This is a genomic window from Alteromonas infernus (assembly GCF_902705815.1).
Map to the genome: position 1 here is coordinate 1 of NZ_CACSIG010000027.1, position 57671 is coordinate 57671.

The 57671-nt window shown below is 44.9% G+C and carries 51 protein-coding genes, 1 rRNA gene, 1 pseudogene and 1 other annotated feature (1 of these 54 running past the window's edge); of the genes and pseudogenes, 35 read left to right on the top strand and 18 right to left on the bottom strand.

The features are described 5' to 3' along the window. Both rrf and ACX5J7_RS06895 read left to right on the top strand, forming a co-directional pair. Nucleotides 1-83, top strand: a 5S ribosomal RNA gene (gene rrf / locus ACX5J7_RS06890); the annotation flags it as partial. Between the two features lie 453 nt (nt 84-536). Continuing rightward, on the top strand, nt 537-1505 hold the full coding sequence (locus ACX5J7_RS06895; protein WP_462836064.1) for a GGDEF domain-containing protein: 969 nt from the start codon (nt 537-539) through the stop codon (nt 1503-1505). 46 nt (nt 1506-1551) lie between these two features. Here ACX5J7_RS06895 and ACX5J7_RS06900 read toward each other — a convergent pair whose 3' ends face one another. The 3 genes from ACX5J7_RS06900 to ACX5J7_RS06910 all read right to left on the bottom strand — a co-directional run bounded on the left by ACX5J7_RS06900 (nt 1552) and on the right by ACX5J7_RS06910 (nt 5196). Beyond that, entirely contained in the window at nt 1552-1917 is a 366-nt protein-coding gene (locus tag ACX5J7_RS06900) for a DP-EP family protein (protein WP_020743908.1), read from the bottom strand. 2 nt (nt 1918-1919) lie between these two features. Next, entirely contained in the window at nt 1920-2375 is a 456-nt protein-coding gene (locus ACX5J7_RS06905) for a hypothetical protein (protein ID WP_498706587.1), read from the bottom strand. A 133-nt stretch (nt 2376-2508) separates the two neighbouring features. After that, nucleotides 2509-5196, bottom strand: a complete 2688-nt coding sequence (locus ACX5J7_RS06910) for an nSTAND1 domain-containing NTPase (RefSeq protein ID WP_498706589.1) — start codon at nt 5194-5196, stop codon at nt 2509-2511. Nucleotides 5197-5427: 231 nt separating this feature from the next. Between ACX5J7_RS06910 and ACX5J7_RS06915 the strand changes: the two genes are divergently transcribed. The 12 genes from ACX5J7_RS06915 (at nt 5428) to ACX5J7_RS06970 (ending at nt 18499) form a co-directional block, all read left to right on the top strand. After that, a complete protein-coding gene (locus ACX5J7_RS06915; protein WP_498706590.1) occupies nt 5428-5880 on the top strand; it encodes an HvfA family oxazolone/thioamide-modified RiPP metallophore in 453 nt (150 codons plus the stop codon). A gap of 151 nt (nt 5881-6031) precedes the next feature. Continuing rightward, on the top strand, nt 6032-6883 hold the full coding sequence (locus tag ACX5J7_RS06920; protein ID WP_012519086.1) for an HvfB family MNIO-type RiPP peptide maturase: 852 nt from the start codon (nt 6032-6034) through the stop codon (nt 6881-6883). Further along, nucleotides 6880-7644, top strand: a complete 765-nt coding sequence (locus tag ACX5J7_RS06925) for an HvfC family RiPP maturation protein (protein WP_020746214.1) — start codon at nt 6880-6882, stop codon at nt 7642-7644. Before ACX5J7_RS06920 ends, ACX5J7_RS06925 begins: the two co-directional genes overlap by 4 nt. Before the next feature lie 299 nt (nt 7645-7943). After that, nucleotides 7944-8480 (top strand): adenine phosphoribosyltransferase, encoded by a 537-nt coding sequence (gene apt, locus ACX5J7_RS06930; RefSeq protein WP_015067599.1) that lies wholly within the window; start codon nt 7944-7946, stop codon nt 8478-8480. A gap of 43 nt (nt 8481-8523) precedes the next feature. Further along, on the top strand, nt 8524-11298 hold the full coding sequence (gene dnaX, locus ACX5J7_RS06935) for a DNA polymerase III subunit gamma/tau (protein ID WP_498706592.1): 2775 nt from the start codon (nt 8524-8526) through the stop codon (nt 11296-11298). A 38-nt stretch (nt 11299-11336) separates the two neighbouring features. Continuing rightward, nucleotides 11337-11663: a YbaB/EbfC family nucleoid-associated protein gene (locus ACX5J7_RS06940; RefSeq protein WP_020743903.1), complete on the top strand. Its 327-nt coding sequence runs from the start codon at nt 11337-11339 to the stop codon at nt 11661-11663. 439 nt (nt 11664-12102) lie between these two features. Further along, the gene (locus tag ACX5J7_RS06945; RefSeq protein WP_474372572.1) at nt 12103-12984 is read left to right on the top strand and encodes a response regulator; all 882 of its coding nucleotides are present in this window, start codon (nt 12103-12105) and stop codon (nt 12982-12984) included. Between the two features lie 288 nt (nt 12985-13272). After that, nucleotides 13273-14220, top strand: a complete 948-nt coding sequence (locus ACX5J7_RS06950; protein WP_020746211.1) for a hypothetical protein — start codon at nt 13273-13275, stop codon at nt 14218-14220. Between the two features lie 5 nt (nt 14221-14225). After that, a complete protein-coding gene (recR, locus tag ACX5J7_RS06955; RefSeq protein ID WP_020746210.1) occupies nt 14226-14825 on the top strand; it encodes a recombination mediator RecR in 600 nt (199 codons plus the stop codon). Between the two features lie 212 nt (nt 14826-15037). After that, nucleotides 15038-16960 carry a molecular chaperone HtpG gene (gene htpG / locus ACX5J7_RS06960; RefSeq protein ID WP_012519077.1) on the top strand — a complete coding sequence of 641 codons (1923 nt, stop codon included), beginning with the start codon at nt 15038-15040 and terminating at the stop codon, nt 16958-16960. A 349-nt stretch (nt 16961-17309) separates the two neighbouring features. Further along, the gene (adk, locus tag ACX5J7_RS06965) at nt 17310-17954 is read left to right on the top strand and encodes an adenylate kinase (RefSeq protein WP_012519076.1); all 645 of its coding nucleotides are present in this window, start codon (nt 17310-17312) and stop codon (nt 17952-17954) included. 149 nt (nt 17955-18103) lie between these two features. Beyond that, a complete protein-coding gene (locus ACX5J7_RS06970) occupies nt 18104-18499 on the top strand; it encodes an MAPEG family protein (RefSeq protein ID WP_012519075.1) in 396 nt (131 codons plus the stop codon). Nucleotides 18500-18800: 301 nt separating this feature from the next. Here the strand turns inward: ACX5J7_RS06970 and ACX5J7_RS06975 are convergent, their stop codons facing one another. Further along, entirely contained in the window at nt 18801-21395 is a 2595-nt protein-coding gene (locus tag ACX5J7_RS06975; RefSeq protein WP_012519074.1) for a TonB-dependent receptor, read from the bottom strand. Nucleotides 21396-22120: 725 nt separating this feature from the next. Here ACX5J7_RS06975 and ACX5J7_RS06980 point away from each other — a divergent pair. Then, nucleotides 22121-25012 (top strand): M16 family metallopeptidase, encoded by a 2892-nt coding sequence (locus ACX5J7_RS06980; RefSeq protein ID WP_498706599.1) that lies wholly within the window; start codon nt 22121-22123, stop codon nt 25010-25012. A 90-nt stretch (nt 25013-25102) separates the two neighbouring features. On the opposite strand, the gene ACX5J7_RS06985 is transcribed toward ACX5J7_RS06980, so the two are convergent. Further along, a complete protein-coding gene (locus ACX5J7_RS06985; protein WP_498706600.1) occupies nt 25103-27241 on the bottom strand; it encodes a methyl-accepting chemotaxis protein in 2139 nt (712 codons plus the stop codon). A 325-nt stretch (nt 27242-27566) separates the two neighbouring features. On the opposite strand from ACX5J7_RS06985, the gene ACX5J7_RS06990 reads away from it, so the two are divergent. Beyond that, the gene (locus ACX5J7_RS06990) at nt 27567-28412 is read left to right on the top strand and encodes a formate/nitrite transporter family protein (RefSeq protein ID WP_490370004.1); all 846 of its coding nucleotides are present in this window, start codon (nt 27567-27569) and stop codon (nt 28410-28412) included. A 92-nt stretch (nt 28413-28504) separates the two neighbouring features. On the opposite strand, the gene hisIE is transcribed toward ACX5J7_RS06990, so the two are convergent. The 8 genes from hisIE to hisG are packed head-to-tail and all read right to left on the bottom strand — an operon-like array spanning nt 28505 to nt 35645. Next, complete coding sequence (gene hisIE, locus ACX5J7_RS06995) at nt 28505-29122, bottom strand: bifunctional phosphoribosyl-AMP cyclohydrolase/phosphoribosyl-ATP diphosphatase HisIE (protein ID WP_390608577.1); 618 nt, start codon at nt 29120-29122, stop codon at nt 28505-28507. Beyond that, a complete protein-coding gene (hisF, locus tag ACX5J7_RS07000) occupies nt 29119-29931 on the bottom strand; it encodes an imidazole glycerol phosphate synthase subunit HisF (RefSeq protein WP_015067586.1) in 813 nt (270 codons plus the stop codon). Before hisF ends, hisIE begins: the two co-directional genes overlap by 4 nt. Then, the gene (hisA, locus tag ACX5J7_RS07005; protein ID WP_012518918.1) at nt 29913-30650 is read right to left on the bottom strand and encodes a 1-(5-phosphoribosyl)-5-[(5-phosphoribosylamino)methylideneamino]imidazole-4-carboxamide isomerase; all 738 of its coding nucleotides are present in this window, start codon (nt 30648-30650) and stop codon (nt 29913-29915) included. The genes hisF and hisA overlap by 19 nt, the downstream gene beginning before the upstream one ends. Next, a complete protein-coding gene (gene hisH, locus ACX5J7_RS07010; RefSeq protein ID WP_278344708.1) occupies nt 30650-31279 on the bottom strand; it encodes an imidazole glycerol phosphate synthase subunit HisH in 630 nt (209 codons plus the stop codon). The genes hisA and hisH overlap by 1 nt, the downstream gene beginning before the upstream one ends. Next, a complete protein-coding gene (gene hisB / locus ACX5J7_RS07015) occupies nt 31279-32349 on the bottom strand; it encodes a bifunctional histidinol-phosphatase/imidazoleglycerol-phosphate dehydratase HisB (RefSeq protein ID WP_498706602.1) in 1071 nt (356 codons plus the stop codon). Before hisB ends, hisH begins: the two co-directional genes overlap by 1 nt. Then, on the bottom strand, nt 32346-33425 hold the full coding sequence (gene hisC, locus ACX5J7_RS07020) for a histidinol-phosphate transaminase (protein WP_498706604.1): 1080 nt from the start codon (nt 33423-33425) through the stop codon (nt 32346-32348). Before hisC ends, hisB begins: the two co-directional genes overlap by 4 nt. After that, complete coding sequence (hisD, locus tag ACX5J7_RS07025; protein ID WP_498706605.1) at nt 33425-34729, bottom strand: histidinol dehydrogenase; 1305 nt, start codon at nt 34727-34729, stop codon at nt 33425-33427. Before hisD ends, hisC begins: the two co-directional genes overlap by 1 nt. A gap of 13 nt (nt 34730-34742) precedes the next feature. Next, nucleotides 34743-35645 carry an ATP phosphoribosyltransferase gene (gene hisG / locus ACX5J7_RS07030; RefSeq protein ID WP_342287530.1) on the bottom strand — a complete coding sequence of 301 codons (903 nt, stop codon included), beginning with the start codon at nt 35643-35645 and terminating at the stop codon, nt 34743-34745. A gap of 50 nt (nt 35646-35695) precedes the next feature. Then, nucleotides 35696-35814, bottom strand: a sequence feature (His leader region). Nucleotides 35815-36046: 232 nt separating this feature from the next. Between hisG and ACX5J7_RS07035 the strand changes: the two genes are divergently transcribed. The 3 genes from ACX5J7_RS07035 to ACX5J7_RS07045 all read left to right on the top strand — a co-directional run bounded on the left by ACX5J7_RS07035 (nt 36047) and on the right by ACX5J7_RS07045 (nt 39257). Beyond that, nucleotides 36047-36292, top strand: coding sequence for a hypothetical protein (locus ACX5J7_RS07035; RefSeq protein ID WP_012518912.1), 246 nt, complete (start codon nt 36047-36049; stop codon nt 36290-36292). Between the two features lie 170 nt (nt 36293-36462). Continuing rightward, a complete protein-coding gene (locus ACX5J7_RS07040) occupies nt 36463-38244 on the top strand; it encodes a TonB-dependent receptor domain-containing protein (RefSeq protein ID WP_278383562.1) in 1782 nt (593 codons plus the stop codon). Next, complete coding sequence (locus tag ACX5J7_RS07045) at nt 38217-39257, top strand: MBL fold metallo-hydrolase (RefSeq protein WP_498706606.1); 1041 nt, start codon at nt 38217-38219, stop codon at nt 39255-39257. Before ACX5J7_RS07040 ends, ACX5J7_RS07045 begins: the two co-directional genes overlap by 28 nt. A gap of 156 nt (nt 39258-39413) precedes the next feature. Here the strand turns inward: ACX5J7_RS07045 and ACX5J7_RS07050 are convergent, their stop codons facing one another. The 3 genes from ACX5J7_RS07050 to ACX5J7_RS07060 form a co-directional block, all read right to left on the bottom strand. Continuing rightward, nucleotides 39414-39986: a lipid-binding SYLF domain-containing protein gene (locus ACX5J7_RS07050; RefSeq protein WP_012518910.1), complete on the bottom strand. Its 573-nt coding sequence runs from the start codon at nt 39984-39986 to the stop codon at nt 39414-39416. A 164-nt stretch (nt 39987-40150) separates the two neighbouring features. Beyond that, nucleotides 40151-40396, bottom strand: coding sequence for a DUF6482 family protein (locus ACX5J7_RS07055; RefSeq protein ID WP_071959526.1), 246 nt, complete (start codon nt 40394-40396; stop codon nt 40151-40153). A gap of 148 nt (nt 40397-40544) precedes the next feature. Beyond that, the gene (locus ACX5J7_RS07060; RefSeq protein ID WP_498706608.1) at nt 40545-41111 is read right to left on the bottom strand and encodes a DUF2244 domain-containing protein; all 567 of its coding nucleotides are present in this window, start codon (nt 41109-41111) and stop codon (nt 40545-40547) included. Nucleotides 41112-41178: 67 nt separating this feature from the next. Here ACX5J7_RS07060 and ACX5J7_RS07065 point away from each other — a divergent pair, with 67 nt between their 5' ends. The 4 genes from ACX5J7_RS07065 (at nt 41179) to ACX5J7_RS07080 (ending at nt 44346) form a co-directional block, all read left to right on the top strand. After that, nucleotides 41179-42087: a sulfite exporter TauE/SafE family protein gene (locus ACX5J7_RS07065; protein WP_498706610.1), complete on the top strand. Its 909-nt coding sequence runs from the start codon at nt 41179-41181 to the stop codon at nt 42085-42087. Between the two features lie 84 nt (nt 42088-42171). Continuing rightward, nucleotides 42172-43476: an alpha-amylase family glycosyl hydrolase gene (locus tag ACX5J7_RS07070; protein ID WP_278383559.1), complete on the top strand. Its 1305-nt coding sequence runs from the start codon at nt 42172-42174 to the stop codon at nt 43474-43476. A 118-nt stretch (nt 43477-43594) separates the two neighbouring features. Next, nucleotides 43595-43813, top strand: coding sequence for a hypothetical protein (locus ACX5J7_RS07075; protein WP_012518905.1), 219 nt, complete (start codon nt 43595-43597; stop codon nt 43811-43813). A gap of 200 nt (nt 43814-44013) precedes the next feature. Next, on the top strand, nt 44014-44346 hold the full coding sequence (locus ACX5J7_RS07080; protein WP_012518904.1) for a hypothetical protein: 333 nt from the start codon (nt 44014-44016) through the stop codon (nt 44344-44346). A 114-nt stretch (nt 44347-44460) separates the two neighbouring features. On the opposite strand, the gene ACX5J7_RS07085 is transcribed toward ACX5J7_RS07080, so the two are convergent. Together ACX5J7_RS07085 and ACX5J7_RS07090 are read right to left on the bottom strand one after the other, a co-directional pair. Continuing rightward, the gene (locus ACX5J7_RS07085; protein WP_012518903.1) at nt 44461-45063 is read right to left on the bottom strand and encodes a phosphatase PAP2 family protein; all 603 of its coding nucleotides are present in this window, start codon (nt 45061-45063) and stop codon (nt 44461-44463) included. 144 nt (nt 45064-45207) lie between these two features. Continuing rightward, nucleotides 45208-45873, bottom strand: coding sequence for an EF-hand domain-containing protein (locus ACX5J7_RS07090; protein ID WP_012518902.1), 666 nt, complete (start codon nt 45871-45873; stop codon nt 45208-45210). Nucleotides 45874-46283: 410 nt separating this feature from the next. On the opposite strand from ACX5J7_RS07090, the pseudogene yoaA reads away from it, so the two are divergent. The 12 genes and pseudogenes from yoaA to ACX5J7_RS07150 all read left to right on the top strand — a co-directional run. Then, a pseudogene (gene yoaA / locus ACX5J7_RS07095) lies at nt 46284-48205 on the top strand (DNA repair helicase YoaA). A gap of 78 nt (nt 48206-48283) precedes the next feature. Then, the gene (gene tsaB / locus ACX5J7_RS07100) at nt 48284-48994 is read left to right on the top strand and encodes a tRNA (adenosine(37)-N6)-threonylcarbamoyltransferase complex dimerization subunit type 1 TsaB (RefSeq protein ID WP_278383558.1); all 711 of its coding nucleotides are present in this window, start codon (nt 48284-48286) and stop codon (nt 48992-48994) included. Nucleotides 48995-49104: 110 nt separating this feature from the next. Further along, nucleotides 49105-49398, top strand: coding sequence for a hypothetical protein (locus tag ACX5J7_RS07105; RefSeq protein ID WP_012518899.1), 294 nt, complete (start codon nt 49105-49107; stop codon nt 49396-49398). 385 nt (nt 49399-49783) lie between these two features. Beyond that, nucleotides 49784-50440: a Slp family lipoprotein gene (locus tag ACX5J7_RS07110; RefSeq protein WP_498706616.1), complete on the top strand. Its 657-nt coding sequence runs from the start codon at nt 49784-49786 to the stop codon at nt 50438-50440. A 96-nt stretch (nt 50441-50536) separates the two neighbouring features. Continuing rightward, entirely contained in the window at nt 50537-51376 is an 840-nt protein-coding gene (locus tag ACX5J7_RS07115; RefSeq protein ID WP_498706618.1) for an alpha/beta fold hydrolase, read from the top strand. A 122-nt stretch (nt 51377-51498) separates the two neighbouring features. Next, nucleotides 51499-53151, top strand: a complete 1653-nt coding sequence (gene fadD, locus ACX5J7_RS07120; protein WP_498706619.1) for a long-chain-fatty-acid--CoA ligase FadD — start codon at nt 51499-51501, stop codon at nt 53149-53151. Nucleotides 53152-53212: 61 nt separating this feature from the next. Next, entirely contained in the window at nt 53213-54370 is a 1158-nt protein-coding gene (gene rnd, locus ACX5J7_RS07125) for a ribonuclease D (RefSeq protein WP_012518895.1), read from the top strand. Nucleotides 54371-54428: 58 nt separating this feature from the next. After that, the gene (locus tag ACX5J7_RS07130; RefSeq protein WP_498706621.1) at nt 54429-54725 is read left to right on the top strand and encodes a YcgL domain-containing protein; all 297 of its coding nucleotides are present in this window, start codon (nt 54429-54431) and stop codon (nt 54723-54725) included. 8 nt (nt 54726-54733) lie between these two features. Beyond that, nucleotides 54734-55798, top strand: coding sequence for a lytic murein transglycosylase (locus ACX5J7_RS07135; protein ID WP_071951955.1), 1065 nt, complete (start codon nt 54734-54736; stop codon nt 55796-55798). Further along, complete coding sequence (locus tag ACX5J7_RS07140; RefSeq protein WP_278383554.1) at nt 55798-56466, top strand: fumarylacetoacetate hydrolase family protein; 669 nt, start codon at nt 55798-55800, stop codon at nt 56464-56466. The genes ACX5J7_RS07135 and ACX5J7_RS07140 overlap by 1 nt, the downstream gene beginning before the upstream one ends. Next, nucleotides 56463-56957, top strand: a complete 495-nt coding sequence (locus ACX5J7_RS07145; protein WP_012518891.1) for a YcgN family cysteine cluster protein — start codon at nt 56463-56465, stop codon at nt 56955-56957. The genes ACX5J7_RS07140 and ACX5J7_RS07145 overlap by 4 nt, the downstream gene beginning before the upstream one ends. A gap of 141 nt (nt 56958-57098) precedes the next feature. Next, a protein-coding gene (locus ACX5J7_RS07150; protein WP_498706624.1) for an alginate export family protein crosses the window boundary here: on the top strand, nt 57099-57671 show its beginning. The gene runs 714 nt beyond the window's last position; 573 of the gene's 1287 nt are visible here — the first part of the coding sequence; it begins with the start codon at nt 57099-57101; the stop codon falls past the right edge of the window.

The window sequence follows — 57671 nt, forward strand, 5'->3', positions numbered from 1 at the left end:
TCCATTCCGAACTCAGAAGTGAAACGTATTAGCGCCGATGGTAGTGTGGGGTTTCCCCATGTGAGAGTAGGACACTGCCAGGTCCCATTAAGAAGAACCCGCCTAACGGCGGGTTTTTTGCGTTTGGCAGAAAGAATAAATTGGGGCCAGAGTACTTTATTACTTTAAATATCAGAACATAGTTATACCCTTATCCCCAGTGCTGTTAAATCAGAGAAATGTACTCTGACCCCGCTACTTACTGTGTGTCCTCCTTGCGGGCTACTATAGTAAAAGCAGCGCGACAAAGAGCGTCACGATTTTGCACTACTAAACTCGCCTAACGGCGGGATTTTTTGCTTAATGTACTCTGATCCCATAATCGTGAGGATACTGTAGTGTTAAAAAATTACCGTGGGCAGAGCTTTCGATAGACTTCCTAAAGTAAAAAAACACATTATAAACATAAGCTTACAATAGAAGGTGTTCGGAAGGTATAAATGTGTAGATGCCGTTAGTCTTATATGCAAATCAACGCCTATTGGAGGCAGCTTGGAATGCAGTCATCTATGTTAAGCAAAAATAAAACCGTAAATTCTCCTCTTAAATTATTCAATTTCTACAAAGACAGCTCATTGGGCAGGATGATTAATTTTATAAACGAAGCGGTTATAGTAGTAAACGCCAATGGCACAATTGAGATGGTGAACACAAATGCGTCCGCGCTAATAGGTCAGACACGTGAAGTATTACTAAGTGAAAACTTGCTGAGCTTTTTTTCTGATGACACAGGCAAAGTGCAAAGCCACGTGATTCAGTGTTTAGATAGTTCTGAGAGCGGAACTATAGAGTCACCGCCATTTGAAGTTGTTATCAAACAACAAAATAAACCGTACCATAATGTCAGTGTTGAGATTTCAATTTCCTCTCTTCCGGAAGAGCTTTCAGCCAACAACTCTTTATTCATTTGTATCTTACGAGACTTGACGCTACATAAAGCCGAGTATGCAACGTTAAAGAAAAAAGCGGAAACTGATTTTTTGACTGGCCTAGCAAATCGCCATAAGTTTTCAGAATACCTAACTGGTCAGTGGATTCTATGCAATAGTAATAATTTACCGATAAGTCTTATTCTTATTGATATAGATCACTTTAAGTTGTTCAACGATGAGTATGGGCATATTGCTGGAGACCGTTGTCTAAAACGAATAGGTGATCTACTTGACTTAAGCATGCCAAATCGAGATACGCTTGCGGCTCGTTATGGTGGTGAAGAGTTTGCAATAGTACTGCCGAATTGTTCTGCCCAAACGGCGCAACTTTTAGCAATAAGGATTAAAAGGCATTTGGCGCAATTAAGTTCAAGACACTTTGTTTTCTCATCGAATAATAGGCTTACTGTTAGTATGGGCGTAGCGACTAATGAAAATCACCGCTATGAAAGTAAAGAGTCACTGTTAAACGCAGCGGATACGCTTCTTTATCAAGCAAAAGCGCAGGGGAGAGATCAAATTTGTTACCTCTAGGTCCTAACACGTATGCTTACTGAAGGCCTAGAGAAACAAGGGGTGTTCAAGTTTTATTTTTGTTAATGACTTCAGGGTCTGCACTCGTGTAGACCATTCCGCGAGGCGCTGTAACAAGCTTAATGCAAATATTACCAATCGTTGCGTCTGAATCCACGAGGATCAAGCTACTACCATTGTTAGCGATACTAAAACTGATGTTATTGCCAACATCACCACTAATATCCGGCCCTACAAACTGTAAGTGAGCAGAGTCCTCATTTAGTGTGTAGATAATGGTTGTATTGGGTTCGTTGACGCTTACGCTACCTGATGATGGCTTACCATCTTTGGTTGTAATTACATAAGTTGGAGAGCTTTTTTCATTCTCGACAGATACGTTAAATTCGTAAACCGGAACTTGTCCCGCCATTTTTAATTTCCTTTTTGTAATTGAGAGTATTTTATTGGTGTTAGCTGTGAGATATATTTATCTACAGACATCTTTGGGTTCTCATCTATCTGACGACAGCGTTTTGTATAATTAAACGCTAATATGATATCTGGATGTTTTGACATCCGAATAAGTTCGTTTGCTCGCTGAGCGGCTTTTTGGCAGTAGGTTAAAGCGAGTTGCTTATCGTTAGATTCGTTTTTTTGCCTATGAATAAGAAGTAAGCTTTTTAGCGTTACTATCGCATTTTCTAAATTAGTTATGTCGTTGCTTATTCCGTCGTCAGAAAATGAAGTAATAAAATAGTCGATTGACGGTTTGGCCTTTTGCCAGTGACCATCCATTTGTAAGGTTTCCGCTACTCTATTGGTTACCCATGGGATGTCCAGTGATATCGATTGGCTAAGTAGCGCATCAATGTCAACTGACGCTTTCAAAGGTAATTCACTCTGTATCAAATAAGACTCAACGGTCGCTTTGTCTTTCTGCCAAGCGCTATTTTCAGGGTCTTGTGCAAGGGCGCGTAAAATCGAGGCGTATGCTTGAGATATGCTTTGCTCATAGGCTTGTTTAAGGCCTAAGAACTTCTCTAAGTTGGCCTTTTATTAAAATCGCAACGTGATTTTCGATAATTGAGCCATTGGCAGAATCAGATTGTCCTATCTCATTTAACACTGTCTCTGCTTGACTAAAGATGGTGTAGGCGTCTTTGTATCTCCCTAAATGTATGTTAGCAGACGCTATCCATGAAAGAGAATTGGTCGCGTACAGCTTAGCGTCTTCACTATTTTCAGTGCCTTCAGATACCTCTTTTTTAAGTGCCAGAGATGCTTTAAAAAGCGATGATGCCTGCTCAAATTGATACTTATCGTAGGCTAAACTCCCCAATGAGCTTTTAGCATAAGCAACTTCAAGTTTTGCTGTACTGTCACCTGGTTTAACAAAAAGCATGGTTTCGCTATGTTTGAGGTATCGCTCAAAATAAGACTGCGCTGAGTCAACATCGTTATTATGCGTATTGTGTATATGGCCAATCCAAAATGCGTTTGCGCCCGCCGCTTTTAACAATTCAAAGTGCTGTTCCGCTTCTTCAAGAAGTTCTAATAAACGTGTATCGGCCTCTTCGTATAGCATTAAAGCTTGCTCAGTATCGTCACGGTAAAAACGTACTTCTGCCATAGCCTGCAGCGAAAGCGCGTGTTGAAATCGAAGCTCAAAACTCGGTTTTGGGGACGTGCTATTAAGCCAGCCAGCGCTATTTTCCTGTGCTTCAGCTACATATTTTAAAGCATGCTGACTGACGCCCTCGAGTAAATCCATTCTCTTGACCCGTCGTAAGGTATCCGCGAAGTCGCCGATCATGAACCCCATTAGATTTTCAGCTTCTAACCGCTTTCGTTCAGCTAACGCTTGAGACTGTTGACTGTGCAGCATTGCGGCAAACGATAACACCGCTAATGTAGCTAATAGCGCGGCGGTTAACCCTTTAAATAGGTTTCGCGTTCTTACCTTTCGCTGGCTGTGTTTTATAAGCTTTTTTTCTTCGTTGGTTAAGCGAATATAGTTTGCAGTTAAAAGTGCACTAGCGTCTAGAAGCGGTTTTCCTGCTGGAATGAGGTAAGCCTCTGCAAAACTATTTTCTATCCATAGTTGGGTCTGTTGATTAAGTGCCGCTTTAGCTGATAGCGCGCTTTGATGCTCCATTATCCATTGCTGTACCCGCTCCCACTTACTCAATACTGCTTCGTGAGCCACTTTGAAGCAGGCGCGCCCTTGATTTAAGAAAGAAACGAACAATCTCTGTTCCACCATAAGCTCAACAAAGCAGCGTTCATTTTCGTTGTCTAAACTTTCCCACGGGGCTGTTTTACTGGTAATGGTGTTGCTACCAGACAAATTGATGATAAGCGGGAGTATTGAGCTCAATGCGTTTTGAACGGCGTGGGGCATTTTTATAAATGTTGATTCTGCCTTGAATCCGATGGCGCCATCAATTTTACCCAATGCTTGGTATGTCTTGTTCTTTAGTACTTTATCTTCGCGCTGCCAATAGAGTTCTTGTAGTGTGTACTGTAGCAATGGCAGGCAGTTTGGCGCTAATGCAGCATCGCCTAAAATGATATCGTCTAATGTAGCGTTTGTTGCTTCATCTTTCTCCCACGATAGGTCGGCGGCGATAGCGGGCAGTTTTATGACTTGACCAAGTTCGCTTACAGAAGGAGGGGAAACATCTATGTGAGCGCCGCGCCCTTTGTTTTTCATTAAAATATCAAACGTTGATATCTGGGGGTAGAAATCGTTTCTACTTATCAGTACAACCAAAAATAGGTTGCTCTCGCTAAGCGCTTCGAGAAGAGTAAAAATAGTGCGTTTATCTTTTTCATCTATCGTTGTATCAGCTAGAAATACTTCTAACCTGTCAATTACGATAACGAAACAAGAGTAAGAGTTGGTGGTATTAGGTTCATACACGTCAAGCCAGCTTTTGACTCTGTCGATTATTTGCTGGGGGGAGGAAAGCAGCTTTTCCGCAAGTATTGAAGCACTGAACCCATCAAATAGCCCCGTTTCGTTGTTGCCCCAATCAAGCATACGAATGGCTATTTCTTCAACGATAGTAAATGCACTGGTATCGATATTAATATCAGCTAAATCAAAACTAAGATGATCAGAGGCATAAATACCGTTTATGCCTTTTTTACTCAACAGTTTGGGCAAGAAACCTGCGTGAATAAGCGAACTTTTCCCAGAGCCGCTTGGCCCCAGCACTAGCATAAATGGCCGCTGGCGATTGAAAAGCTCAGCGGCTTTAGAAATTAAATCGCGGACCAGGGCGTCTCTTCCAAAGAATACCTGACTTTCATTAGAAGAAAACGCGCTCAACCCAACAAAGGGGGAGGTATCTACCCATTTGCCTTCGACGGCTTTTGATTGCTCATCATCAATAAACTGTACTTCTGCAACAACGCGGTAACCACGTTTTCTGATTGTTTCAATGTAGGAGGGGGCTGCCGCTTTATCGCCTAACGCACGGCGAAGGTTAGTAATTGCTTTATGTACCGGGTTGTCGCCGATAGGCGCGTTCGGCCAACATTGGGCGACTATTTCATCGGCGGAGACAACAAGTCCCTTTTGTTGGCACAGTAACAATAAGACATCCATTGCTTTAGGCTCAATGCTCTTTTTCGTTTTGCCTTGAGATAACGTGTTGCTTGAAACATCAACACGCCATTGGCCTAAATAAAATTGCTGCTTCACTATTACGACCCTGTACTTTTCGCTACCACTGTACTTTACTTTTTTAATAAAATGTAAATTAACATACGGAAATGCATTATTGCTAATGTAAAACCCATTTATATCAATGTGATAAAATATAGCTGTAAAAAAATTAATATTTTATGAAATATCCTTTAATCCAGCAGGGTCTCTTTAAGTACACGTGCTTACCGTACGTCAAACATGACTAAAATTATTGAGGGTACATCAATGAAACAAATCAAAAAATCATCAGTAGCAACAGCATTAGGTGCAGTTGTAATTGGATCTTTGGCGTCAACAGTTGCAGTAGCAGACGCTAATCCATTTGGTATGCAAGCACTAGAGTCGGGCTATAGTCAGTTCGCAGCAGAAGGTAAATGTGGCGGCGATAAAGCTGAAAAAGAAGGCAAGTGCGGCGAAGGAAAGTGCGGCGGTGACAAAAAAGCCGAAAAAGAAGGCAAGTGCGGCGGTGACAAAAAAGCCGAAAAAGAAGGTAAGTGCGGCGAAGGCAAATGTGGCGGCGACAAGAAAGCCGATAAAGAAGGTAAGTGCGGCGAAGGTAAATGTGGCGGCGACAAAAAAGCCGATAAAGAAGGTAAGTGTGGCGAAGGCAAATGTGGCGGCGATAAGAAAGCTGGCAAAGAAGGTAAGTGTGGCGAAGGTAAATGCGGTAGCATGTAATTGCCACTCAAATAACATCGTGCAGCGCGAAATAGAATGATGTAACGCTGTACGAGTTACGCTTAGCAAAAAATGGCTGTCGAATGATGGCCATTTTTGTCTAATAACGTATGTTGCTATTTTGCAATCCCACGCGGTTTAAGGGGAAGATATGAAAAACATCTATGGCGCAGGTCTTGGGTTTCGTCGAGAAATGCTAAAAGAGTTGTTACCTACGTTGCCATCTGAGGTTGATTTCTGGGAAGTTGCACCAGAGAACTGGATCCCGCTTGGCGGCAGGTATCAAGAACAATTTAAACAAGCTTCGTCACAGGCACCTTTCACTACCCATGGCTTGTCTTTATCTATAGGAAGTAGCGACAAACTAGATGTGGAGTTTGTAAAAACCGTTAAGCGCTTCTTAGATGCGAATAATATTGACCTTTACAGTGAGCACTTAAGTTTTTGCTCTGGTAACGGTCACATGTACGATTTAATGCCAATTCCCTTTACTGAGGACGCTATTAATCACGTTGTATCTCGTATTATCCAAGTTCAAGATATTATTGAACGACCGTTAGTGTTAGAAAATGTCTCTTATTACATTGCGCCTGGCCAAGAAATGGACGAGCTAGAATTTACTTCGAGTATCTTAAAAGAGTCTGGGTGTCAGATGCTTCTCGATGTAAACAATGTTTACGTGAACAGCATTAACCACAAATACGATGCAAAGACATTTATAAAGGGTTTGCCGTCAGACAAGATTGTATATGGTCATATTGCTGGTCATTATGATGAAGCTGAAGATTTAAAGGTTGATACACACGGGGCAGATGTCATTGAGCCAGTTTGGGAACTATTGGAGTATGCTTACCTTACCCATGGTGTATTTCCGACGTTGCTAGAGCGTGATTTTAACATTCCGCCCCTAAGCGCGTTGCTGACAGAAGTGAAAAAGATTAAGCAAATTCAATCAAGGTGTGAAGCCGCACGTATAGCAGATGCGAAAGGGAGTGTAGCGTGACGCGATCATTTCTGACAACGCAAAATACATTCGTAAATGCGATCAAAGACCCTCGCACATTTAACAGCAGCGATGCAGACCATACCCGGCGGATGAAGATCTATCAGTCATTATTTTTTAATAATATCGACAATTTCGTTAGTACCGGGTTTCCGGTTTTAAAATCTATCGTATTAAAGCTGTATGGCGAGAAAGGATGGGAGGGCATTGTGCGTCAATTTTTTATTGAGCACGAGTGTCGTTCGCCGTATTTCGCGGAAATCAGTAAAGAGTTTGTTGAGTATCTTTCAACCGAGCCTAGCTTTGATATTGCTTTACCTACTTTTGCTGCAGAACTTGCTCATTACGAATGGTTAGAGCTTGATGTCAGCATAAGGAAAAATCAAAAAAACGCCGATTTTTATAATCAAGACGACGTTGTTACAGCTGTCAGGGTTTCGCCTTATGCCTCGCTAGCAGCGTACCATTTTGAGGTTCATCTTATAGGTGAAGATTACATTCCCGAGCAACCGGCTCAAGAACAACAATTTTATGTCGTTTATAGAGACCGTAACTGTAACGTGCAATTTGCCCATGTTAATCCGGTCACCGCTATTTTAGTCAATACGCTGGAACAAAATGAACAGGGAATGAAAACAGACCAATTAGCTAACGCGTTATCCCAGCAACTTCCGCAAATACCTTCAAACGTGCTTGAAAATGGTATGAATGAGACACTCACAGACATGCTAAATAAAGGCATACTACTTCCCGTTTTCTAGCTGATAAGCAAAATTTTCCTGCTTTACATTAAACTTTCGCTAGGATCTGGTGTGAAAGTGAGCGATCGATCATATTAGCGCTGTCAATCACGCTTGCTTTCGATTAACATTTAGCACCATTTTTTTGTTCACAAAAATTGTTTAGGTAGTGCAAATGGCTAACAATTCAGATTTCAAAGAAGTCTATAACAAGTGGTACTTTCTAGCATCGCTAGTAACTCTAATCGCGTTCCCGTTGATGCATATCATCGCCGGCTGGTTCACCTTCTGGTTATAACGCAGACATTCAAGGCATAATTGTGACTGCAGAATATATTAAATCAGTAGTGAAAACCGTACCTGACTATCCAAAGCCAGGTATTTTATTTAGAGATGTGACCAGCGTTTTAGAAGATCACAAAGCATTCAGTAGCTGTATCTCCTTACTTGTAGAAAAGTATCAGGGCATGGGTTTTACCAAGATCGCAGGTACCGAAGCACGCGGGTTCCTTTTTGGTGCGCCATTGGCCATCGAAATGGGCATTGGTTTTGTACCAGTAAGGAAACCCAATAAACTTCCACGTGAAGTAGTAAGCGAAAGCTACGAACTGGAATATGGTATGGATACATTGGAAATCCATAAAGACGCCATAGAACCGGGTGATAAAGTACTTCTTATCGACGACTTGCTTGCAACGGGCGGAACTATCGCTGCCTCTGCCAAGTTAATTCGCTCGTTAGGTGGCGAGATCAATCATGCAGGTTTTGTTATTAACCTTCCTGATTTAGGCGGTAAACAAAAGCTTTCAGCGCTTGATATAGAAAGTTATTCTATTTGCGAGTTTGAAGGCGAATAAACGTCAATAAGCAAAAACAGCAACAAGGGCGAAATACGTAATAATGAGTTATCAGGTACTGGCAAGGAAGTGGCGACCAGGCAAGTTCAGTGAACTTGTAGGTCAAGAGCACGTAGTGTCTGCTATTTCAAATGCGCTCGATAACGACCGTTTACACCATGCTTATCTTTTTACAGGTACGCGTGGTGTTGGTAAAACGACCATTGCTCGTATTTTTTCAAAAAGCCTTAACTGTGAGGAAGGGCAAGGGGCAAACCCTTGCGGTCAATGCAATACCTGTAAAGAAATAGAGCAGGGTAATTACGTTGACTTGCTTGAAATTGACGCGGCATCAAGAACCAAAGTGGAAGACACTCGAGAGCTTCTTGATAACGTACAATACAAGCCAACCCGCGGGCGCTACAAAGTGTACCTTATCGATGAGGTACACATGCTTTCTAAACATAGCTTTAATGCGCTGTTAAAAACGCTAGAAGAGCCGCCTCCGCATGTAAAGTTCTTGTTGGCGACAACAGATCCACAAAAACTCCCCATCACCATTTTATCGCGATGCTTGCAGTTTAACCTGAAAGCGATGTCGCGAGAGCAAATAGTCGGTCAGCTTACTCATATACTTCAGCAAGAGCAGCTTGCTTTTGAGGCGCCTGCTTTGGCTTTGCTGGCTAGGGCGGCACAGGGCAGTATGCGTGATGCGCTGAGTTTAACCGACCAAGCAATTGCTCAGGGTGGGAATCAAGTAATGGCGTCGGTTGTTACCGACATGCTTGGCCTGATGGACAAAAACCAGCTTTTGAAAGTAATTCATGCGGTGGTGAATAAAAGCCCTGCCGAGGTTTTGCAGTTGGTTAACGACATTGCTGAACAAGCACCTGATTATGACAATGTGCATAGTGAGTTGGCGAGCTTGCTTCACCAAATTGCGTTGACGCAATGGGTGCCAGAAGCCTGCAAGCTTGAAACCACGTCGGCAAAAGCGATATTTCAATTAGCCAAAACTATTTCTGCAGAACAAGTACAGCTACTTTATCAAATTGCATTGCAAGGCAGAAAAGATTTACCTTTTGCTGCCGATGGTAAAAGCGCGTTTGAAATGACGCTAATGCGTATGATGGCCTTTGCACCAAACGCGCCAATAGCTGAAACCGTAGACGAGATAGAAAACGGGAGGAGTGAGCATAATTTACCTGTAAACCATGCTTCTCCCAGTGGTGGCCCGGGAAACGTTAGTAAGCAGGAGGAACCGCCTTTAAGCGAAACTTCTGCAACGATAGACCAAGGCGAAGCGCCAATTGAAGCGCAGCCAGAGCATGAACCTACTTCACCTAAGACACCGCCACAGAGTCCTATAGCTGATGCGTCGACGGATCTCCCGTCATCAGCTCCCGCTGAAACCGTAGCGAACGAAGAAGAGCCCACCGCGGTTTCTAATACGCAAACAAATACGGCCGCTGAAACTGATATAGCGTTTGAAGCGAATCTTTCCAGCGCCAGTGCATCTGAGGCACAAGAGCCTCAGAGCAATGCATCAGTTGAAGACGAAGAAGCAAGCCCTGTTGCTCAATATTTTGATGAACCACCGCTAGACGCTTATATGGATGACATGCCACCTCTACAGGATGAGAGTGGCCATTACGAATTGGACACGCCCGAAAGCGAGCGTATAGTTGAGCCATCGCCGTCAGCAGAAGAACAGTTAACCTCTACCGCCGATATGCTGGCATTGCGCCAAAAACTCAAACAAAAAAAAGCGCAAGATGCTGACGCAAAAAGTAGTAGTGCGGCTAATGCTAAAACGCAAAGCGCTAGTGAAATACAAGCGCGGTTTACTAGAAGTAAAACGGACGCTGTTAGCACAGTGGCTGATGAAAAGAACAGCCCTGAGCCGATTAACAGCCCTGAGCCGATTAACAGCCCTGAGCTAAGTAACAGCCCTGAACCCATTAACAGTCCTACGCTTCAAGCCGCTCCAGAGTCCGAACAAAGCCAAGACAGTATAACTGCCCATCAGAGTGCCAATGCGCTTAACGACGGTAGCGATACACAATTACTTGGTGGTAGTGAACAGGCAAGCACAAATGCTGACTTTGCAGATAACAATGATTCCGGTCATGATGCCTTTGCCCTAGATGATTTTGAAGAGGATATGCCTTTTTCAAATGATGAGAGTGACGCAAATTATAACCCTAACCCGCAGGTAGAAGATGCTCCGCCTTGGGATACAGGGAAGTCAGTTCAAGACGGACATTCAGTTGAGCCGTCACTTACGCCTGTTCCTCGCGCCAATGAACTCGAGAGCAAGGAACACGGCTTTTATGAGCGTGGTGAAAATGCCGGTGAACGTTCATTTACTAGGGACGCATTAGATTTTGATACGCCCTTAAGTACAACTTATGAGGGTAGTTTACACGCTTATCTTTCCGATGGAAGTAAGCTGACTCACGCCAGTCAAATTGATGACTGGAGCAACTTGGTTGAGCAAATGCCGGTAGCAGGCTTGCTTAAGCAGTTGGTATTACATGCGGCATTTTCGCGAAATGGCAATCACGTGTCCCTTGAAATTCACCATAGTCAGACGCATTTATTAAAAGACAGTGCTAAAAAGCAGTTAATTGATGCAATTCATCACGGCCTGGGTGAAAACGTAGAAGTTAGTATTACGTTGGGTGAACCGTTATCCACGCCGTTTGCATTACAGCAAGAAATTCATGCCATGCGACACGCGCATGCGCACTCGGTTATTAAAACCGATGAGACGATTCAAGCATTGCTATCGACTTTCGATGGGTCAGTGCTAACCGATACGGTTAAAGCGCGATAGCATAATTATTAACACCAAAACGAAGCGAGACAAACATTATGTTTAAAGGTGGAATGGGCAATATCATGAAGCAGGCGCAGCAAATGCAAGAGCGCATGCAGAAAGTACAAGACGACTTAGCTAATCTAGAAGTTACTGGTGAAGCTGGCGCGGGCATGGTTAAAGTAACGATGACGTGTAACCACAATGTTCGTCGCGTTGATATCGATGAGTCGTTGATGGACGACGACAAAGATATGGTTGAAGACTTGGTTGCGGCAGCGTTCAACGATGCTGTTCGTCGTGTTCAAGAGACCAGCAAAGAGAAGATGGGTGATGTCACTGGCGGAATGCCACTTCCTCCTGGCTTCAAAATGCCGTTTTAGGCTAAAAGCCGCCGTTTTGTTGGCTTTTAGTCACATACAAAGTGATGGGGCCAAATAGGGCCTAACTCCCGCTAAAAAGCTCTGGTTTTTACCAGGGCTTTTTTAGTTTTTAGGCATGCGCCGCTTCATTTTAATGAGCCTTTTTAGCTTAAATTATTTTAATTCAATACCACTTCACCTCATTGCAGAAGCCTAAATTTCAAGCCATACCTGAGGTGTGTCTACGTAAGTAAACAAGCTTTACAAAAGCATATAGATAAAATCGCATAAGCCGTATTATTACGCTTAAAAATAGTCTATGTTTTAAATAGTAGGTATTTTTGCGAGGTTTACACGCACTTTACTTCAAGGTTTATTTTCGCCATAGGATTTAGGTATGCTGAGGTATTGTTAAACCTAGACAAATAATTTCACAAGTATTCAAAACAGTTGAGTAATTATGAGTAGCGATCCCGACGAACTATCTTCATTGGTCACCGAGTGTGATAAAGAGCCAATCCACCTATTGGGGAAAATCCAAAATCATGGCTTTATGGTTATACTAGATAGCGCTGGCGTGGTTACCTATCTGTCTAAAAATGCTTCTCATTATCTAAATGATTCAGCCACTCATGAAATGATTACTAACGCCGCGAAATACGGTGCACTGAGTGCGACAAATAACGATGGATGTGTATCAATAACGTGGGAACTCGATGATAAGGGATGTACCATCTCATGGAAAGAACGTGGCGGGCCGCCATTGCAATGGCTCGGGGACGACAGTTTCGGCATGACGGTAATTAGATCTGTTATTCCTCATGAACTCAACGGCCAAGCGGAGTTAAAACCTGAAATTACGGGGCTGACAGCAGAGTTTGTGATCCCTCGACAGTATATCGAAATAGGGGCTGCTAGTGATCCTAAGCAAACGCTTAGCAACAAGAGAATCTTGCAGGAGGGGAGTACTGTTAAAGAAAATGTGCCGCTCACTACGGCCTACATTGTTGAAGATAACTTGCTTATCTCTTTAGATATTAAAAAGCATTTACAGCAACTGGGCATTGAGGGAATTGAAATATTTGGCGACGTCAGTTCGGCTAGGGCGGCACTGGCAAAAAATAAGCCTTCCATGATGTTTTTGGACGTGCATCTTGGTCATGAAAATACCTTTCAGCTCGGCGTTGAAATCGAAAAACAGTCGATTCCTTTTGTTTTTATCACCGGCTACGGCGCGGCAATTGAGCTACCTGAAGAGCTCCTTCATGTTGATATTCTAACCAAGCCCGTCGATACGAAACTACTTAAGCAGTCTATTCGGTCTTTTGGCTTTAAGGTTTAAGGTAATGTATGGGGCCGGTGAGCCCAAATAGTATGCGTAGATTTAGCTTTCGGGGAGGGCGCCTAGCACTAGTGTAGGTGTTTAAATATTACACGCTTTCATTATGTTCAATAATTGTATCGACGCAACGATACCTATCGCACTAAAATGCGCTTCGTGTGAAAATGGTCTTTATTATCACATGGTTCGTTATATTATTTACTCCCTATCCCTAGCTTACTTTTCAACTAACATTATTTTTGAGCGAAGGGAAAACGTTAACTCAATTATTATCTAGAGGCTTTTGTAGTGCTAAGGAAAGGCTTAGTTATCACCACGGTTATACTACTTCCCGTTGCCGCCGTGCTATTTTTCATGAGTATTCACGAACTGTTCAGAATGAAAACAGTGACGGTCGACCCAAAACTTAAAGAGATTTCCGGTATTGAATTCGACAAATACAAAAGACTTTGGGCAATAAACGACAGTGGCGACGGCCCCGTCTTATACATGCTTAACAAAGACGGCACGATTGAAAGAGAAGTGACTGTGACAAATGCTAAAAATGTGGATTGGGAGGACATGACGCAAAATAGTTTTGGCCACTTTTTTCTCGGTGATTTTGGTAATAACGACAACAAGCGCCGCTGGCTTACTATTTACAAAATAGAAAACCCAATCGATATTAAAACCGACACCACGGAAGCGGAGATTATTAAGTTTACTTACCCCAAAATGGGTGATGGGAAAGTTAAACCTGAAGATAAAAATTACGATTTAGAGGCGTTTGTTGAATATAAACGCAACCTTTATTTGTTCACGAAAAACAGAACACAGCCCTTTGACGGCATTACCAAGCTTTATAAAGTTGGTGATCACGCCGCTAATTTCGATGCCCAGCTCATCGGGGAATTCAAAACCTGTACCACACTAGAAAAGTTATGTTGGATAACCTCAGCGGCAATAAGCCCAGATAGAACTAAGCTGGTACTTCTTGACTCAACCAGTTTATGGTTATTTGAGAACTTTGAGGGTGATAATTTCTTCAGTGGCGATGTATCACGCATAGACCTTGGTGTGGTGACGCAAAAAGAAGCAGTAACATTCTATGATGACAATACTCTGGTGTTCACCGATGAAGAGTACAAAGGGTTATTTGGTGGTAATATTTACGAAGTTAAACTCGACCAAGCAAAGCGGAACGTGATTAAATACCGCGAAAGCCCACAAAGCGTCAAAGAAGCACCTAAGCAGTAGAAAATATGAAGTTTAGCCCGTTACTATCAGAATTAATCCAGGCACTAACCTGCCTCCCTGGCGTTGGGAATAAAAGCGCCCAGAGAATGGCGTTCCACCTTTTGGAACGAAACCGTACAGGTGCTATCGATCTCAGTAACGTTTTGCACAATGCCATGGAGCACATACATCACTGTAAGCGCTGTAGAACGTTTACCGAAGATGAGCTTTGCGAAATATGCCGTCACCCAGAGAGAGAGGCTAGTGGCTTACTGTGTATCGTGGAAAGCCCTCAAGATGTGTTAGCTATCGAGCAAACGTTGAGCTACAAAGGCCAGTATTTCGTGCTGATGGGGCATCTATCGCCTATCGATGGCGTGGGGCCTGAAGAAATAGGATTAACTGAACTTGAAGCGCGCCTTAGCGCGGGTGGCATTAACGAGGTCATTCTTGCTACAAACCCAACGGTTGAGGGAGAAGCCACGGCGCATTATATTGCCCAGTTGTGCGCCAGTCACAACGTGGATGCCTCTCGTATAGCCCACGGTGTGCCTGTTGGGGGGGAGTTAGAGTATATCGATGGCAACACCCTTACTCATGCATTTTCAGGCCGTCGCAAATTATAATTTGTTGCGCATGGTTTTCGCGTAATTAGCACCTCAGTAACAGTAACGTATCAAGCCCTTAATTGCGGTGTATTATTTCTGCGCCGCCTCGTTACCTTCAAAAAAACGCTCTCATATAAAATAAATTTTCGTTCTAAACGTTGAAAAATGCGCTGAGCGTCCTTACCTGTTTATCAGTTAACGTGATCCATTCAACGAGGAGATATTGGATTATGGCTGAAGCAGCCCACAAAGAAACTCACGGTTTTCAAACAGAAGTAAAACAGCTTCTTCATCTGATGATTCACTCTTTGTATTCAAACAAAGAAATTTTTCTACGTGAACTCGTGTCAAATGCGGCAGATGCAGCAGATAAGCTTCGCTTTCGCGCGCTAGAAAACGATAGCCTGTACGAAAATGATGGCGACCTATGCGTTAAGTTAAGCGTAGATAAAGAAGCTAACACAGTGACCATTACAGACAACGGTATTGGTATGACTCGCGATGAAGTCATTGCCAACCTTGGTACCATTGCAAAATCAGGCACTAAAGACTTCTTTAGCAAACTGTCTGGCGATAGTGCGAAAGACTCGCAGCTTATCGGTCAGTTCGGTGTAGGTTTCTACTCAGCGTTTATCGTTGCAGATAAAGTGACCGTGCGCACCCGTGCGGCGGGCGCTGACGCAGCGGCAGGCGTAGAATGGATTTCAGACGGTGAAGGTGAATTCACTATTGCTGAAATCAACAAGCCTACTCGCGGTACCGAGATTACGCTTCATCTACGCGAGGATGAAAAAGAATTTGCCGATACATGGCGTTTGCGCTCTATTGTAAGCAAATACTCAGACCACATCAGCATTCCTGTACAAATGTGGAAAGATGAGGTGCCTGAAAGTGAAGGCCCAGATGGCGAGAAAATTGAAGCGCAGCCTGGCGAGTGGGAAGTGGTTAACAAGGCTACCGCACTATGGACTCGTGAAAAGTCAGAGATTACTGATGAAGAGTACAATGAGTTTTACAAGCATATTTCTCACGACTTTGCAGACCCGCTAGCATGGGCACATAATAAAGTAGAAGGTAAAACCGAGTACACGAGCTTATTGTACATCCCTTCTAAAGCGCCATTTGACATGTGGAACCGCGATCAAAACCACGGTCTTAAGCTTTACGTTCAGCGCGTTTTCATTATGGATGACGCAGAGCAGTTCATGCCAACCTACCTGCGCTTTGTAAAAGGTTTACTAGACAGCAACGACCTTCCACTTAACGTGTCTCGTGAAATTCTTCAAGATAACAAGATCACGCAAGCGCTGCGTCAAGGTTGCACTAAGCGTGTGCTACAAATGCTTGAGAAAATGGCGAAGAACGACAGCGATAAGTATCAGTCGTTCTGGAACGAGTTTGGTAACGTGCTTAAGGAAGGTCCAGCAGAAGACTTTAGTAATCGCGAAAAAATTGCGGGCCTACTGCGCTTCTCATCGACCCACGATGAGTCTGACGCTCAAACCGTTTCACTCGCCGATTACATCGAGCGGATGAAAGAGGGTCAGGACAAGATTTACTATGTAACTGCAGACAGTCTGCAGGCCGCTAAATCTAGCCCGCACCTTGAAATTTTCCGCAAGAAAGGAATTGAAGTACTGCTAATGGGCGAGCGCATTGACGAATGGTTAATGTCTCACCTGACTGAATTTAACGAGAAGCAATTTGTTTCAATTGCGAAAGGAAACCTAGATTTAGGCGACTTAGAGGACGAAGAGTCTAAGAAAGCGCAAGAAGAAGCAGAAAAAGAAGTAGAAGGCGTACTTGAAAGAGCGAAAGCTGCGCTAGGTGATAAGGTAGTTGACGTGAAGTTCACGCACCGCCTAACAGATTCTCCGGCGGTTATTGTTGCCGATGATAACGGCATGACAACGCAGATGATGAAGCTTATGCAAGCTGCGGGTCAGACTGTGCCAGACGTGAAGTATCACTTTGAACTTAACCCTGAGCACAGCTTAGTTAAATTGCTAGCAGATACCCAAGATGAAGAGTTGTTCAATCAGTGGGTTGGCGTGTTATTTGACCAGGCATCACTGTCAGAACAAGGCAGTCTGAAAGACCCTTCTACCTTTGTTCAGAACTTGAACACATTGTTAATGAAGTTGGCAAAATAACCGGTTAAAACCACAGTTTAATCAATAAAAACGGGCGTAATGCCCGTTTTTCTATTTATAAGGCTAACAAAAGTAAGTTTACTGTTTTCGTTATGCTATATTTTAGTGGTTTAATCATTCGAGTTAATCAAATTCAGGCGCGTTCTTTTATTCTGAGCGACGATGAATAAGTAAGGGGTGAACATTAAGCTATAGGTATAAAAAAGCAAAAGCGCCTATAAGCTGAACATATATTCGCCATTAGTCTTAAGATTAACTTTTGGGTACGCCTTACACTTGTCACTCTAGTGCTGAATGTGTAAAGTGCCCGAAGTAAAAAGTTCAAAAATCATAAGCGGAGAACGCACTCATGCGAATCATTCTTCTCGGCGCTCCTGGCGCGGGTAAGGGCACACAAGCTCAGTTCTTAATGGGCAAATATGGCATTCCACAAATTTCAACGGGCGATATGCTTCGTGCTGCAATTAAAGCAGGCACAGAGTTAGGTCTTGAAGCTAAGCGTGTAATGGACGAAGGCAAGCTAGTGTCTGATGAAATCATAATTGGCCTAGTGAAAGAGCGTATCGCACAAGACGACTGTAAAGACGGTTTCTTGCTAGATGGCTTCCCTCGTACTATCCCACAAGCTGATGCAATGAAAGAAGCAGGTGTTTCTGTTGATCATTGTATTGAGTTCGATGTGCCGGATGACGTTATTGTTGAGCGTATGGGTGGCCGTCGCGTACATCCCGCCTCTGGCCGCGTATATCATGTGGTTTACAACCCACCGAAAGTGGAAGGTAAAGACAACGAGACGGGTGACGACCTCATCGTGCGTGATGACGACAAAGAAGAAACGGTACGCAAGCGCTTAGCGATTTATCACGAGCAAACAAAGCCGTTAGTAAATTATTACAGTGCTGAAGCCGAAGCCGGAAACTGTGAATACCACAAGCTAGATGGTACTCGCCCAGTTGAAGAAGTAAGTGCTGAACTTGCAGAGCGTTTAGGTTAATCACTAACAACGTTTATAAAAGGTCGCTTGTGCGGCCTTTTTTGTTGCTTGTAACTTATTAGCGGATAACGTTTAATGTCTTTTGATGCTATGAGAAGACATGCGCAGATTAACGCAACGCGATATAACTATAACATGTGGAGTAGACCATGGTTTTGCCAATCACGGCGTTTTACGCCAGCTTACTGGGTATTTGCTACCTGTATTTATCGTTTTTAGTCATTGGTGCCAGACGTCGACACCAAGTGGGCATTGGCGATGGTGGTCATGAAGATCTCAGTCGCTTAGCCAGAGCCCATGGCAATTTTAGCGAATACGTACCTATTACGCTTATTATGATCGCGTGTTTCGAAGCAAACACCGGCCAAATCTGGGCCGTACATGCCCTCGGCAGCGCGCTACTGTTTGGGCGTGCTTTGCATGCTTACGGGCTAGGTCGCCACTCTGGCGTTAGCTGGCAGCGCTTTACGGGCATGATTCTTACCTTTTTGGCAATGCTTTGTGCTGCGGTCGGTAATTTAATACTTATCCACTTTGGCATGTAAACCCAAGGTCGTTGAAGCGAAAGCTTATAAAGAGATAATGCCAGCTTAGCTGGCATTTTTTATGGTTAACGCTAAATAGTTGGTGGTTCGAGTAATTTTTCATACAAACGCATAGTTAGCAATATTCGATAATCAGGTATAGAGAACAGGTCTTTTTTCTAATTTTTATAGATATAGTGTTTTCGTCAGCAAAGAGGTACCTTTTTGAATATCTGTATCTTAAACGTTCATTCAACAACGCAAATAAAAAAGCCCTCGATGCATATTAAATGCATTGAGGGCTTTGTCGTTTTAGCTACTTTTAGAAGCGGTAAGTTAGTTTAGAGTAAACAAAGCGGCCACGCGGGTTGTGTACGCTGCCAACATAACCATAAAGGTCGCTATCGCCGTTACCGATTGCAAACGGCGGCTCTTCATCTAGCAAGTTGTTAGAACCAATCACTAGGCGAAGGTTATCGCTGTAGTTGTAACCAAACTGAAGGTCTACCAGCATTTGAGAATCCACGGTTCTAGAGGTATTTTCTTCAAAATCTAATACACCGTCGAAGTCGATATCAGGGGTGTCTTCAAACTCCCCAATAAAGCTGATGTTTAAATTGGCATCAAACGCGCCTTTCGACCACGTTGTACCAAACAACCAGCGGTGCTCTGGGTAACCGTATTCGCCCGTATACTCTAGACCGTCTTTTTCAAACTCGTTCATGTAAGACCAATCTAGGTTGAAGCGCACGTTGCCGTACTCTTGTAGTTCCATGCTGTAATTAGCGCTGAAATCAACACCCGAGGCTTTTTGTGACGATACGTTTTGGTAAGTGTTAAATATCTTCTGGATAACACCTAGCGACTCACCCTGTTGTGGGTCTAGACGTACACAGATTGTGCTGTCCTGGTTATTACACTCAGCGTCGTAAACCAAACCAAATTGCTGTTCGTCAATTTTGTTATCTTGAGTAATACTCCACACGTCGATGCTTAGGCCCAGTTCTTGAATAGGCGCATAGATTACGCCCACGTTCCATGACTCTGATTCTTCTGCATCTAGATTAGGGTTACCCGCAAACTCGATGTTGTAATCCAATGATTCACAGTCTTGACCTGTTGCTTGACAGCGGTATTGATCAACAAAGAATACGCTTTTCTGTGATGGGCCTAAACCCACTTGTGCAAGCGAAGGCGCTCTAAAGCCTTGCGCCCATGAACCGCGAACCGTAACTTCATCGCTTGGTGCCCAACGTAACGCAATTTTAGGGTTAGTCGTGCTGCCAAAGTCGCTGTAGTGGTCGTAACGGCCTGCAAGCTGTAGCTCTAGCTCTTCAGCCAAAGGAATTGAAAGCTCTAAATATGCTGCGTACTGATCGCGTTCTGCTGAAGCTGATACTGACTCAGTACCAAAGATCAGACCGCGTTGGAACTGAACGTCTGGAACGTCAGACACTTGCTCTTCACGGTATTCAACACCCGCCGCCATCATGACGACATCATCGCCAAAATCAAACGCTTCGCCCGTGATATGCGCATCAACACTGGTCATGCGCGATTCACCACGACGCACTAGGCTGGTCGTAATTTCGTCAATTACGCTTTGAGGGTTAGTTACGCCGCCAAAGGGGTTGTAGTTGCCAAGATCAATTTGCTCTTGTAGCCAATCAACGCGAACCCAACCTTGCGATTGGTCACCGCTTTGCTCTGAACGGCTGCGACCTTTTTGAACCGACGCTTCCCAGTCGTAGTCGTTAAACGTACCGCGTAAACCTGCGACTAATCGAAGGGTGTCTGACTCAATATCCCAACGGCGAGCGCCAGCATCCACAGGACGATAGCGACCTATTTCAATGTCTTGTCCGAAAGGGTTATCAGGGTGAGTGCCTGGAACTGTCAAGCCTGCGTCTTCGTCAAGCGGCGTTGCTGCACCGCCTGCTTCAGACGTATTGTGCTGCATAGCAACTTCCATAAACGCGGTAGTTTCATCGCCAATTTTATAGTCGAATTGACCGATAAAGCCTACGCGCTCAGAGGCTGGAATCGTTAAACCAAACGGGCCGTAGTCGAATAAACAACTACCAGACGCTGTGGCGCTATCTTCCGGGCAGTCTGGGTCGATAGTTTTTACGCCATCAACATAAAAATAACCCGGGTACCCACGTGATGAGCGAAAATCCATGCCGCCGTAAGGCGATTGGTTTGCTGTACCGAAGCGACCCATTTCGTCAGCTCCTAGGGTGCTGTTATTGAAATAGTCGATAATAACAGTGGCACTGCTTTTCTCGCTTTGCGAACCCCACAAAATGCTTGCTGTGGTTTCATCGTAACTAGGGCCTGTTGTGCCGCCGTAGCCTGCATTGATCTCTAGACCTTCATAGTCTTTTTTAAGTACTACGTTTACTACACCCGCAACCGCATCTGAGCCATAAATAGCCGAGGCGCCGTCCTTTAGAATATCAATGCGCTCAATGGCTGATACCGGGATAGAGTTAATATCAACGAATGAGTTAGTGATACTTTCTGCAAACGCGCTGATTGCTACTCGGCGACCGTTAATAAGCACTAGCGTTGCATCTGGCCCCATACCTCGAAGCGATACGGCTGCTGCGCCGTTAGCGGTTGAGTCTTGGCTATTGTTACGTGTTGAGAAAGTACCTGCGCCGGTAGCGGGCATTCTTTCTAATAGTTGCTGAAGGTTTTCATAGCCCATGCCTTCAATCATTGTGGCGTCAATTGACTGAATAGGAGAGGGACCTTCCATATCTGTGCGTTTAATGCGAGAGCCGGTTACTGCAATTCGTTCAAGGTTCGCTGCTTCTTCGTCAGCTTGTTGTGCATGCACTGGGCTTAGTGAGGTAATTCCTGCAAGCGCTAATCCCACTGCTATAGCACTTACTTTACGACCTTGTTTCATTGTCATTTCCTTATTATCCATTTTACTTGTTGTGTGTTTCGGCAACACTATTTGTTGCAGATTTATCAATAGCACTCCTCATACTAAAGTTGCAATAGGGGAATATGCGAAATATGTGACACTTGGTTACAAAGTGTGTAAACCGTCTCTTACTTAATCGTATGATATTCTTTTTGTTTGAGTAATTAATAAGAAGTTAAAATTTCATATAATCAATGGCTTAGTGTATTTTTGTGGGTGTTATGGATAGAAGGGAGTGTGGGATATACACGCTTGTACAGTCGTATGAATTGTAATATTTAAGTTATCGTGTAGTACCTCTACATTTTTATCCGCCGCTCAACAGCGGCTATTTTTACAGATCTGACCAGCGTTTCACTGCCGGGAAAATGAACGCATGTAAAGGTCGCCAGTGCCCTTTGACAATCTCTTGTAACAGGTGCAGATATAAATCTAATCAGTTCGTTCAACATTGCGATGGGGAAAATGTAACTAACTGTGTCGAAAAGTGGTCGGGTCCACTACAAAAAGTTTCGTTTTCGCTTGTTGTACTTACTTATAAATATATTAAAAATCATGTGCTTAAATTGCTAATTTGAGAGGTTTCTGCCAACGCTTCAAATGCTATTAGTGCAAAACAAATGATGAGGGATAGGGAATGCCGTAGCGCTCACTGTGCGCTTGTGGTACTTGTTACGTCTTTTAATTAGCGAAGATTAAGAACCATGCTCAAAACATTCAAACGAACGCGAATGTGTAATGCCGTTGCTGTTATGGCGTTAAGTGCAATCTCGATAGGTTGCACTTACAGCGGCAAGCCTGCCCTCAACACACAAGCAGCCTCACTATCAGCGTCTCAAACCGTTAACAAGGGCGCGTCCTCGTTCAATGTAGAGTATGAACGCTTTACGCTAGAAAATGGGCTAACCGTGTTGCTACACGTAGATAGGTCTGACCCTGTCGCCGCGGTGGCACTGACTGCACACGTGGGCTCAGCAAGGGAGAAAGAGGGTCGCACGGGGTTTGCGCATCTGTTTGAACATCTCCTTTTCTTAGAATCTGAAAACTTAGGTAAAGGCGGGCTTGATAAGCTCAGTGCCCGTATTGGAGGTTCAGGGGCGAATGGCTCAACAAGCCGAGACAGCACGAATTATTATCAAACTGTACCTATCGATGCGTTGGAAAAAATGATTTGGGCTGAAGCTGACAAATTAGGCTTCTTTATTAATACGGTAACAGACCCCGTGCTTGCGAAAGAAAAGCAGGTGGTGAAAAACGAAAAACGTCAACGCGTAGATAATCGCGCCTACGGACACAACCAGTATGTCATCGACAAAAACTTGTACCCAGCTGGGCATCCATACAGTTGGCAGGTAATAGGGTCGTTAGACGACCTTCAAAATGCAACGCTTGCCGATGTTAAAGCGTTTTTCAATACATGGTATGTACCAAATAATGTGGTGTTAACCATCGCGGGGGATATCGATGTTGCACAAACAAAGTCTTGGGTTAAAAAGTATTTCGCTGAAATACCGGCGGGAGAAACAATTCCTAAACTTGCAACCCAGCCAGCAAAGTTAGATGAAACAGTCAAACGCTTCCATATCGATAACTTTGCTCAAGCACCTTTGCTTACCATGGTTTGGCCCACGGTTCCCCAGTACCACGACGACTACTACGCGCTTCAGGTGCTTTCTCAATATCTAAGCGAAGGTAAAAACGCGCCGTTAAACAAAGTACTTATTGATGAGAAAAAACTCACCAGTAACCTTTATCTTTATGGTTACGATGCAGAATTAGCGGGGCAGCTACAGCTTCAGGTCATGGCATTTAATGGCGTTGATTTAAATGCAGTATATGCAGGCATTGAAGAAGCATTTGCGCGTTTTGAGAAAGAGGGTATTGCACCTGAAGACCTTGCGAGCATTAAAGCGGGGCAGGAAACCGAATTCTATCAAGGGCTTTCTAGTGTGTTAGGAAAAGGCTTTCAGCTTGCACAGTACGAAATCTTTGCGGGAAACGCGGCTTTTATCAGCCAAGACGTCAAAAAAATTCTAGGTGTTTCACAAGACGATGTAATGCGTGTATATCGCACCTATCTTAAAGACAAGCCTTATGTCGCCTCTAGTTTTGTACCTAAAGGCAATAAGGAACTTGTTCTTGCCGGGTCAACAAAAGCTAACGTGGTTGAAGAATTAATCGTTGAAGGTGCAGAAGAGGCGTTTGATGCATCAATTGCTGCTGACTATGAGCGTACGCCTTCCTCCTTTGATAGAGCAAAAGAGCCTGCTTATGGAGCGAGTATAGAGGTTACGCCGCCACAAGTATGGCAAAGCACCTTGTCATCTGGCATTGATATAGCCGGTATTTCAAATGACGAAGTGCCGTTAGTGGCTTTTGAAATAAAACTCGATGGTGGAATGCTGCTCGACCCAGCAGGAAAAGCAGGCACAGCTAACTTATTAGCAGAACTTTTACTTAAGGGAACGGCAACGAAAACACCAAAGCAGTTAGAACAGGAAATACAGCTTTTAGGCGCCACTCTTGAAACGAATGCATCGGAAACGGCAGTAACAATTAGCGGCTCGGTACTGTCTAAGCATTACGATGCGCTAATGGCGCTTGTTACTGAAGTATTGCTCTCGCCTCGCTTTGATGAAGCAGAGTTTGCACTTGCCAAAGACGATGTAATTAATCAAATTGAGCAAATTAAGGCCAACCCAAATGCCATTGCTGCGGCAGAATTTAAAGCGCTGCTTTACGGTAACGCACATCCGTTCGCGCAGACCCCGCTGGGTGAAAAGGAAAGTGTCACGGCCATCAGCCTCGATGACGTTAAGGCTTTTTACTGGAAAAATATTTCCCCATCTTTAGCTAAGTTTCATGTGGTGGGCGATATCGAGCCGTCAGCCGTTAAACAGGCATTAGTTACGCTAAATAGTGCTTGGGTACCGAAAAAGGTATCGCTTCCGAACGTTTCAGAGCCATCTTTACCTGAAACGTCTCAATTATTTTTCTATGACGTACCGGATGCCAAGCAGTCTGTTTTGTATTTTGGTCATGCCGGCCCTAAAGCGACGCACAGTGATGCCTATCTGGCCAGCGTGATGAATTACCGTTTAGGAGGCGGTGGCTTCGCTTCACAACTGATGCAAGAACTGCGTGAGAACAAGGGCTACACCTATGGTATTCGTTCATCGTTTTCAAGCGACCAGTATACCGGTGAATTTATTATAAAAAGTGCAGTGCGTTCGAATGTAACTTTAGAAGCGACACAGGCTATACAAGATATTTTGCTTTCATACGGCAACGGGTATTCAAGTGAAGATCTTGAGGTTACGAAAGGATTCACATTGAAATCTGGTGCGCGTGCTTTTGAGACACTCGGGGCAAAGTTGAATATGGTAGATGAAATAAGTGATATTGGGTTACCTAACGACTACGTACTACAGCAGCAGGCAGAAGTAAAAGCGCTAACAGTAGACGACGTAAAGCGCCTGTACAACGCTTACGTACACCCAGGTAAAATGATTTACCTAGTTGTAGGGGATAAAGCGACACAGTTTAAACGCTTAGAAGCGCTGGGCCTTGGCACGCCAGTATTGCTTAACCCGTAAAACCAACTGAACTGACTAAAACAAGGCTGCTATTAATAAAAAGGCCCGTATGAAAAGTGTTCATACGGGCCTTAGTAGCAATGTTGTGTGCTATTGATGCGTTTTGAGTTTTGCAAGAAGCGCTGCTAATTTACTGACTGCGTTGTTTATAGCCTTTGAGCTAGCCGCTGATGCTTCTGAGTTGGTTGCAACTTCAGACGTGGCGTTACCAATCACCACCATGTTTCTGTTTAACTCCTCGCTAACCTGGCTTTGCTCTTCTGCAGCTGCAGCCATCTGTGTCATGCGTTCGCTAATTTCACCGATTTGAAGTACGGTAGTTTGCATTTTATCGAGTGCAGACTGCGAGCGATGAGATGCATCATTGGCTTTTTGACTACCTGAGTAGATAGTCTCTACCGTATGGTCAACTTCGCCTTGAAGGGCCGTTATTACATTGCCAATTTCCTCTACAGACTCTGCCGTTTTAGAGGCGAGAGAGCGTACTTCGTCAGCAACCACACTAAATCCGCGACCGTTGTCTCCTGCCCGAGCCGCCTCAATGGCCGCGTTGAGCGCCAATAGGTTGGTTTGATCCGCAATAGCACCAATAACGTCGAGTATCTTTTTAATATCTGCACTACGCTGAGAAACGGCTTGCACTGCTGTTGACGCGTTTTGCATTTCTTGCGATAGGTCAACCACCGAGCGTGTTGCTTCAGAGATTTCCGTTTCTGTCTGTTTGACCGAATCGGTAGCGTTGTCTGCATTATTGGCCGCATCTGCAGCCGTCCTTGCCACTTCCTGTGCAGTTTGCGACATTTCCGTTATGGCGGTCACCACGCTGTCTATTTCCGCTTGTTGAACTTGTATTAGTTCATTAGTGCTCTGCGTGTGCGCCTGTGTTTCTCCGCTTTGCTCAATGACGTGTGAACACGATTGCTTGGCTTGATCTAACATTTCACGCACGCTTTCTTTGAAGTGATTAAACGCTTCGCTTAATTGAATGAGCTCTGCGTGAGAATGAACGTGAATATCTTGAGTAAGGTCACCACCTTGGCCAGCGAGTTCTTCCATTCGCGCTGCCACCTGTCGCACGGGTTGAATAATACTTTTCGTAAATAAAAAGACCAAAACAAGCGCAATTACCGTGCACACCACAGCAACAATAAATTGAGTCGTTAATAGCGAAGTCACGGCAGTCGAAATCATGGTTTCAAGAGATGTGACAGGGGCCATGGCATGTGCTTTACTGACACCGACAATCATTTTCCACTTCACACCAGCTAAGTCTAAATCAATATCTTCTGATACATAGAGCATCCCGTCGTTTTCAAGAAGCCCTGCTTGTTTATTAGCGCTTAGCAATGTTTCAGACTTGGCTTTGTCAGCAAATACCTCGGAAAAAGGACGAGCGAGTTTGCTTGTCGCGTTAGTAGCGGCAACCACTAAGCCATTTTGGCTTATTACATAAACTTCTGCATTACCGTTGTAAAGCGACGCTTTAAGGTTTTCTGCACGCTTTTGAATGATTGGCAGGTTAAGGTCAGTACCTACCACGCCACGAAATTGATTATTGGCTATAACCGGTACGGTCAAGCTGGTCATTAATTCCGTATAGCCCTCGCGAATTTCGTATTGATAGGGGTTAGATACGCACGGCTTACGGGTTTCCTTGTTGCACAAATACCATTCTGCTGCTCGAAACCCAAACTCATCTAACCTTGTGTCGTGTTTTAACTCTGGGTCAGTAATCGGGACCTGCTCTGCCAAGCCGTTATTACTGCGAATAAAATAAACTTCAAAGCTTCCTGTCCCGGGCGTTGAATGTATCTTACCGGTTTTGTTGGCTTCAGCCTTTCCATCAAATAAGTTAGTTTCGAATTGAGCGTACATGCTAGACGTTGTGCCGGTATTCAATACACTTTTCACTAAACGTTGCGTTTGTTCGCGACTTAGCGATAGAGCGTCGCTCGCTTCAATGCTCGCGCTTAACTGGCTCGCCAACGTGTAAGGTAGAAAATGGGCACTGTTTATTAAGGCTTCCGTTTGCGCCGCATATTGAGACGCTTTGGCAGATACTGTTTTCTGTATTTGACTGACGACTTCGGTATTAACATGCTGTCCTATTTCGCTTTCTGTGCGGTCAAGCAAAGCATAGCTGACACCAATAAATACCAGAGCGATTAAAACAAAAAGCATGCCGACAACAGACATAAGCTTAGAAGATAGTGAGTGGCTTTTTTTCATACAGAAACAACGTGGTTTGTGAGTGGACAAGTGATGTAAGAAAGTGCGCTTACCGCTAATACTTAAAATGGTAAAGCGTTCGATGTTTACCAAAGTTGTAATCGGATAAGTAAAAAACAAATCCTGATAATTACGACCGCGGATGATACACGAGCAAAAACGCATTGTTTTTTAATGTAAGGTTTCGTGTCTTGTACCTTGGTATTGATTTTAATACGCAAAGGCAATGCAGGTGAATGTGACCGAAATGTAGGGCGCCACACGTACCAGTCTATTACTGATTTAATGTAGGGCGTGAGCCTACTGGACTATGCTGGAGGCATTGATGGCTGAAAAATCGCAGCAATCAAAAAAAAGAGAAAAGGACGTGGCATTGAGCCATACCGAAGAACAAGATGTAAGGGACAACCAAAGCTTAAATTCAGTTTCTCTTTATGCCATTGTGCATCGCGAGGGATTAGAAGAGCTTCAGCGACCCATGATGTCTTTATGGTGGTCAGGCGTAGCGGCAGGTATCGGCATATCGCTTTCCATTTTAGCTGAAGGGATCTTGCATCACTTATTTAAAGACTCCCAATACCAGTTCGTAATAGAAAATTTGGGCTATACCGTAGGTTTCGTTTTAGTAATAGTGGGGCGGCTTCAGCTATTTACTGAAAATACCTTATCGGTCATCTTACCGCTTCTTAGCAAGCCTTCCGTGAATATGTCGTTTTGTATAGCAAGATTATGGCTGATTGTGTTTGCCGCTAACATGGTAGGTACATTTTTGGCTGCGGTATTCAGTTATACCTTGCAGGCCGTACCTCCCGAGCTGGTGGTGGGAATGACGGCCATTTCTAAACACTACGCCGAATTCAGCGTTTCAGAAGCGTTTTCTTATGGCATAACTTCAGGTTTTATTATTGCCGCTATTGTGTGGATGAAGCCATCGGTGAAACATTCTCAAGTGTTGATGATTGTCATTTTCACATACCTTATCGCCATCGGTAATTTTACCCACGTAATTGCCGGTTCAACAGAGCTCTTTTTACTCGTGCTTCAAGGGCATATTAGTGTTGCTGAAACTGTCGCTTTAATTGGTGCAACCTTGATGGGTAATATTGTAGGCGGAACAGGGTTATTCGCGTTATTAGCCTATGGGCAAGTTGTGCGAGAGATAGAGCGGTAAGTAGAACGATAAAACAGAGCGGTAAATGAAAAATGCCCTTACACAAAGAAGTAATAAGGGCATTTTCTAACACGGCTTACTCATTTAGCGATTTATTTATGACGCTCGCGCAACACATTAAGTGCATCGTTTAGCGACATATCGCTGGCTTGAAGCAATACGGTTAAGTGGTACAACAAGTCAGCGGCTTCGTTTTTAAGCTCTTCTTTGTCGTGAACTGTAGCCGCAAGTGCGGTTTCTACGCCTTCTTCACCCACTTTTTGCGCTATGCGCTTAATGCCTTTATTGTAAAGGCTAGCGGTATAGCTGCTTTTAGGGTCAGCGTCTTTACGGGCAGCCAATACACGCTCTAAATCTGCAAGAAACGTAAAGGCTGGTGTGTTGCCGTCGAACCAACAGCTTTCAACACCAGTGTGGCATGTCGGGCCGTTAGGGTTGGCAAGTACCAACAGTGAATCTTGATCGCAGTCACAAGCAACGCTCACTAAATCTAGCGTGTTACCAGATGTTTCACCCTTGGTCCAAAGACGCTGTTTTGAACGGCTGAAGAATGTCACTTTGCCCGTTTCAAGGGTTTTCGCCAATGCGTCTTGGTCCATGTAACCTTGCATCAATACCTTGCCAGATAGTGCATCTTGCACAATAGCAGGTAGCAGGTTATCCATTTTGTCCCACGCTAATTTATTGCTGTTCTCATTAGTAATGATCACGGGTTTACTCCTTTTGCTTGCGCCGTTAAACCGTGACGCTTACGCATGGCAACGCCATTGCTGGTTAATTCTGCTTTTAGCTCATCAATGTTGATGATGCCTTTGTGAAATACTGAAGCGGCTAGCGCCCCATCTACATCAGCTTGCTGAAACACATCAGTAAAATGGGCGATTTCGCCAGCGCCGCCAGAGGCGATTAGCGGTACTTCACATACGTCACGCACGGCTTTCAGCTGCTTTACGTCATAGCCTTTGCGCACGCCATCTTGATTCATGCAGTTAAGCACAATTTCACCTGCGCCCCGTGACTGCACTTCTTTTATCCAATCGATGGTTTGCCACTGGCTTTTCTGTGTGCGGGCCTCATCACCGGTAAATTTGTACACTTCGTATTGATCAGTCGCTTCGTTGTAGAAGCTATCGATACCAATTACTACGCACTGCTGACCGTACACATCATGAAGCTGATTAATAAGCTCGGGGTTATTAAGGGCAGGGGAGTTAATCGAGATTTTATCTGCGCCCATTTCCAAAATGCGCCCAGCGTCTTCAATGCTCTTAATACCGCCCGCTACGCAAAACGGTATATCAATGACCTGTGCAATACGGCTCACCCAGCTTTTATCTACCACGCGGGCATCAGAGCTTGCAGTGATATCGTAAAATACCAACTCGTCGGCCCCCGCTTTCGCGTATTGCTCGGCAAGAGGCACGATGTCACCAATAATTTCATGGTTTCTAAATTGAACGCCTTTAACGACTTTACCGTCGCGTACATCCAAACAGGGAATTATGCGCTTTGCCAGCATGCGATAGCCTCCTTCACGGTAAACTTACCTTCAAGTAAGGCGCGACCTAAAATTACGCCACCAACGTTAGTGGGCTTAAGTGCTTCGATGTCGTTAATGCTGCCAATACCACCAGAAGCTTGCCAGCTTACATTAGGAAAACGCGCCGCCATCTCTTGGTATAACTCTGTGTTCGCGCCTTGTAGCGTACCGTCGCGGCTAATGTCAGTACATAGCACATGCTTTGCGCCAACTGTAGCGAAGTCTTCAAGCAAGCCTTCAAGGGCTACGCCTGAGTTTTCCTGCCAGCCGTGCGTCGCAATAAGCTTTTCACCGCTTTCGTTAATATTGATATCAAGGGCCAGCACAATGCGCTCAGGGCCATATTTCTCTACCCAAGACTTTACAAGTTCTGGCTGTTTTACCGCTAGCGAGCCAATTACTACGCGGCTCACACCGGTTTCAAGCAGCTGCGCAACTTCTTCTTCACTGCGAATACCGCCGCCGGCTTGAAACTGCATGCGCTTGGTATCCACCATGGATTTAATCAACTCTAGCTGACGTTTGCTGGTGTCTTTAGCGCCAGTAAGGTCAACAATGTGTAGCCAGGTTGCGCCTTGGTCGGCATAGTCGTGAACCACTTCTACAGGGTCCAGTTCGTATTGGGTTTTTTGCTCGTAGTCACCTTGATATAAGCGTACTACGTGTCCGTCAATAAGATCTATCGCTGGAATAATCATTATAGATTCACAAAATTAGTCAGTAGTTGGGCTCCGGCTTCGCCAGAGCGTTCTGGGTGGAATTGCACCCCGTAAAAGTTGTTTTTATTTATCGCCGCAGAAAACGTTTTGCCATAGGTGCAGCTAGCTAGCGTGTGCTCGTATTCCGGCACAGCAAAGCTATGAACAAAATAAAAGTAGGTATCTTGTGGGATGCCCTTAAATAAACTTTCTTCTTTATGAGCGACTGTGTTCCAACCCATATGAGGCAAACGTACACCTTTTGACTCCATGCGCGCCACATGACCTGGCATAAGGTTCAAACAGTCGATGTTGCCTGCACCCTGAAAACCACCTTCAGCACTGGTTTCTACCATTAGCTGCATGCCTAAGCATACACCTAGCACGGGCTGAGTTAGCGTCTGTAGTGTATCAGCCAAGGCTTTTTGCTTAATGCTAGCCATAGCCGCAGCCGCAGTGCCTACGCCAGGTAAGAACACTTTGTCTGCGCTTTTAATGACCTTCACATCATCTGATACATCAACTTCAACGCCTAAACGTTCAAGGGCAAAGCGTACCGATGAGATGTTCGCGCAGCCAGTATTTACAATTACTATTTTTTGTCGCTGGCTGGTGTTTACCACTGACATTACAGGGCTCCTTTACTGCTTGGTAGCGCATCACCTTGGCGAGTAATCGCCTGACGAAGCGCGCGCCCAAATACTTTAAACAAGCTTTCTACTTGGTGGTGAGCGTTCCCTTCGCTAGTGGAAAGGTGAAGCGATAGCCCCATACTTTGCGCCAGTGAATAGAAAAAGTGTGGCACCATTTCAGTAGCCATTTCACCCACTTGATCACGACTGAATTCAGCGTCGAATTTAAGGTGAGGGCGGTTTGAAATATCCATGATACATTCAGCACGGCACTCATCCATCGGCAGGGCAAAACCAAAGCGGCCAATACCGCGCTTGTCGCCTAGTGCTTTTTTAAGCGCTTCACCTAATGCTAGGGCGGTGTCTTCCACACTGTGGTGGTCGTCAATGTGTAAATCGCCGTTTGTGGTTAGGTTAAGTTCAAACCCGCCGTGGGTAGCAATCTGATCTAGCATGTGATCAAAAAAGCCCATGCCAGTTTGAATGGTCGACTTGGCTTGCGAGTCTAAATCAACACGCACTTTAATGTCGGTCTCAGAGGTCGTGCGCACGACCTCGGCAATGCGTGACGATGCTAACAGGCTTTTCTGAATATCATTCCAGTTTAAGCTCTCGCGGTTGTACTGAAAGCTGCGAATACCCATGTTTTCAGCAAGCTGTACATCGGTAACTCTGTCACCAATAACAAACGAACGAGTGAAGTCCACTTTGCCTTGCTGCAGGTATTCTTGTACTAAGCCAAGCTTGGGTTTGCGGCATGTGCAGTTATCAGCATCGAAGTGCGGGCAAATAAGCACGTCGTCAAACACTACACCCTGGCTTTCGAAAATGGCCATCATGGCATTGTGTGGCTTGTCGAAGTCTTCTTGCGGGAAACTGTCTGTACCCAAGCCGTCTTGATTACTTACCATCACGAGTTTAAACCCAGCTGCCTTTAGTTTAAGTAGCACAGGAATAACGTTTGGCTCGAAAACAAGCTTCTCTAAACTATCTAATTGCTTATCTACTGGCGGCTCTTCTACGAGTGTACCGTCGCGGTCAATAAATAAAATGGCTTGCTGACTCATGCCGCGTCCTCATTATTTTTAAATTCGTTAATTAGCTGCATTAAACGCTGGTTTTGCTCTTCAGTGCCTATGCTTACGCGTAAACAGTTTTGTAAGTTAAGCTGTTTTGATTGATCGCGAATAAGCATGCCTTGGCTTACCAAGTACTGCATTAGGGCTTGCGCTTTTGCGTAGCGGAATAAGATAAAGTTTGCTCGTCTATCACCCACTAATTCAAAGCCTTCGATAGATTCCAGCGCTTCGGCTAGGGCCTCTTTTTCCCGGTTAATAGTAGCCACCTGAAGCTCAAGTAACGTTAGCGATTCAGCCGACAATGCTTGTGCAGCAATCTGCGCTACTGGCTCTGGAATGGGATAGGGCGCTATCACTTTAAGTAGTGCTTGGATGACGGGTGCCTGAGCAAGTGTAAAACCACAGCGAAGACCGGCAAGAGCAAACGCTTTAGACAACGTACGAAGTACCACCAAGTTTGGATAGTTGTTTATTTCATTTGCCCACGTATTGTCGGCATCGAACTCAATATACGCTTCATCTACAACAACGAGTGCTTTATCGGCAAAGTGATTGAGCACGGTTTTAATGTCTTCATGAGCAACTGGCGTACCGGTTGGGTTATTTGGCGCACAGATGAAAATCACGTTAACGTCATCTTCAGCGCATACAGCATTCACGTTAAGGCTAAAGTCGTCGTTAAGCGGCACTTTCTTAATGCCCACATCACAGGTTTCAGCACTGATTGCATACATACCGTAGGTAGGCGGGCATATCAGAATGCTGTCTTTACCCGGCGTGCAGAAGGTGCGAATAAGCAACTCAATGCCTTCATCTGCGCCGCGGGTAACTATAAGCTGCGATTTGTCGAGCCCTGTGTAGTTTGCGTAACCACTGACTACCGCTTCGGGCTGACATGACGGATAGCGGTTAAAGTTACTGCTATCTACGCTGTATTCGTTGGCATAAGGTGACTCGTTGGCATTAAGCCAGTCTTGACCGCCTGAAAACAAGCGACGAGCCGATTCATACGGCTTTAGCGGCACTAAATTTTCGTTAATTAGGTTATCGATAAGTGCCGACATTAGGCGTCTCCTTGCTTAAGTGCCTGCATGCGAAGTGCAACGGCCTGTTCGTGTGCATCCAAGCCCTCGGCAGCTGCAAGTGCCATAATCGCAGGGCCTAAATTACGCATGCCGTCTGCGCTTAGTTCTTGAATAGTGTAGCGACGCATAAAGTCTAATAATCCAAGGCTAGAGTAATTCTTAGCATAGCCATAGGTTGGCAGTACGTGGTTAGTGCCCGACGCGTAATCACCTGCAGATTCTGGTGACCACGGGCCTAGGAATATAGAGCCTGCGTATTTAATTTTTGGCAAACAATCACGGGCATTCTCTATTTGTACAATTAAGTGCTCAGCAGCGTAGGCGTTACTTGCTTCAATGGCTTGCTCAATGGAATCAGCCAAAATATAACGCGCATTTTCCATAGCAGGGCGGGCAATCTCAGCGCGAGATAGGGTTGCTAATTGACGTTCAACCGCGGCTTTTGCTTCTTCAATAAGTGTAGCGCTGTTAGACACCAAAATAGCCTGCGAGTCTGGACCGTGCTCGGCTTGGGAAAGCAGGTCGGCCGCTACAAACTCAGGGTTTGCGAACTCATCAGCAAGTACCAACACTTCTGATGGGCCGGCCGGCATATCAATAGCTGCACCATCGGCACGTTGGCTTACTTGCTGTTTAGCTTCAGTCACAAAGCTGTTACCCGGGCCAAAAATCTTATCTACTTGAGGAACGCTGTCTGTTCCCAAGGCCATAGCGGCGATTGCTTGGGCACCACCACACAAGAAGATCTTGTCGATGCCGCATTTTCTGGCCGCATACGCAATTTCAGGCGCGATAAGCTGTTCTTTGTTTGGTGGAGTACAAAGTAGCTTATTTTCGCAGCCCGCCACCAATGCAGGTACGCCTAGCATCAATACGGTTGATGGAAGTGGAGCGCTGCCGCCTGGAATATAAAGACCCACTGCATCAAGGGCGGTGAAGCGCAGCTCGCATTTAACACCAGGCGTTGTGGTTAGCGCGATATCACTAGGCATTTGCGCTTCGTGAAACATTTTTATGTTGTTGAACGCAGTATCGATAGCACTTGCTACATCTGGCGTTACCTTCGCAGCAAGAGCATCAATGTTTTCTTGTGAAAGGACAAGGCTAGTTAAGTCTGGGCAGTCAAATTTACGTGTGTAATCAAGTACTGCCTCATCGCCTTCTTTTTCAACGCGGGCGATAATGTCGCCCACGGTCTGCTTTAACTGTTGGCTATTGGCCATAGCCGGGCGGGCTAGCGCCTGTTTTTTCTCATTTACCGAAAGAGATGACCAAGTAATCATAATTGCCTGCCTTTTAGCCCATCATTTTTTCGATTGGCATTACAAGAATAGAGCTACAACCAAGGGCTTTAAGTTTCTCCATGGTTTCCCAGAACAAGGTCTCTGTAGAAACAACGTGGATAGCAACTTGTTCTTCATTTCCAGCAAGTGGTAGAACCGTAGGATTTTCAGCACCTGGAAGTAGGCTTTTCACCTGCTCTAAATACGCTTTTGGTGCGTGTAGCATGATGTACTTGCTTTCTTTTGCTAGTAATACGCCATCAACACGTGGCATTAGTCGGTTAACCAGTGTTTCTTTCTCGTCGTTAAGCTCGCCATCAGCGCGCTTAATAAGTACCGCTTTACTGCGGAAAATAACGTCTTTTTCAACAAGACCGTTAGCTTCAAGGGTTGCACCGGTAGATACAAGGTCACAGATAGCGTCAGCTACACCTGCTCGTGGGGCCACTTCCACAGAACCTTGTAGCATTACAGCCTTTGCATTTATGCCCTGTTCTTTGAAGTAGCGCTCAAGTAGGTAGGGGTAAGTTGTTGCTACTTTTTTGCCTTCTAGCGACTGGATTCCTTGATAATCCATCTCATTAGGTACCGCTATAGACAGGCGGCAGCCGCCGTAGTCTAGACGACGCAGTACTTCATATTCGAATGGCTTGCCCGCAGCTTTCCGCTCTAGCATTTTCTCTTCTAGCTCGTTTTCGCCAATAAAGCCTAGGTCTACTACACCATCCATAACAAGACCTGGAATATCGTCGTCACGCACGCGAAGCAAATCAATAGGCTGGTTCGTAGAATGCGCAATCAGCAGGCGATCACGAATATTGAGTTTAATGCCTATAGCTTTCAGTAGGGCAATGCTGTCATCGCTCAATCGACCTGATTTCTGTACGGCAATTCGAAGTCTTTTGCTGTTACTCATTGAAACGTTCCTTACACGTTGTGTTTTAACTTTTGATTGCGCCTAAAACGAAAAACCCCCGGAAGTTTCCTTCCGAGGGTCGAGAATTTGTTTTATCTGCGCCACTGGAAGGATACATAGACCTTCCAGCACGAACCTGAAAGGTTATGCTTTGTGGTGGTGGTGATGTTTCGTCGCGCAGTTAATCATTTTGAAAATTTTTATTCCTTATTTTGAACGGCTGAAACATTAGCGTTTTGAATTAGGATTTGCAAGGTTAAAGTGAACTCTTTTGGCACATTAACTCTAATTTAATGTGTATATAATAAAACAATTCGTTATGAACTCGTTTTGATCTGTAAAGACCGGCACAAAAAGGCCGATAAAATTAATAGAGCAAACTACTATCTTTAGGAGGGTGCATGAGTAATGACTTACTGTTTCCTATTTTACCTCGCAATACGAAAGTACCGGTGGAAGTCGATGAGCGCGTGAAAAAAGTGCAAAAGACAAAAAAAACAGAGCATGTGTCTGAAGACGACCATGATCAGTTGCCAGATATAAAGCGAACTGAGATTGTAGAAAGCACGAATAACAACACGAAAGAAAAAAACAAAGACCAAGACAACGATAAGGGGTTTCTTAAACACATCGATGTAGATGTTTAGTTTGCTCCTTCCTTACCACGGGCCTTAAGGGTGCGGGCGGACTTTTTATCGCTGCCTATTTATATACAGCATTATGTTAGATGCTCAAGGCGAGTTAGGCATTAGCGCAAGCTACGGGTCAAGATAAGATTGAAAATATCACCGTCACTGCTTCGGGCTTCGAGCAACTCTTGTCTCAAGCACCTGCGTCGGTGAGTGTGATTGTTAGAAAACAACTAGCGCAGCGCGCGTACAAAGATATTACCGACGCGCTTCGCGATGTACCGGGCGTTACGGTGACAGGCGGTGGCTACCGACAAGACATCAGTGTTCGCGGTCTACCCGCTCAGTACACCACTATTTTGGTAGACGGCAAAAAGCAGACCGGGCGAGAGTCACAGCCAAATGGTAGTGGGGGATATGAACAAGACTGGTTACCGCCTCTTGATAGTATTGAGCGAATTGAAATTGTGCGTGGCCCTATGTCTACCCTTTATGGTTCAGATGCCATGGGCGGCGTAATTAATATTATTACGCGTAAAAACTACAGGAAATGGAGTGGCAATTTACGCGCTGAAATCAAAATTCAAGAAAACTCCGATAGTGGCGCCGATAGCCAAATTCAACTTGCGTTTTCGGGCCCGTTAATTGAAAACCTATTGAGCATTACTGCCAGTGGTTTGTACCAAAAGCGTGAAGAAGATGATATTGAGCGCGGTTATGCAGAAAAAGAATTGCGCAATATGCGAACCGCGTTTCACTTAACCCCAAACACCACAGACACCCTGACTTTTGAATATATTCTTCAAGACCAGACGCGTACCTCAACACCGGGTAAATCGCTACCAGAGCGCAACTCGTTGTCAGAAACAGAGAGCGAGCGTCATTCCTATGCGTTGACCCACGAAGGTAAGTATAAAGACTTGACCTCTCGAAGTTATGTGCAGCAAGAATCGGTTGAGAATGTAGGGCGGAATATCACTATCGATAACCTTGTTGCGAACACCCAATGGTCTTTAATACTCAATGAAAGCCATATGGTTACCCTTGGCGCTGAGTTTTTAGAAGAGTCGCTCGATGACTTCGATACAAACAGTGGCGATGCAACAAATATTGAAAACAGCCAGTGGTCGGTGTACGGCGAAGATGAATGGCGACTTACGGATAAACTTGCGTTTACTCTCGGGCTTCGACTTGATGATAACGAGCAATTTAGCTCTCAGGTAAGTCCCCGTGCTTATGCGGTTTACAATATTAACGATAATTGGGTGTTAAAAGGCGGAGTATCAACGGGCTATCGCACGCCTGAGTTGCGTGAAATGGCTGAAGGATGGGTACAAGAAAGCCGGGGCGGGAACATTTACGGCAATCCAGCTTTATCGCCGGAAACCACGGTGAACAAAGAAATTGCACTCTACTTCTCAGGTGACGATGGTTTTGAATATAGTATCACCGCGTTTCACAACGACTTTGACGATAAGATTGCGATAGCTACATGCGAATTGGACGTTTGCTTAGATGACACTGACCGCTACAACATTAACATAGATGAGGTTGAGTCTTACGGTGCAGAGCTTGCTGCCAGATACAATATAGGAAACTGGTCGTTTAACGGCGCCTACAGTTACACTCGCTCAGAGCAAAAAACGGGGGCTAACGAGGGCCTGCCGTTAGTTCAGCAACCTAAACATTTATTTACCCTTAATACCACTTACCGACTTTCTGAAACGGGAGAAATTTGGTCGCGTTGGACAGTGAGGGGCGAAGAAACTGCCCTTACGTCTGTATCATCACGCTCTATACTTTCTCCGGGTGTAGGTGTATTCGATATTGGCTATAACACGAAACTCACAAGGAATATAAAGTTACAAACAGGGTTGTATAATGCGTTTGATAAAACAATGCGATACGAGGAGTTTGGTTATGTCGAAGATGGAAGAAGGCTATGGTTAGGGTTAAATTGGACGTTTTAAAGGCCACCTTTGCCTTATTATTGCTAGGCGTAACTGCTAATGCAGTTGCAGGGGCAGCGCTAAGTGCCGAAGACTATGCCCAAAAAGGCTTAGCAAGTGCAGAGCACTTTCCGGGTTTAGCGAGTTTGTGCGATATCAGTGAATTACCTCGCGACATGTTCAGGCTTGATGGCGAAGGAAAAAAAAGGCTGCATCGTGACGGTAAAAAGAGCCGTTCAAACCGCGAGGGCAAAAACCGTCGGCACATTGCACCGCAGCAAGTTTTCGACAACCTTTACTACGTTGGCGCCGGCAACGTAGCAAGCTGGGCTATTGATACCGGCGAAAGCATTGTTTTGGTTGATGCGTTAAACAGCGACGAGCAAGCAGAAAAGTATATTGTGAATGGGTTAGCGGCGCTTGGTCTTAGCAACAAGCCGGTTTCCCATTTAATTATTTCCCACGGTCACGGCGATCACTACGGCGGCTTCGAATTTATAAAATCACGCTATTCACCGCGTATTGTAATGAGTGAAGTAGAATTCAATGTACTTGAAAAAGACCGGTTCGCCAGCTTTCGATGGGGAAATAAGCCCCAAAGAAACATGGTAGTTAACGATGGTGATGTGTTAACAATAAACGGCACACAGTTGAGTATGTATGTCACGCCGGGCCATACGCCAGGCACGCTCACCTTAGTATTTCCTGTCACTGATGGGGATGAACAGCACCGCGCAGTTCTATGGGGAGGAACAGGGCTAAACTACGGGCCGGATGTGCCAAGGATCAAGGCATACACTAACTCGGCTTCGCAAATGCAAACACGCGTTTTAGCGCAAAATATCGACGTATTTTTGTCGAACCATCCTGGCCGTGCGGGAACACGACAGAAACTGGACAATTTGTCTAACAGATCCGAAGGGGCTCCACATCCTTTTGTTCAAGGGAAAGACGTTGTGTTAAAAGCGTTTAGCCTTTTAGAAAACTGCACGCGAGCCCAATGGATGCATATTGAAGAAACGCGCTCACAATAGTCTATTTACGCGGTAGGTCACTAGCAACGAGAGAGGCTCTCTCTCGTTCGCTTACGTTTAAAGAAAACGGGGTTTCTTGACACTAAACCTTCTTGCGCTGACCAGGCCCATTGCGAAAATCATAAGCGCAAATGTTGCGGGCGCGTTCACTGCAGCCTAATTTAGCGTCTTATCAACCCAAAACTTGGTACCCTTTACCGTAGCCTGAAGCGTTAGGCCGCTTTCGGTCATGGTATAAACCGTTACGTTTCCTAAATACCCTTCACCTTCAGCAGAGGCCCCTTTATTCCCCGCTTTTGCAGCAACGTCTGCATTACCGCCTACGGTCCAGCCATTTTCAATGAAATACTTCATTGCTTTTTGCGTATGGAACACCATGACAACACGGTAGTCTTTTGCGCCTAAACCAAGTCCAACACCACCTTCAGCCATGTTCATATAGGTTTTTTCGCCAGTTACATTGTTATTTACTACGCCGTACCCCGTGCCTGCCGCCACGAAAAAGACGTTAATATTAGCATTGGTAAACACGGCGTAACCCGCCGCATCTCTTATTTGAGAGCGAGTATCAGGTTTTTCAGTGTAAAGGCGAGCTAAGGCATTCTCCTGCATATCGAGAATAGCTTGTTGCTTTTCAGCGACAGTACCATCTCCCATTGACGCGCATGCGGTTAGCGCTAATACCGCGGCTAAAAATACTGATTTAATAGCTAACTTACTTATTTTCATGCAATTCTCCTAAGCATGCCGGTGTTTCCTATTCTATGATGAAAGACCGCTTTCACCGTTTAAAATTCAATAAAACCCCGATGTTTTTTTAATTACATGCTTATTACGCAAAAAGTATGCTAAGTCGTGTATTTAAGTTGTTACCCGCGGACAACTAGATAAAGTTACCACTCAATTTCAAGCTCTAATGCTCCCGGATGATCGGTCTGTCCAACCATCTCTTCATAGGGCGTGCTTTGACGTAGCCACACGTGTTCAAAGGACTTCGTATGAAAATGCTCTCTAATTTCGTTGAGGCAGTGAAAGGTTTTGGGTTGAGATTTGTTATCTCGGACTAATGTTCGCGTAGCGCCCATTCCCGTTGAAGCAAGGTAGTTACCGCCTTCTAATGACTCAATGTATAAATTCATGGGGTTGCCCTCTTAGTGTCGCTGCTAACGTTGCGAGCGCTCTATAATTAATTAGTCGAAATCCGGTGTATTGATCATTAATTTTGTGTCATACATGGGCGCGTAAATTAATAAATTACCCATAAGGTGAGAATAAATGAGCCGGTGTTTACCACCACTTGTTTGTACATATCAACACGCCCGCTTGTTTTAACCGTTCGTGCACCTGCTGCTTGTCACTTGAATTTAAAAATGCGCCCACTTCAAACTGCTGAAGATGACTTTGTAGCACTAAGCGCGGCAAACGCTTCTTGCTAAGGTCTTCAAAAAAATACAGCGAGGTATCGTAACGAGGAAAGCACAACTGCACTCCGTTTGAGCAGTACACGGTGATACTTTGTTGAGATATTAATAGCGTTTGCCATTGGTAGGTGGCTTTCGACACCATGTACATGATGAAAGCCAGAAGACCGACCTCTACACCTGCAAAGGGCAATATGACCCAAGCACCAACAATTGCCCATGCAATAGCGATAGTGCTGATAAAGAGTGCAAATACCGCTATAAGGTATTTGGTTTGTTGCCATGTTGCTGAGCGATTCGGCGAAAGATGCAGTTGCACCTGTTGCTCAAATGTAGATACTTCAACCATGTTTTTCGAAATGTTGTGTAGGTTAAGCGAGTAAGCAAAAGCTTTTACGCAGATTTTTAACAATAGTTCGAATTTTGTACACATGCTAGACGTTGTCGAGTGTTAAGCATTCAAAAATTGTCAATGTGTGATGATGATTCGTAGGAAAAGTGTGATCTCTTTTAAAAAACAAAATGCAGTTAAGTTTATAGTGGCTTTACTTTTGTGCGTATGGTTAGGCTTATTACTGTCTCAGCCCACGCCGTTCCAGCTTATAAAAGAATTTGGACTTTTTAGCGGGTTAGGTGTGATAGGGGCCATATTTGCCAACGCCACAGGAGCGGGCGGCGGCGTGGTGTTTGTCCCCTTTTTTAATTATTTGTCCTTTTCGTCCCAAAGCGTGGTTGCCACCAGTTTTGCTATTCAATGCTGCGGCATGACAGCAGGCGCATTGACGTGGGCCCACTATTACAAAAAGCAACATAGCCATGACAACTATTGGAAGGCATTACCAAGCGCACTTATGCTTACTATCCCCACTTCTATATGTGGAGTAGGGTTTGCGCAATATTCCTCCCAAAGTAACCTGCTACTTGAGCACTTATGGGGAGGCGCAAATAACCTTCACATTGCGTTTGGCAGCTTTTCTATCGTGTTAGCCTTGGCTATCTTTGCCTCGATTCCGTTAATGAAACGCACGCACTTTGAAAAAGAGCTGCAAAATAAAGACCTGCTAGGGTTGCCCTTTATTGGTTTTTTAGGTGGCGTTATTACCGCGTGGCTCTCTGTTGGCGTGGGTGAGTTAGTTGCGGTATACCTCATTATTCGGGGCTTTAACATAACTATGTCCATTGCTATCGCGGTCGTCTTGTCAGCGTTTACGGTATGGAGTGCGCTGCCTTACCACGCGTTCATTGGCGAGTCCATTGTGTGGCAGGTGGTGTTATTTGCCGGCGCGGGCGCCATTGTTGGCGGCATGATTGCTAAATATGTGGTGTTAGCATTTTCTGTACAGCGCCTAAAACTTTTTTTCGGCATATGGGTACTAATGTTAGGTATTACCAGTTTACCTATCTTCTAAGCGAGCGTTGCCTTTATCTGAAGATGACTTCTCGGTAGGCAAGGCGTTAAAAAGAGCTAATTAATTTAAAGAAGGAAAGATAGTATGGACATCAATCCTCAACCCCAGCAGCGCTACAAAGTCATGCAGCCTGAGTGGTCATCCCACGCCGTGATTTATCAAGTGAACACGCGGCAGTTTTCAAAAGAAGGAAACTTCGAGGGGGTGAGGAAAGGGTTAGCGCATATTAAGTCTCTCGGTGCAGATATTGTTTGGTTAATGCCCATTCATCCAATCGGTGAGCAAAATCGAAAAGGTGAGCTTGGCAGCCCGTATGCGGTGAAAGATTACCTAGGTATTAACCCTGAATTTGGCAGTGAACAGGATTTTCGCGCGTTAGTGGATGAAGCGCACCGCTTATCGCTTAAAGTGATTATTGATTGGGTGCCAAATCACAGTGCGTGGGACAACCCATTAGCGTCAGAGCATCCCGAGTGGTATGCCAAAGATTATAAGGGCGACTTTCGCCCGTCACCCTGGTGGGACTGGAGTGATATCATCGAGTTCGACTTTGAACAAATCGGTTTGCGCAAATACATGATCAACGCCTTGTGTTATTGGGTAGAAAAGTTCGATATCGATGGCTTTCGATGTGATGTAGCGGGTTATGTGCCTAATGACTTTTGGCAACAGGCCGTATCTACTTTAAATGCAATTAGACCGGTGTTTATGCTTGCAGAATGGGAAAACCGCGACCTTCACGAGCATGCCTTCAATATGACCTACGCATGGAGCTGGAATGAAACCTTGCATGAACTTGCCCATGGCCGATGCTCTCTAGACAGGTTGCGCAAGTACTACTCTTGGAACGAGCGCAGCTGGCCTCAGTCAGCCTACAGAATGACTTTCGTAAGTAATCACGACAAGAATGCGTGGGACGGTACACAGCACGAACAGTTTGGTGAAGCATTAGATGCCTGTATCGCGCTTTCAGTCATAGGAGAGGGCATGCCCCTAATCCACAATGGTCAAGAAGCGGGAGAAAACAAGCGGCTCGCCTTTTTTGAGCGCGACCCCATCGAATGGCAAGACCATGAAACTGGCGACTTGTACCGCGAATTAATCGCGCTCAAAAAATCTAAAAGTGTATTAGGAAACGGAGAATTTGGTGCAAGAATGACCCAAGTTCCTAACTCCAAAATGGATAAGGTGTTCAGCTTCGTGCGCCATAACGAGCATGAAAAAGTGTTCGTTATTATTAATTTTTCACAAGAGGCGGTCAATGTCACCTTCGAAGAGCCATTGTTTGAAGGCGAATATTGTTATTGGAAAGGCAGCGCTACGTGCAAGTTTTCGTCGCAAACAACACTTGAATTAGGGCCTTGGCAGTTTGACATTTGGGTCGCCTAAGCAAGTCGACTTCACCACAGGGCGAACGGAAGTTTGATCGAGAAGCGCCAAACAGAACTACAAAAAACAAAGCAATACAATCTTGCTTCATTTAACAAGTTCTATTTAAGGAGAAACCATGGCAGCTAACACAACGGATGAACATGAAACAGACCGCTCATTAGGTAATTTTGCCGCGCTAAAAACCTCAATAGCCAATGGCGATGTGGCTGAAGTAAAGGCAAGGCTTAACGGCAAGTCTTTGGACAAACTAGAGAAGGGCTATTTAATTGATCTCGCACGATTAAGCGGAAATAGCGAAATTGTCGATGTCATCGAAGCAACCCCTGAGTCTTAGCGCGGAACCTACGCGCTACGCTTCCTCGCTTTCCTTTATACAATCACGCGCATTTTGCTTGGGCTTCTTTCTTTTTTTGTATCAGAAAGAAGCTAAAGCCTTCGGCCGATAGGTAAAGAAATGTTAACGTCAGATACTAAAAGGTGGCAAATTCAGCAAATATTTCCGATACTTAAGCCTTTAATTTATGCAGAGATAAAATGGAAAATCGGCTTCCGCTTTATAAAAAATTACTGGTTATGTATCGTATTGAGCCGGGTTGTCTTGGCCCACAAGGTGCCGACTATGTAGAAGAGTTTTGTGTCTTTGCTAAGCAAAAACTCAAAGCCCATCATGGCCACTGTTTACGTTGGACTATTAAACCCCGGTACGATAAGTCATTACCCGAGCTTGAATACCAGATGAAAAACACGATGGTGTCTCAAGAAAATGCTGAAAAATACCTTGCACGGTTTGATATTGATAAAGAGACCTTTGAAGAGTCGTTAGAAGAAGCACTGGCGGATTTAGTTGATGAGTTTTTTGAACGCTAAGCATTTTGCTCGATAAGGCGCATGTAATCTGGTTCGCGTAGCATTGCCCCACCAATAGATAGGGCACAGTAATAAACCAATACATGAATACAGCGCTAGCGATGAAACCCATTGTTAATGTGTTTCAGTAAGCCGCTTAACCTCGTTTTCCACAGGCTTTTCCAACTTGGAAACGGCATAGGCTACACCAAAGCCCAAGCAGCTCCCGACTAAAACATCTGACAAATGGTGCGCGTCTCGTTTAGTCCTCGACTTTCCTATTACCGCGGTGGCAGCTAAGCCTGCGGCTGACGCCAATAGCAATGGGCCTGACGAGCGAGGTATACTGCCTGCTACCGCCGCTACGGCAGAGGCATGGCCTGAGGGCATCGCGTTAAATTTATCTTTTAGCGCTGGGCCTTTGAATTCCGTCCCTGAATCAGCGCGTGGGCGCTTTCGGCCAATTAGCCTTTTAAGGCCTGCGTTTAACAGCCCTGCGGCTGAAGCTGACAGGGTGGATTTCAACAAAAAACGCTGAAGTTTCGGCGTGTTCGTTAGTTTTGATAGCGTATAAGCCGCGCCTGTTGCGGCTGCTACTGACGGTGGCGTTGTCACTTTACTCAATGTGCTTGAAGCAATGAGACTATCTTGGCTTGAGGGAGACGAGACGCTTCGTGTATTTAGCTTTCTCAACGTCTTATAAGCAAGCCAACTTTTCATTCCTGTGGACGCTAACATATATATTCCTTAAACGTTTTGTGTCGAAGTCGTTATAAACTTCTGTAGGTCGAATCGGTGAATATTGAAATGACAAGTAATAGTTTATGGATGCGGAATAAGCCGCAGTGGCGGCCTATTCCAACAACTCATTGCTCTTTTTAACTACTCATCTGAACTATCCTTCGTCTCAGCTTGGTATTGAGAGTATTCAGTACGGGTGATGAGCTCATCGTCATTCGCATCAATCTTGTCGAAGTTGCGCGTTACACCACTACGAGATGCTTCCGCTTTCGTCAGTTCACCGTCACTGTTTGCATCCATCATTTCAAATTGATTTACGGCAATTACTGTTTTGTCGGCAGTCACTGCATTGTCAGCGGCAACGTCAACGTTTTTCTCCATCAGTTCGCCATTCGCTTTTAATTCACTCTTAGCGCGAAGCTCATGCGTGAGTCTCTTGTCTTTCGTGGCAGCAACCACTTCATCTACATCTGTGTCAACGTTAACATCGGTTTCCATCGTACCTTGGCTTCTCATACTCGCTTTCATTGACTGTGCAGAAGCAACAACTTCATCGTCGAAATGCTGAGGATGCTTCTTAACATGGGTGTTGAATTCTTTTACAGAAAGCTGCATGTCTGAGTTAGCGTCTATTTTTGCGAAATGATCAGATATTTCATCGTCGTCAGCCTCTTCGCGAGAGATGTACCCATTATCGTCATTATCTAAATCTGCAAATGTTGTGTCTATTTTATCAAGTTCTTCACCCGCAAAAGCGCCAGCAGAAAGGGCTGTAGTTATCAATGTAGCAATCGTTAACTTTTTCATATCTTACTCCTTGTTTGTGGCCTCCATACTGCGTTAAAACGGAGGAAAGCGTTCATAATAGGCTATTCACGGCGCGTACCATGTGCACTAATTCAATGTATAACAATTGCTTAGCGGTTTTTTGTGGTGGAGTGTGAAGAAACAACTTTGTGAGTTCTATAGCATGTTGTGAAAAAGTTACCCGGTAGTTGTTAACAAAAAATCAAACGCTAACGCTTATCGAAAGCTGAATGCTTTTTTGCTGATGAGGCCCAACGAACCTGTTAAGCGCGTGTGTTTTTTCGCGTTTTAGAAAATGCGCGGTTAAGCAGACCACCTCAATGTAAAGTGAAAACCTTTAATGGGCATTCAATAGGCTTTTTGGCATAATGCGCGGCTTAGAATAGAAAAGTAATGACAGCGCTTAAACCATGCCCACAATAAACAATGTATTTTCTTCAGATGGCCTTCTTGCCAGTGCTATTAAAGGCTTTGTGCCTCGCGAAGCACAAACTGAAATGGCTAAAGCCGTTAAGCATGCCATTGAAACCACGGGCAGTTTAATTGTTGAAGCAGGTACAGGTACGGGAAAGACGTTTGCGTATTTGGCGCCTGCTTTATTGAGCGATGGCAAAGCGATTGTCTCGACCGGCACGAAAAACCTTCAAGAACAGCTCTTTCATCGCGATCTCCCCCTCGTTAAAAAAGCGCGCTTGGCAGTAAGCGTAAAACCGCACTGTTAAAAGGCCGCGCCAATTACCTTTGTCTTCACCGGCTTGCGCAGCACGGCGGCAATTCTACGCTGGTTGAAAAAGACGTGTTGGGGCAGCTTTCAGAAGTTAAGCGTTGGTCGAGCACCACGAAGACCGGGGATATGGGCGAGTTAAAAACGCTGCCAGAAGATGCCCGAGTACTGCCGTTAGTGACGTCTACCGTGGATAATTGCTTAGGCCGGGACTGCCCTGACTACGAAGACTGCTATTTGGTTAAAGCGCGCAGAAAGGCGCTGGATGCCGACATTATCGTGGTTAACCACCACCTTTTCTTTGCCGATATGGCGCTAAAAGATACCGGTTTTGGAGAACTTATTCCCGAGGCCGATGCCATCATCTTTGATGAAGCGCACCAAATTCCAGATATTGCCAGCGACTATTTTGGTGAATCGCTTTCAACACGGCAAATTCACGATATCGCGAAAGACATCACCTTGTTGTTTAGGACCGTATTGAAAGATGCGGGTCAACTAGATAAAGCCGCCGACAAGTGCAGAATGATTGCTTCTGACTTACGGTTGCTGTTTCCCGATACCGCAGAGCGCGGCAACTGGGCAGAGGCATTAGACCGAGATGATGTGCGTATGCAGGTAGGTAAACTTGCTGAAGCCCTTGGCGTGCTGCACGAGGTGTGTAAGCTGCATATCGGGCGCGATAAAGATTTAGACAATATGTATGAACGGGTTGTGGCTGCAAGAGAGCAGCTAGACGCGCTCAGTGACAATAAGCAAGAAAATGTCAGCTTATGGTATGAAACTACGCAACGTCATTTGATCATGCACCTCACGCCATTGTCGATAGCGGCCAAATTTAGACGGTTTGTGTCATCTCCCCCTCGCGGGTGGATTTTTACCTCGGCAACGCTAATGGTCAATGGTGGATTTGATCACTTCCAGCGTCGAATGGGGTTAGAGGATGCTGAAACCTTAGGGTTAGACAGCCCATTTAACTACCCCGAACAAGCCATGCTTTGTGTGCCTCGTTATTTACCAGAGCCCAATAGTTATGCCATGCGGGAAACGCTTCTCGAAACGGCCAAGCGGTTGATTAAAGCAAGTCGTGGTCGCTGCTTCTTACTGTTTACCAGCCATGCGATGCTTAGAGAAATTGCACAAAAGCTGGAGGATGAGGTAGACAACCCGCTGCTAGTACAAGGTACTACAACAAAACAAGCACTGTTGGATGCCTATCTTGCTGATGAAAAAGCGGTGTTAATGGGCACGGGGGCATTCTGGGAAGGGGTAGACGTACGCGGTAATGACCTTGTTTGTGTCATGATTGATAAATTGCCCTTTGCATCACCGGACGACCCGCTGCTTCAGGCCCGTATGGAAGACGTTAAAAAGCGTGGCGCAAACCCGTTTGGTGTTATACAGATCCCTCAGGCTGTTATTACGCTAAAGCAGGGAGCAGGGCGCTTAATTCGAGACCCGTCAGATAAGGGCGTACTGGTTATTTGTGATAACCGTTTGGTTACCAAGCCCTACGCGAAAACCTTTGTTGGCAGTCTGCCTGACATGAAGCGCACCAGAAGTTTAGACGAAGTAGAAAAATTTTTAGCCGGCATTGATGAAGCCTAAGTTAAAGCCCTAGGCTTGAGTGTTACGTGTGTTGAAACACAATGCTTGAACTTAGGTTATACAACACAAGAGAAATACATGAATATTTTAGCGATAGACACTGCAACCGAAGCGTGTTCGGTTGCGCTGCAATATAACGAGCGTGTAATTACCCGTTTTGAAATATGCCCACAGCAACATAGCCAACGTTTACTTCCTATGGTCGATGACGTGTTGAAAGAAGCTAATGTCGGCCTGAGCGACATAGAGTTGCTGGCTTTTGGACGAGGTCCCGGCAGTTTTACCGGTGTTCGCATTGCGACAGGCATGATTCAAGGTTTAGCTTTAGGTACAGGTCTAAAGGTTGCTGGCGTTAGTACGCTAGAAGCCATGGCTTGTGAAGCTGCGACGAAAAGCATGGACAAAGATGCGCTAATCGCTGTGGCCTCTGACGCCCGTATGGACGAAGTGTATTTCGCCGTTTATTCGCAAACAGACAAGGGGGTAACTCTGCGTCTTGATGAGCAGGTGTGTCCTCCAGAGGTGGCTATTGACCAACTTAATGCACTTGGGCACGGCGTTAGCGTCATTACAGCCGGTACCGGGTGGGCAGCATACGATAAGCTTACCGAATGGCGTTCGAATAGCGCTGTAGCAATGTCGCAAGAAGTGACGCTACCAAACGCGCAGTACATGCTTACGTTAGCGGTGACAGCAAGTGAGAATGGCAATGTATTTGAAGCCGTCAATGTAGAGCCCGTTTACTTGCGTGATAAAGTGACGTGGAAAAAGCTGCCGGGCAGAGAGTAAAATGACAGCGGGCGTGGTGGAAACGGCGGGCGATAGCCTAGCCTCCAGCCCGCCCATGGCCAGATTCGTATAAAAAACCAGTGGTACGATTTTTGCCTCACTGAAATTGTATGATTATTAATAATAATTTCGCGTTACCGTCTTCCGAGCCATCGCAAGGCCGTGTTGCTAAAATTAACAAAGACCCTGAACAACAAAGTAAAGGGCAAAATGAAGCGTCTGCTAGGGCGATTGTTGTCGCGCCTGATGAAAAAGGTACAAATAACGCTCAGGCTTACCAACAATTTATTCGCGAAGAGGGCAATACCTATTCGCAAAATGCTATAGCCTCTTACACCAGTTTTGAAAAGCAACAGCAGCGCGAGTCTATTCAGTCTATGTTCGGGGTAGATATCTACGCTTAGCCATTGCTAAATAAAAGTCTGGCGAACGTTCGGTAACCTGTATCTTCACGTTTGGTTAGGCAACTACACTTAATCTCTTCGAAAATTCTAACAATCCGTTAAACCCCGGCGCTTTTATTGAACAAACTCACTTAAGATATCTCTAAAGGTAACTACGCCAATTTATGTACACATTGTACTTGAACGACAGTGGTTGTCGTTTCGTATAAGTGCTAATGTTTAGGTTACTAAAGTCTGTTTTTTCTTTTCAGCTTAAAGAGATACGACAAAGTGCGTGTAAGTTTATTAAAGAAATTACGTTGGTCTTTATCGTTATACCCATGGTATGTTTTGGCTGATTGCCATATAAATGCAGCATTTTTCTAGGGTTCAGAGGAGCGCTTTAATGTCTCGTTATTTTGTTTTACTAGCAGTCTTTATATTCGCAGGCTGTACCATTGTACCTGATAGTATTGATGTACCAGAAGGCACACAATTAGTGAGCTATTCCAAAGCTGTCACATCAGGCGCCAGTGCTCAAGGCCAAAAAGCGCGCTGGGGCGGTTTAATTGTGGGGGTTGAGAACAAGCCGAACCAAACGCTTATCGAACTTGCTCATTTTCCGCTAAATCACTACGGTAAGCCGGGAACAAATGGCGAGACCTCTGGACGCTTTAAGGTTCAAATTGACGGCTTTGTCGATCCTATTGTCTTTGAAGAAGGCCGTTCGGCAACGTTCCTCGGTACTATAACGGCGCCAACAGCGGGTATGGTGGGCGAACAACCTTATATTTATCCGACGATTATTGCCGACGATTACCACATGTGGAGAAAACAGCAGGTTTACGATGTAAACACTTATTTCTTTAACTACCATACGGGCTGGTATTCGCCTTTCTATCGGTTTAACGGGCCGTGGATGTACCCTCACTTTAATCGTACACGGGTAATTCGCTACGAGAATGGACCTAGTAAAGCCAAACTTCCTACTCGCAACAGCGATGCAAGTAAAAGCAGTACTAAGTCGACGAGTCAGCCGCTTCGAAAAGATAAACAGAAGTAAACAATATTGCTTACAGGCGGCACATTATTGCCGCCTTTTTCTATTTTAAAGGCAAGTATGGACTAAAGCTGGCAATAAGTTGCCAAAGGGAACGTTATGATTGAGACAGAATTTAACATTGGAAATCTTAACTTAGCCGCATTAGATAACCAAGGAAGCGGTAGCGTTGTTATTGGTTTGCACGGTTATTTAGATAACGCTGAAAGCTTAAGGTTGTTAGCACCTTACCTGCAAACTCACCGCTTTGTTGCTATCGACCTTGCTGGGCATGGTCGTTCTGGTCATCGCACTGCAGGGGCTCACTACAATCAAGCTGACTATTTGCAAGACCTCTATGCGCTAATTGAATCTCAAGGTTGGGACGAGGTAATTTTATTAGGCCATTCTCTTGGCGGCATTTTAGCGAGTTTGTTTGCTGCTCTATTTCCTGAAAAAGTTAGTGCCGTAATCAGTATAGATGCGTGTGGACCGCTAACTGAGGACGAAGATACCACTGTGGCTCAAATGCGAGATGCAATACTCAGTCGTCATGCAAAATCACGTAATAAGTTGCGGGTTGTTGAACTTGAAGACGCCGTAAAAGCCCGATGTAAAATTTCAGATATTCCCGAAGCGCACACACGCTCAATCTTATCCCGCAACCTTACCCAAGATGCGGGTGGGCATTGCTTTTGGTCTAGCGACCCAAAACTTCGCACAAAATCGATGCTAAGACTTACAGAAAAGCAGGCAGAAGCGCTTATGCGTGCTATTGTATGCCCTATACTTTTTATTGGTGCATCTAACAGTTTTAAAAACCTCGAAACCCTTTTCCCTAAACGAAAGACGTGGTTTTTAAATGCACAATATGAGCAATTTGTAGGCGGTCACCATATTCACATGGAAAATACTGACGATATAGGGGTGTTAATACGTCAATTTGTTGAGCAATTGTAAATTGTACCGTTTATTTTTTTTTTCCACATCCTATACTATTCGCAAGTTATCAGACCAGTTGTATGAGTGCGCCTTTCCATGTGCTCATAAAATAGTATAAGAATAAAGTAGAGGAGGTTTTGGTGGAAAAAACCTGGCTTAAGCATTACGACCCTCGCGTTTCCGCAGAAATTGATGCCGATCGTTACGCATCTGTAGTAGACATTTTCGAGCAGTCGGTAAAGAAGTTTAAAAATAAAGAAGCCTTCATTAACATGGGGCATTCAATTTCGTTTGAGGAGCTAGATACGCTTTCAGCTCAATTTGCTGCTTACTTACAAGCAAGCGGGCTTAAGCGCGGTGATGCGGTGGCAATTATGATGCCTAACCTTCTCCAATATCCTGTCGCCATGTTTGGTATTTTGCGCGCAGGTATGGTGGTGGTGAATGTAAACCCGCTCTACACGGCCAGAGAACTAAAGCATCAACTTAACGACGCCAATGCTAAAGCCATTGTAATTGTTGAAAACTTTGCATGTACTCTTGAAGAAGTGATTGCAGATACAAACCTTCAAGAAGTCTTTTTGACCGCACTGGGCGACATGTTGCCTGCACCGAAGCGCTGGATTGTTAATGCAGTAGTTAAATACGTCAAAAAGATGGTGCCTTCCTTCACCTTGCCTGAAACTACTTCTTTCATGTCGGCAGTTAAAAAAGGTCAGTCGCTTAAATACACGCGACCTGAGATTGATAGCGGCGATATCGCGTTCTTGCAATATACAGGTGGGACAACGGGCGTATCGAAAGGCGCAATGCTGACACACCGCAATATGGTGGCAAACCTAGAGCAGGTCTCGGGTATTTTAGAAACCGTAATTGAAGAAGGTGAAGATTTTGTTGTAACAGCACTACCGCTTTACCACATCTTTGCGTTACTGGCTAACTGCCTGATGTTCGTTAAATACGGTTGTCGCAACTTGCTTATTACTAACCCGCGAGACATGCAGGCGTTTGTAAACGAACTAAGCAAATACCCGTTCACCATTTTGCCTGGCGTAAACACCTTGTTTAATGGTCTTTTGAATACACCAGGGTTTGACGAGCTTGATTTTAGCAAGTTCAAATTTGGTCTAGGTGGCGGCATGGCGGTACAGCGCCCTGTTGCCGAAAAGTGGGAAAAGGTTACGGGCACGGTGTTGTTAGAGGGTTATGGCCTTACTGAATGTTCGCCTGTGGTAGCGGTAAACCCACCTCAAATTGAAGCCTATAAAGGCGCAATTGGTATGCCGGTACCTTCTACTGACATTAAGTTATTAGACGACGATGGCAATCCAGTTGAAAAAGGTGAGCCAGGCGAAATGTGGGTTAAAGGCCCGCAGGTGATGAAGGGATATTTGAACCGCCCTGAAGCGACAGAAGATATTCTAAAAGAGGGTTGGCTAGCCACTGGCGATATTGCTACCGTAGATGATGAAGGTTACTTCTATATTGTTGACCGTAAAAAGGATATGATCCTAGTCTCAGGCTTTAACGTGTTCCCTAACGAAATCGAAGAAGTCGCTGCTATGCACGACCACATCGTTGAAGCGGCTGCGGTTGGGGTTCCTCATGAGGTTAGCGGCGAGGTTGTGAAGTTGTTTGTGGTCAAAAACAACGACGCGCTGACCGAGAAAGACGTTATCGCGCACTGCCGTAACCACTTAACGGGTTACAAAGTGCCTAAGCAAGTTGTTTTCAAAGACGACTTACCAAAGACCAATGTAGGTAAAATTCTGCGTCGGGAGCTTCGAGACTAGTTTCTTTGAAATAGTTTTTGAAAGCCGGCGTTAGCCGGCTTTTTTATTACTGTGCAAAAATATGCAATATCAATTAATTACAACATTTGAACATCTAGAAAAAGTGTGCGAAGCCGCACAACGTCAAGAGGCAGTCGCCCTTGATACTGAATTTGTGAGGACTAAAACCCTTACTCCCCATCTTGGCCTTATTCAGCTATACGATGGACACCAGCTAGTACTTATAGACCCCCTCGCTATCGATAACATGCAGCCATTTGTTGCGTTGTTGGAAAATACCGAAGTCGTTAAAGTATTGCATTCGTGTTCTGAAGATCTTGAGGCTTTTCTTACCGCCTTTGATACGGTGCCAACGCCTGTGTTCGATACGCAAATAGCCGGTAGTATCTTGGATATGGGCCCCTCTCTGGGCTATGCCAAGTTAGTGGAGCTGCTTTGCGAGATCAGCTTAGACAAAGGCGAGTCGCGAACGGATTGGCTAGCACGGCCGCTTCGGGAAGCTCAACTGAGCTATGCGGCGAACGACGTTCTTTACCTTTTACCCTGTTATCAGCAGCTGGCGTCTAACGTTCAGGCGCTAGGAAAAGTGCACTGGATATATGAAGAAGTGGCGCTTTTGGTTGAGAAAAAGCGTGCGCAAATGCCAGAAGATTTTGCTTACTTAAGCATTAAGAATAGCTGGCGTTTAAACAGTGAACAGCTCACCGTATTGCAAGCGCTGGCGGCATGGCGATTAAACACGGCGAGAAAGAAAGACCTAGCGCTGAACTTTGTATTCAAAGAAGGACATTTATTTGAGGCTGCGCAGCGACTGATAGACGACAAGTCTGGCTTATCACGGATAAATGGCGTAAATCATCAGTCGGTTAGGCGTTATGGCGACACTATCGTAACGCTGATTGAAGAGGCAAGAGCAAGATATGCGCAGACGCCGGAAAAACTTAGACTGCCAATCGTACAGCGGCTTATCGATATAGCGAAATATAAAAAGTACCTTGCTGAACTTAAAACCATAAGCGAACAAATTGCCAAAGATAACGGCGTAACCACAGATGTTATTGCGTCTAAAAAGCAACTTAATCAGCTGTTGAAGTGGTATTGGTTCCCTGTAGATGAGACGCGGGTACAGGGCTTGAAACCCGATTTACTCTCCACGTGGAGAGCGCCTTTGTTTCGCCCACATGTAGCACGTTTACTTGGCGACGAACCGACACAATAACGCTAGGTGGGCAAATATTTACCTGCTTTTAGCTAACAACGAATAGAGTAATTAAATTATGTTATGCGCTGTTTATAAAACGCGAAAAAAAGAGGGCATGTACTTATACTTGCCCAAAAAAGACAATTTTGCAGATGTCCCCGAACCTTTGATGGAAATGTTTGGTCGTCCAGAGCTAGTGACGATTCTTGCACTCGATAAGCGTGAGCGTTTAGGTTTAGTCGATAAGCAAAAGTTAATTGATGAACTTACCGAGAAAGGATTTTACTTGCAGATGCCTCCAAGGGAAGAGAACTTGCTTGAAACGCACCGCGAGTCGCTTGGCCTTTCTAAAACGCCTGATAAGAAATTCTAAGAAGTACCATGTTGTTTAATGTTGTAAATCGTTTATGCAAGCGCGCTTGTATTACAGCAAAGTGCTCAAGTAAGCGCTTGATAGTAAGTAAAGTCCCATTGATTTTTATCACGCTAACTCTGTTGCTTTCCGCTTCATTAGAGGCCGCGACTAACTCTGAATTAACGGAACGTGGTTTTAATGCTTATGTGGCACAGTTAAAGGAAGAAGCGTTATCGAAAGGCATTGATAGACCACTTCTCGACGCCGCGTTTGCCGACATCGCTTTTAGGCCCACGGTTGTGAAGTCTGATAAAAATCAGCCCGAAAAAAAGATAACGCTAGATGACTACCTCGCTACACGAGTGCCCGACTGGAAAGTTAAGCAGGCAGTAGCACAGTACAAAGACCATAAAGCGTTGCTTGAAGAAATTGCGCAGCGATACGGCGTGCAATCCAGATTCATTGTGGCGCTATGGGGGAATGAGTCGAACTTTGGCAAAATTCAAGGCAACTATAGTGTGCTTTCTGCGCTCGCTTCGCTAGCTTATGAAGGGCGAAGGGAAAAGCTGTTTAAAGACAACTTCTTTGCTGCACTCCAGATTTTAGCAAAGGGGCATACCAGCGTTAATGAACTAAAAGGTTCGTGGGCAGGTGCGATGGGCCAAACCCAATTTATGCCGGTTTCGTTTCTAAATTACGCTGTGGACTATGATGGTGATGGAAGAAAAGATATCTGGGGAACCAAGGCTGACGTATTTGCATCAATTGCGAATTACCTCGCATCTGAAGGGTGGAATAGCGAAGGCACGTGGGGTAGGCAAGTAAAACTAACGCAAGATGTGCCAGTGTCTGGTTTATCTAAAGCGAATATGAAGCCCCTTTCTTTTTGGAAATCAAACGGTGTAACGCGTTTTGACGGCAGCGAACTACCCAATGTTGATATTAAGGCGTCGCTTATCATGCCCGACGGTGAGAATGGGCGTATTTACTTGGTGTATAACAATTTTCACACGTTAATGAAGTGGAACCGCTCGTCGTATTTTGGGGTGTCGGTTGGCTATCTTTCTGAACGAATAAAGCGAGGTTACTAATGGCATACCGTCATATTGATACGCAAGGCAATGAGATTGCGTTGCCGGTGAACAAAGTGGTTTGCATTGGTCGCAACTATCTTGATCACATTCAAGAAATGAACGCTACGGTATCTGAAGCACCTTTACTCTTTATGAAGCCAAAGGCAGCGATGTGCCACATGCATGAGCCCATTGCGGTGCCCACCGATAAAGGTGAATGCCACAATGAGCTTGAAGTATCGGTACTGCTTAAGTCTTCGTTAAAAAATGCCAGCGAAGATGAGGTAAAGTCAGCCATGTGGGGAATAGGACTAGGGCTAGATCTCACCCTTCGCGAAGTACAGGCAACACTCAAAAAGCAAGGGCAGCCGTGGGAGCGAGCCAAATCTTTTGACAGCAGTGCGCCTTTGTCAGGCTTTTTACCCTTAAGTTCGGTAGGTAACCTCGATGATTTACGTTTTACCCTTACCATTAATGGTGAGGTGAGACAGCAAGGCCATACAGCATTGATGTTACACAAAATCGTAACGCTTATTGCGCATATGTCTTCTATATTTACCTTAGATAGCGGCGACGTAATATTAACCGGGACGCCTAAGGGCGTAGGCAAATTATCTCCTTCAGATAGGGTTTTCGCCTCGCTCGGCAATCAACTAAGTGTTAATACCGAGGTAGTGGCACAATGACCGTGGCATTTTGGGAAACCAAGTCTCTTGAGGAGATGACGCAAAAGGAATGGGAGTTGCTCTGTGATGGCTGCGGCAAATGCTGCCTGCAGAAGTTTATAGATGATGACGCAGTAGAAGAATACGAAGTTACTGATCACATTAATGACAATGAAAAAATTCACTACACCAATATTGTGTGCACGTATTTAAATACCAAAAAATGTGAATGTACCCAATATGCAAGGCGTACAGAGCTTGTGCCTGACTGTGTAAAGCTAACCAAAGACAACCTTAAAGATATCTTCTTTATGCCAAATAGCTGTGCTTATCGACGACTTTACGAGGGGCGGGGACTTCCGTCTTGGCACCCTTTGCTTAACAAGGGGAAAAAGCACGTGATGCACGCAAAGGGCATGTCAGTGCGCAATAAAACCGTGTTTGAGTCGGATGTGGATCTTAACCACTTTGAAGACTATATCGCGATTTGGCCGCTCGAAGACCTCGATTGAAAGTCGCTAGCCCTTTTCTACTGCTTTAAACACACCAGTATAGATTGTTGTTTATCTTAGACTAAAGAGCATGAGTGCTGCTCATGCGCTTAGTCTATACTTCCGCTTTGTTTTTTGAATCAATGTAGATAAGGGTTCTTGATGGGGAAGTTAAGCATTAGCGCATTGGGCGCGTTAATAGCTATTACAAGCGTAGCTGCACCTGTGTACGCAGAGAGTTTAGCGTTCAATTACAGTGGCTCGCTAAGAGTACGCTACGAAACATTAAATAACCCTATTTTTCCGACAAGCGACAATGTTCGCACGCAAACCAATGAACGTATTTCAACCCGTATAAGGTTGAAAGGCGACGCCGCTTATGGAAACTGGCGGGCGGTTGCAGAAATCGAAGACTCCCGAGCCTACCTCGATGACAACGACCCTACACTCAAATCTTCACAGGTTAATACCCTCGAACCCGTTCAACTATATATCTCTTATCATGATGTTAGTGAATACATAGATAGCGTTACGGTAGGGCGTGTGACGCTGGATCACGGTAGTCGCCGTCTGATAGGACATACGCGCTTTAGAAACGCAACCAGTAGCTTTGAAGGTGCGCTAGTTGACGCGCATTTAACAGGTTGGCAACTTCGTGGCTTTTACCTGTTTCCAGTCGCTCGTTTTCCTTCAGATTCAGCATCTATTGATGACAATAAACGGGCGTTAGATAAG

Excerpts from the sequence above, each read along its gene's own strand:
- ACX5J7_RS06895 (WP_462836064.1), top strand. The coding sequence starts at position 537 with ATGCAGTCATCTATGTTAAGCAAAAATAAAACCGTAAATTCTCCTCTT.
- ACX5J7_RS06900 (WP_020743908.1), bottom strand. The coding sequence starts at position 1,917 with ATGGCGGGACAAGTTCCGGTTTACGAATTTAACGTATCTGTCGAGAAT.
- ACX5J7_RS06915 (WP_498706590.1), top strand. The coding sequence starts at position 5,428 with ATGAAACAAATCAAAAAATCATCAGTAGCAACAGCATTAGGTGCAGTT.
- ACX5J7_RS06920 (WP_012519086.1), top strand. The coding sequence starts at position 6,032 with ATGAAAAACATCTATGGCGCAGGTCTTGGGTTTCGTCGAGAAATGCTA.
- dnaX (WP_498706592.1), top strand. The coding sequence starts at position 8,524 with ATGAGTTATCAGGTACTGGCAAGGAAGTGGCGACCAGGCAAGTTCAGT.
- ACX5J7_RS06940 (WP_020743903.1), top strand. The coding sequence starts at position 11,337 with ATGTTTAAAGGTGGAATGGGCAATATCATGAAGCAGGCGCAGCAAATG.
- ACX5J7_RS06945 (WP_474372572.1), top strand. The coding sequence starts at position 12,103 with ATGAGTAGCGATCCCGACGAACTATCTTCATTGGTCACCGAGTGTGAT.
- recR (WP_020746210.1), top strand. The coding sequence starts at position 14,226 with ATGAAGTTTAGCCCGTTACTATCAGAATTAATCCAGGCACTAACCTGC.
- htpG (WP_012519077.1), top strand. The coding sequence starts at position 15,038 with ATGGCTGAAGCAGCCCACAAAGAAACTCACGGTTTTCAAACAGAAGTA.
- adk (WP_012519076.1), top strand. The coding sequence starts at position 17,310 with ATGCGAATCATTCTTCTCGGCGCTCCTGGCGCGGGTAAGGGCACACAA.
- ACX5J7_RS06970 (WP_012519075.1), top strand. The coding sequence starts at position 18,104 with ATGGTTTTGCCAATCACGGCGTTTTACGCCAGCTTACTGGGTATTTGC.
- ACX5J7_RS06975 (WP_012519074.1), bottom strand. The coding sequence starts at position 21,395 with ATGAAACAAGGTCGTAAAGTAAGTGCTATAGCAGTGGGATTAGCGCTT.
- ACX5J7_RS06980 (WP_498706599.1), top strand. The coding sequence starts at position 22,121 with ATGCTCAAAACATTCAAACGAACGCGAATGTGTAATGCCGTTGCTGTT.
- ACX5J7_RS06985 (WP_498706600.1), bottom strand. The coding sequence starts at position 27,241 with ATGAAAAAAAGCCACTCACTATCTTCTAAGCTTATGTCTGTTGTCGGC.
- ACX5J7_RS06990 (WP_490370004.1), top strand. The coding sequence starts at position 27,567 with ATGGCTGAAAAATCGCAGCAATCAAAAAAAAGAGAAAAGGACGTGGCA.
- hisF (WP_015067586.1), bottom strand. The coding sequence starts at position 29,931 with ATGCTGGCAAAGCGCATAATTCCCTGTTTGGATGTACGCGACGGTAAA.
- hisA (WP_012518918.1), bottom strand. The coding sequence starts at position 30,650 with ATGATTATTCCAGCGATAGATCTTATTGACGGACACGTAGTACGCTTA.
- hisH (WP_278344708.1), bottom strand. The coding sequence starts at position 31,279 with ATGTCAGTGGTAAACACCAGCCAGCGACAAAAAATAGTAATTGTAAAT.
- hisB (WP_498706602.1), bottom strand. The coding sequence starts at position 32,349 with ATGAGTCAGCAAGCCATTTTATTTATTGACCGCGACGGTACACTCGTA.
- hisC (WP_498706604.1), bottom strand. The coding sequence starts at position 33,425 with ATGTCGGCACTTATCGATAACCTAATTAACGAAAATTTAGTGCCGCTA.
- hisD (WP_498706605.1), bottom strand. The coding sequence starts at position 34,729 with ATGATTACTTGGTCATCTCTTTCGGTAAATGAGAAAAAACAGGCGCTA.
- hisG (WP_342287530.1), bottom strand. The coding sequence starts at position 35,645 with ATGAGTAACAGCAAAAGACTTCGAATTGCCGTACAGAAATCAGGTCGA.
- ACX5J7_RS07035 (WP_012518912.1), top strand. The coding sequence starts at position 36,047 with ATGAGTAATGACTTACTGTTTCCTATTTTACCTCGCAATACGAAAGTA.
- ACX5J7_RS07045 (WP_498706606.1), top strand. The coding sequence starts at position 38,217 with ATGGTTAGGGTTAAATTGGACGTTTTAAAGGCCACCTTTGCCTTATTA.
- ACX5J7_RS07050 (WP_012518910.1), bottom strand. The coding sequence starts at position 39,986 with ATGAAAATAAGTAAGTTAGCTATTAAATCAGTATTTTTAGCCGCGGTA.
- ACX5J7_RS07055 (WP_071959526.1), bottom strand. The coding sequence starts at position 40,396 with ATGAATTTATACATTGAGTCATTAGAAGGCGGTAACTACCTTGCTTCA.
- ACX5J7_RS07060 (WP_498706608.1), bottom strand. The coding sequence starts at position 41,111 with ATGTGTACAAAATTCGAACTATTGTTAAAAATCTGCGTAAAAGCTTTT.
- ACX5J7_RS07070 (WP_278383559.1), top strand. The coding sequence starts at position 42,172 with ATGGACATCAATCCTCAACCCCAGCAGCGCTACAAAGTCATGCAGCCT.
- ACX5J7_RS07075 (WP_012518905.1), top strand. The coding sequence starts at position 43,595 with ATGGCAGCTAACACAACGGATGAACATGAAACAGACCGCTCATTAGGT.
- ACX5J7_RS07080 (WP_012518904.1), top strand. The coding sequence starts at position 44,014 with ATGGAAAATCGGCTTCCGCTTTATAAAAAATTACTGGTTATGTATCGT.
- ACX5J7_RS07085 (WP_012518903.1), bottom strand. The coding sequence starts at position 45,063 with ATGTTAGCGTCCACAGGAATGAAAAGTTGGCTTGCTTATAAGACGTTG.
- ACX5J7_RS07090 (WP_012518902.1), bottom strand. The coding sequence starts at position 45,873 with ATGAAAAAGTTAACGATTGCTACATTGATAACTACAGCCCTTTCTGCT.
- tsaB (WP_278383558.1), top strand. The coding sequence starts at position 48,284 with ATGAATATTTTAGCGATAGACACTGCAACCGAAGCGTGTTCGGTTGCG.
- ACX5J7_RS07105 (WP_012518899.1), top strand. The coding sequence starts at position 49,105 with ATGATTATTAATAATAATTTCGCGTTACCGTCTTCCGAGCCATCGCAA.
- ACX5J7_RS07110 (WP_498706616.1), top strand. The coding sequence starts at position 49,784 with ATGTCTCGTTATTTTGTTTTACTAGCAGTCTTTATATTCGCAGGCTGT.
- ACX5J7_RS07115 (WP_498706618.1), top strand. The coding sequence starts at position 50,537 with ATGATTGAGACAGAATTTAACATTGGAAATCTTAACTTAGCCGCATTA.
- rnd (WP_012518895.1), top strand. The coding sequence starts at position 53,213 with ATGCAATATCAATTAATTACAACATTTGAACATCTAGAAAAAGTGTGC.
- ACX5J7_RS07130 (WP_498706621.1), top strand. The coding sequence starts at position 54,429 with ATGTTATGCGCTGTTTATAAAACGCGAAAAAAAGAGGGCATGTACTTA.
- ACX5J7_RS07135 (WP_071951955.1), top strand. The coding sequence starts at position 54,734 with ATGTTGTTTAATGTTGTAAATCGTTTATGCAAGCGCGCTTGTATTACA.
- ACX5J7_RS07140 (WP_278383554.1), top strand. The coding sequence starts at position 55,798 with ATGGCATACCGTCATATTGATACGCAAGGCAATGAGATTGCGTTGCCG.
- ACX5J7_RS07145 (WP_012518891.1), top strand. The coding sequence starts at position 56,463 with ATGACCGTGGCATTTTGGGAAACCAAGTCTCTTGAGGAGATGACGCAA.